The sequence below is a fragment of the Variovorax sp. 160MFSha2.1 genome (assembly GCF_048305075.1).
Lineage (GTDB): Bacteria > Pseudomonadota > Gammaproteobacteria > Burkholderiales > Burkholderiaceae_C > Variovorax > Variovorax guangxiensis.
Map to the genome: position 1 here is coordinate 5747437 of NZ_CP157624.1, position 54832 is coordinate 5802268.

The 54832-nt window shown below is 67.7% G+C and carries 58 protein-coding genes (2 of these 58 running past the window's edge); 27 read left to right on the forward strand and 31 right to left on the reverse strand.

Going from position 1 to position 54832, the window contains the following annotated elements; all coding sequences use genetic code 11:
• On the reverse strand, positions 1–383 hold the beginning of the coding sequence (locus tag ABL838_RS26475) for a glycosyltransferase family 39 protein (protein ID WP_418122675.1). It extends 1216 nt beyond the left edge of the window; 383 of the gene's 1599 nt are visible here — the first part of the coding sequence; it begins with the start codon at positions 381–383; the stop codon falls past the left edge of the window.
• A 151-nt stretch (positions 384–534) separates the two neighbouring features.
• On the opposite strand from ABL838_RS26475, the gene ABL838_RS26480 reads away from it, so the two are divergent.
• Together ABL838_RS26480 and ABL838_RS26485 are read left to right on the forward strand one after the other, a co-directional pair.
• A complete protein-coding gene (locus ABL838_RS26480; protein ID WP_184640732.1) occupies positions 535–1455 on the forward strand; it encodes a LysR family transcriptional regulator in 921 nt (306 codons plus the stop codon).
• 234 nt (positions 1456–1689) lie between these two features.
• Entirely contained in the window at positions 1690–2163 is a 474-nt protein-coding gene (locus ABL838_RS26485) for a DoxX family protein (protein ID WP_369660861.1), read from the forward strand.
• Between the two features lie 12 nt (positions 2164–2175).
• On the opposite strand, the gene ABL838_RS26490 is transcribed toward ABL838_RS26485, so the two are convergent.
• A complete protein-coding gene (locus ABL838_RS26490; RefSeq protein WP_126025596.1) occupies positions 2176–2922 on the reverse strand; it encodes a Crp/Fnr family transcriptional regulator in 747 nt (248 codons plus the stop codon).
• A gap of 29 nt (positions 2923–2951) precedes the next feature.
• Here ABL838_RS26490 and ABL838_RS26495 point away from each other — a divergent pair, with 29 nt between their 5' ends.
• The 3 genes from ABL838_RS26495 to ABL838_RS26505 all read left to right on the forward strand — a co-directional run bounded on the left by ABL838_RS26495 (position 2952) and on the right by ABL838_RS26505 (position 5548).
• Positions 2952–4628, forward strand: coding sequence for an adenylate/guanylate cyclase domain-containing protein (locus tag ABL838_RS26495; RefSeq protein WP_418122677.1), 1677 nt, complete (start codon positions 2952–2954; stop codon positions 4626–4628).
• Between the two features lie 118 nt (positions 4629–4746).
• Positions 4747–5136: a helicase SNF2 gene (locus ABL838_RS26500; protein ID WP_126025598.1), complete on the forward strand. Its 390-nt coding sequence runs from the start codon at positions 4747–4749 to the stop codon at positions 5134–5136.
• A 31-nt stretch (positions 5137–5167) separates the two neighbouring features.
• Positions 5168–5548: an alpha/beta hydrolase gene (locus ABL838_RS26505; RefSeq protein WP_369660858.1), complete on the forward strand. Its 381-nt coding sequence runs from the start codon at positions 5168–5170 to the stop codon at positions 5546–5548.
• 15 nt (positions 5549–5563) lie between these two features.
• Here the strand turns inward: ABL838_RS26505 and ABL838_RS26510 are convergent, their stop codons facing one another.
• The 6 genes from ABL838_RS26510 to ABL838_RS26535 all read right to left on the reverse strand — a co-directional run bounded on the left by ABL838_RS26510 (position 5564) and on the right by ABL838_RS26535 (position 11762).
• Positions 5564–6628: a maleylacetate reductase gene (locus ABL838_RS26510; protein WP_418122678.1), complete on the reverse strand. Its 1065-nt coding sequence runs from the start codon at positions 6626–6628 to the stop codon at positions 5564–5566.
• 126 nt (positions 6629–6754) lie between these two features.
• Entirely contained in the window at positions 6755–7177 is a 423-nt protein-coding gene (locus tag ABL838_RS26515) for a DoxX family protein (protein ID WP_418122679.1), read from the reverse strand.
• Positions 7174–8571, reverse strand: a complete 1398-nt coding sequence (locus ABL838_RS26520; RefSeq protein WP_418122680.1) for an MFS transporter — start codon at positions 8569–8571, stop codon at positions 7174–7176. Before ABL838_RS26520 ends, ABL838_RS26515 begins: the two co-directional genes overlap by 4 nt.
• Positions 8568–9788 (reverse strand): 3-hydroxybenzoate 6-monooxygenase, encoded by a 1221-nt coding sequence (locus ABL838_RS26525; protein WP_126025602.1) that lies wholly within the window; start codon positions 9786–9788, stop codon positions 8568–8570. Before ABL838_RS26525 ends, ABL838_RS26520 begins: the two co-directional genes overlap by 4 nt.
• Position 9789: 1 nt before the next feature.
• Positions 9790–10761, reverse strand: coding sequence for an amidohydrolase family protein (locus tag ABL838_RS26530; RefSeq protein WP_418122681.1), 972 nt, complete (start codon positions 10759–10761; stop codon positions 9790–9792).
• Positions 10762–10769: 8 nt separating this feature from the next.
• Positions 10770–11762, reverse strand: coding sequence for a Bug family tripartite tricarboxylate transporter substrate binding protein (locus ABL838_RS26535; protein WP_369660853.1), 993 nt, complete (start codon positions 11760–11762; stop codon positions 10770–10772).
• Positions 11763–11836: 74 nt separating this feature from the next.
• Here ABL838_RS26535 and ABL838_RS26540 point away from each other — a divergent pair, with 74 nt between their 5' ends.
• The gene (locus tag ABL838_RS26540) at positions 11837–12286 is read left to right on the forward strand and encodes a MarR family winged helix-turn-helix transcriptional regulator (protein ID WP_418122684.1); all 450 of its coding nucleotides are present in this window, start codon (positions 11837–11839) and stop codon (positions 12284–12286) included.
• A gap of 24 nt (positions 12287–12310) precedes the next feature.
• On the opposite strand, the gene rtcA is transcribed toward ABL838_RS26540, so the two are convergent.
• The 6 genes from rtcA to ABL838_RS26570 form a co-directional block, all read right to left on the reverse strand.
• On the reverse strand, positions 12311–13348 hold the full coding sequence (gene rtcA, locus ABL838_RS26545) for an RNA 3'-terminal phosphate cyclase (RefSeq protein WP_418122686.1): 1038 nt from the start codon (positions 13346–13348) through the stop codon (positions 12311–12313).
• Entirely contained in the window at positions 13341–14195 is an 855-nt protein-coding gene (locus tag ABL838_RS26550) for a nucleotidyltransferase domain-containing protein (protein ID WP_369660851.1), read from the reverse strand. The genes rtcA and ABL838_RS26550 overlap by 8 nt, the downstream gene beginning before the upstream one ends.
• 31 nt (positions 14196–14226) lie before the next feature.
• The gene (locus ABL838_RS26555; protein ID WP_165909760.1) at positions 14227–15183 is read right to left on the reverse strand and encodes an MBL fold metallo-hydrolase; all 957 of its coding nucleotides are present in this window, start codon (positions 15181–15183) and stop codon (positions 14227–14229) included.
• Positions 15184–15188: 5 nt separating this feature from the next.
• On the reverse strand, positions 15189–15845 hold the full coding sequence (locus ABL838_RS26560) for a zinc-ribbon domain containing protein (RefSeq protein ID WP_418122687.1): 657 nt from the start codon (positions 15843–15845) through the stop codon (positions 15189–15191).
• Between the two features lie 97 nt (positions 15846–15942).
• Positions 15943–17172, reverse strand: a complete 1230-nt coding sequence (locus tag ABL838_RS26565; protein ID WP_176663344.1) for an RtcB family protein — start codon at positions 17170–17172, stop codon at positions 15943–15945.
• 307 nt (positions 17173–17479) lie between these two features.
• Positions 17480–18631: a slipin family protein gene (locus ABL838_RS26570; RefSeq protein ID WP_369660847.1), complete on the reverse strand. Its 1152-nt coding sequence runs from the start codon at positions 18629–18631 to the stop codon at positions 17480–17482.
• A 720-nt stretch (positions 18632–19351) separates the two neighbouring features.
• Between ABL838_RS26570 and rtcR the strand changes: the two genes are divergently transcribed.
• From rtcR to ABL838_RS26600, 6 genes are all read left to right on the forward strand, one after another.
• A complete protein-coding gene (gene rtcR, locus ABL838_RS26575) occupies positions 19352–20956 on the forward strand; it encodes an RNA repair transcriptional activator RtcR (RefSeq protein ID WP_418122689.1) in 1605 nt (534 codons plus the stop codon).
• Between the two features lie 16 nt (positions 20957–20972).
• Positions 20973–21518, forward strand: coding sequence for a 2'-5' RNA ligase family protein (locus tag ABL838_RS26580; RefSeq protein WP_369660845.1), 546 nt, complete (start codon positions 20973–20975; stop codon positions 21516–21518).
• 9 nt (positions 21519–21527) lie between these two features.
• Complete coding sequence (locus ABL838_RS26585; protein ID WP_418122690.1) at positions 21528–22106, forward strand: exonuclease; 579 nt, start codon at positions 21528–21530, stop codon at positions 22104–22106.
• Entirely contained in the window at positions 22103–22963 is an 861-nt protein-coding gene (locus tag ABL838_RS26590) for an alpha/beta hydrolase (protein WP_418122691.1), read from the forward strand. Before ABL838_RS26585 ends, ABL838_RS26590 begins: the two co-directional genes overlap by 4 nt.
• Positions 22964–22971: 8 nt before the next feature.
• Positions 22972–23919 carry an ornithine cyclodeaminase family protein gene (locus ABL838_RS26595; protein ID WP_418122693.1) on the forward strand — a complete coding sequence of 316 codons (948 nt, stop codon included), beginning with the start codon at positions 22972–22974 and terminating at the stop codon, positions 23917–23919.
• A gap of 118 nt (positions 23920–24037) precedes the next feature.
• On the forward strand, positions 24038–24268 hold the full coding sequence (locus tag ABL838_RS26600) for a hypothetical protein (protein WP_126025617.1): 231 nt from the start codon (positions 24038–24040) through the stop codon (positions 24266–24268).
• Positions 24269–24282: 14 nt separating this feature from the next.
• Here the strand turns inward: ABL838_RS26600 and ABL838_RS26605 are convergent, their stop codons facing one another.
• The gene (locus tag ABL838_RS26605; RefSeq protein WP_418122695.1) at positions 24283–24645 is read right to left on the reverse strand and encodes a hypothetical protein; all 363 of its coding nucleotides are present in this window, start codon (positions 24643–24645) and stop codon (positions 24283–24285) included.
• A 100-nt stretch (positions 24646–24745) separates the two neighbouring features.
• A complete protein-coding gene (locus tag ABL838_RS26610; RefSeq protein WP_184640752.1) occupies positions 24746–25348 on the reverse strand; it encodes a TetR/AcrR family transcriptional regulator in 603 nt (200 codons plus the stop codon).
• A gap of 102 nt (positions 25349–25450) precedes the next feature.
• Between ABL838_RS26610 and ABL838_RS26615 the strand changes: the two genes are divergently transcribed.
• On the forward strand, positions 25451–25963 hold the full coding sequence (locus tag ABL838_RS26615; RefSeq protein ID WP_418122696.1) for a DinB family protein: 513 nt from the start codon (positions 25451–25453) through the stop codon (positions 25961–25963).
• A gap of 39 nt (positions 25964–26002) precedes the next feature.
• On the opposite strand, the gene ABL838_RS26620 is transcribed toward ABL838_RS26615, so the two are convergent.
• On the reverse strand, positions 26003–26425 hold the full coding sequence (locus ABL838_RS26620) for a hypothetical protein (RefSeq protein WP_369660839.1): 423 nt from the start codon (positions 26423–26425) through the stop codon (positions 26003–26005).
• Between the two features lie 309 nt (positions 26426–26734).
• Between ABL838_RS26620 and ABL838_RS26625 the strand changes: the two genes are divergently transcribed.
• The 3 genes from ABL838_RS26625 to ABL838_RS26635 all read left to right on the forward strand — a co-directional run bounded on the left by ABL838_RS26625 (position 26735) and on the right by ABL838_RS26635 (position 28384).
• A complete protein-coding gene (locus ABL838_RS26625) occupies positions 26735–27193 on the forward strand; it encodes a hypothetical protein (protein WP_418122698.1) in 459 nt (152 codons plus the stop codon).
• A gap of 130 nt (positions 27194–27323) precedes the next feature.
• Entirely contained in the window at positions 27324–27902 is a 579-nt protein-coding gene (locus tag ABL838_RS26630; RefSeq protein WP_126025623.1) for a DJ-1/PfpI family protein, read from the forward strand.
• A gap of 71 nt (positions 27903–27973) precedes the next feature.
• The gene (locus ABL838_RS26635) at positions 27974–28384 is read left to right on the forward strand and encodes a ribbon-helix-helix domain-containing protein (RefSeq protein ID WP_126025624.1); all 411 of its coding nucleotides are present in this window, start codon (positions 27974–27976) and stop codon (positions 28382–28384) included.
• A gap of 3 nt (positions 28385–28387) precedes the next feature.
• Here ABL838_RS26635 and ABL838_RS26640 read toward each other — a convergent pair whose 3' ends face one another.
• From ABL838_RS26640 to ABL838_RS26655, 4 genes are all read right to left on the reverse strand, one after another.
• Positions 28388–29395 carry a Bug family tripartite tricarboxylate transporter substrate binding protein gene (locus ABL838_RS26640; protein ID WP_418122700.1) on the reverse strand — a complete coding sequence of 336 codons (1008 nt, stop codon included), beginning with the start codon at positions 29393–29395 and terminating at the stop codon, positions 28388–28390.
• A 139-nt stretch (positions 29396–29534) separates the two neighbouring features.
• Positions 29535–30740 carry a 3-oxoadipyl-CoA thiolase gene (gene pcaF, locus ABL838_RS26645; RefSeq protein WP_126025626.1) on the reverse strand — a complete coding sequence of 402 codons (1206 nt, stop codon included), beginning with the start codon at positions 30738–30740 and terminating at the stop codon, positions 29535–29537.
• A 157-nt stretch (positions 30741–30897) separates the two neighbouring features.
• Complete coding sequence (locus ABL838_RS26650; protein WP_126025627.1) at positions 30898–31551, reverse strand: 3-oxoacid CoA-transferase subunit B; 654 nt, start codon at positions 31549–31551, stop codon at positions 30898–30900.
• On the reverse strand, positions 31548–32249 hold the full coding sequence (locus tag ABL838_RS26655) for a 3-oxoacid CoA-transferase subunit A (protein WP_418122701.1): 702 nt from the start codon (positions 32247–32249) through the stop codon (positions 31548–31550). Before ABL838_RS26655 ends, ABL838_RS26650 begins: the two co-directional genes overlap by 4 nt.
• 138 nt (positions 32250–32387) lie before the next feature.
• Here ABL838_RS26655 and ABL838_RS26660 point away from each other — a divergent pair, with 138 nt between their 5' ends.
• Complete coding sequence (locus ABL838_RS26660) at positions 32388–33173, forward strand: IclR family transcriptional regulator domain-containing protein (protein ID WP_126025628.1); 786 nt, start codon at positions 32388–32390, stop codon at positions 33171–33173.
• A 130-nt stretch (positions 33174–33303) separates the two neighbouring features.
• Positions 33304–34782, forward strand: coding sequence for an esterase-like activity of phytase family protein (locus tag ABL838_RS26665; RefSeq protein WP_418122702.1), 1479 nt, complete (start codon positions 33304–33306; stop codon positions 34780–34782).
• A 30-nt stretch (positions 34783–34812) separates the two neighbouring features.
• On the opposite strand, the gene ABL838_RS26670 is transcribed toward ABL838_RS26665, so the two are convergent.
• From ABL838_RS26670 to ABL838_RS26715, 10 genes are all read right to left on the reverse strand, one after another.
• On the reverse strand, positions 34813–35826 hold the full coding sequence (locus ABL838_RS26670; protein ID WP_126025630.1) for a Bug family tripartite tricarboxylate transporter substrate binding protein: 1014 nt from the start codon (positions 35824–35826) through the stop codon (positions 34813–34815).
• A 126-nt stretch (positions 35827–35952) separates the two neighbouring features.
• Positions 35953–36969: a branched-chain amino acid ABC transporter permease gene (locus ABL838_RS26675; RefSeq protein WP_126025631.1), complete on the reverse strand. Its 1017-nt coding sequence runs from the start codon at positions 36967–36969 to the stop codon at positions 35953–35955.
• The gene (locus tag ABL838_RS26680) at positions 36966–37829 is read right to left on the reverse strand and encodes a branched-chain amino acid ABC transporter permease (protein ID WP_418122704.1); all 864 of its coding nucleotides are present in this window, start codon (positions 37827–37829) and stop codon (positions 36966–36968) included. The genes ABL838_RS26675 and ABL838_RS26680 overlap by 4 nt, the downstream gene beginning before the upstream one ends.
• Positions 37822–38541 (reverse strand): ABC transporter ATP-binding protein, encoded by a 720-nt coding sequence (locus tag ABL838_RS26685; protein ID WP_418122705.1) that lies wholly within the window; start codon positions 38539–38541, stop codon positions 37822–37824. Before ABL838_RS26685 ends, ABL838_RS26680 begins: the two co-directional genes overlap by 8 nt.
• A gap of 166 nt (positions 38542–38707) precedes the next feature.
• Entirely contained in the window at positions 38708–39427 is a 720-nt protein-coding gene (locus tag ABL838_RS26690) for an ABC transporter ATP-binding protein (protein WP_126023546.1), read from the reverse strand.
• A 13-nt stretch (positions 39428–39440) separates the two neighbouring features.
• Positions 39441–40694, reverse strand: coding sequence for an ABC transporter substrate-binding protein (locus ABL838_RS26695; RefSeq protein WP_418122707.1), 1254 nt, complete (start codon positions 40692–40694; stop codon positions 39441–39443).
• Positions 40695–40743: 49 nt separating this feature from the next.
• Complete coding sequence (locus ABL838_RS26700; protein ID WP_418125916.1) at positions 40744–42207, reverse strand: aldehyde dehydrogenase family protein; 1464 nt, start codon at positions 42205–42207, stop codon at positions 40744–40746.
• A 157-nt stretch (positions 42208–42364) separates the two neighbouring features.
• On the reverse strand, positions 42365–43372 hold the full coding sequence (locus tag ABL838_RS26705; protein WP_418122709.1) for a hydroxyquinol 1,2-dioxygenase: 1008 nt from the start codon (positions 43370–43372) through the stop codon (positions 42365–42367).
• A gap of 139 nt (positions 43373–43511) precedes the next feature.
• A complete protein-coding gene (locus ABL838_RS26710) occupies positions 43512–44036 on the reverse strand; it encodes a hydroxyquinol 1,2-dioxygenase (protein ID WP_369660832.1) in 525 nt (174 codons plus the stop codon).
• Between the two features lie 254 nt (positions 44037–44290).
• On the reverse strand, positions 44291–45253 hold the full coding sequence (locus ABL838_RS26715; RefSeq protein ID WP_126023550.1) for a LysR family transcriptional regulator: 963 nt from the start codon (positions 45251–45253) through the stop codon (positions 44291–44293).
• Positions 45254–45412: 159 nt separating this feature from the next.
• Here ABL838_RS26715 and ABL838_RS26720 point away from each other — a divergent pair, with 159 nt between their 5' ends.
• The 9 genes from ABL838_RS26720 to ABL838_RS26760 form a co-directional block, all read left to right on the forward strand.
• A complete protein-coding gene (locus ABL838_RS26720) occupies positions 45413–46504 on the forward strand; it encodes a tetratricopeptide repeat protein (RefSeq protein ID WP_418122711.1) in 1092 nt (363 codons plus the stop codon).
• Positions 46471–48000 carry a L,D-transpeptidase family protein gene (locus ABL838_RS26725; protein ID WP_418122713.1) on the forward strand — a complete coding sequence of 510 codons (1530 nt, stop codon included), beginning with the start codon at positions 46471–46473 and terminating at the stop codon, positions 47998–48000. Before ABL838_RS26720 ends, ABL838_RS26725 begins: the two co-directional genes overlap by 34 nt.
• A gap of 424 nt (positions 48001–48424) precedes the next feature.
• Positions 48425–48610 carry a Flp family type IVb pilin gene (locus tag ABL838_RS26730; RefSeq protein ID WP_418122714.1) on the forward strand — a complete coding sequence of 62 codons (186 nt, stop codon included), beginning with the start codon at positions 48425–48427 and terminating at the stop codon, positions 48608–48610.
• A gap of 24 nt (positions 48611–48634) precedes the next feature.
• A complete protein-coding gene (locus tag ABL838_RS26735) occupies positions 48635–49117 on the forward strand; it encodes an A24 family peptidase (protein WP_418122716.1) in 483 nt (160 codons plus the stop codon).
• 81 nt (positions 49118–49198) lie between these two features.
• Positions 49199–50197, forward strand: coding sequence for a Flp pilus assembly protein CpaB (cpaB, locus tag ABL838_RS26740; RefSeq protein WP_418122718.1), 999 nt, complete (start codon positions 49199–49201; stop codon positions 50195–50197).
• 41 nt (positions 50198–50238) lie between these two features.
• On the forward strand, positions 50239–51627 hold the full coding sequence (locus tag ABL838_RS26745; RefSeq protein ID WP_418122719.1) for a type II and III secretion system protein family protein: 1389 nt from the start codon (positions 50239–50241) through the stop codon (positions 51625–51627).
• A 46-nt stretch (positions 51628–51673) separates the two neighbouring features.
• Positions 51674–52957 (forward strand): AAA family ATPase, encoded by a 1284-nt coding sequence (locus ABL838_RS26750; RefSeq protein WP_126023557.1) that lies wholly within the window; start codon positions 51674–51676, stop codon positions 52955–52957.
• 4 nt (positions 52958–52961) lie between these two features.
• The gene (locus ABL838_RS26755; protein WP_126023558.1) at positions 52962–54284 is read left to right on the forward strand and encodes a CpaF family protein; all 1323 of its coding nucleotides are present in this window, start codon (positions 52962–52964) and stop codon (positions 54282–54284) included.
• On the forward strand, positions 54277–54832 hold the 5' portion of the coding sequence (locus ABL838_RS26760) for a type II secretion system F family protein (protein ID WP_240650729.1). It continues 449 nt past the right edge of the window; only the first 556 of its 1005 coding nucleotides appear in the window; the start codon lies at positions 54277–54279; the stop codon falls past the right edge of the window. The genes ABL838_RS26755 and ABL838_RS26760 overlap by 8 nt, the downstream gene beginning before the upstream one ends.

The following is a 54832-nucleotide window of genomic DNA, read 5'->3' on the forward strand; positions in this document are numbered from 1 at the left end:
AGCGAGCCGAGCAGCACCGCGAGCGCCGCCCGCATCGGCGGCATCATGCCCAGCGACCAGCGCCACATGATGTAGAGAGCGCCCACGCCGCAGCCCACGCCAGCGGCATAGGTCAGCCAGGGCTGGCGGCCGGCCAGCAAGACAGGCAGGCCCATCAGCCAGCTCGGCAGCGGCGGGTGTTTGTAGTAGCCCCATTGCATGCTGCCGCCCCAGAAGAGTTCCTCGACGTTGTCCCAGGGCGGCGTCTCGTAGAACGTTGCCATGGGCAGCGTCCACAGCACCACCAGCGCCAGCAACGCGACGACGACCGCGCCATTCAGGGAAAGATGCCGCGCGAATGCGGGCGCCGGACGGGTGCCGGGAGGGATCAGCCAGGAATTCATTGCCTCCCTTTGTAAAACTGCAGTCCTAACGGCACCTGACCAACCGGCCTTCCCTGCACTTCCCGCCACATAGAATCGCCAGCCTGCCTGCAGGCGTCCGGGGCCCGGTTCAGCCCAGGATCGGCCCGCAAGTCTCGGAGACACACAACCCATGGACCGCTGGACCGAAATCGCCCTGCTCGTGCAGATCGCCGATGCCGGCAGCCTGAGCCGCGCCGCCGAGGCGCTGGGCCTCTCGAACGCGGCCGCCAGCCGCCACCTGAGCGCGCTCGAGGCACGGCTGGGCGCGCGGCTGGTCGAGCGCAACACGCGCCGGCTGTACCTCACCGACACCGGCCGCGAGTTCTGCGGCCGCGCCCGCACCATCCTGGCCGACCTGTCGGACGCCGAATCGGCGGTGAACGCCACCGCGCTCAACCCGACGGGCACGCTGCGCGTCACGGCCTCGCTGTCGTTCTCCATCCACCACATCGCGCCCCTGCTGCGCGAGTACACCGACCGCTACCCGGGCGTGACGGTGCACGTGGAGGCGGCCAACCGCTACTTCGACCTGATCGACAACAACATCGACGTGGCGATCCGCACCCGCGAGTTCGAGCCCGACTCCAACGTCACCATCCGCCGGCTCGGCGAGACGCGGCGCATCCTCGCGGCCTCGCCGCGCTACTTCGCGCAGCACGGCTTTCCGAAGACGCTGGACGAACTGAAGCGGCACAAGCTGCTGATCTACACCCATGCCAACAACCCGAACGAGCTGCGCTTTCGCCGCGGGAAGGAGACGCACACGGTGTCGGTCACGGGCCTGCTGGAGTCGAACGACGGCCAGGTGCTGCGCGCGGCCGCGCTGGACGGCATGGGCATCCTGGTGCAGCCCACCTACATCGTCTACGACGACATCGTGGCCGGCCGGCTGGTGCCCACGCTGGACGACTGGGACCTGCCGCACCTGACGATCAACCTGGCCTACCCGAGCCGCAAGCACCTGTCGGCCAAGGTGCGCAGCTTCATCGACTTCATGGCAGCCCACTTCCGCAAGATGGACTACGAGCGCAAGTGGACAGGCAGGTTCTAGGCTCGCCCCCAGGCTTCGCGCACTTCGTGTCGCTGCGCCAACCCCCTACCGGGGGCAACACCTGCGGCCCGGCAAAGCCGGTTCCGCGGTGTTCCACGAAAGGGACTGCACCGCAGCCAATGCTTGAAACATGTGCGTAAACGCACATTCCGCATTTCCGCAGCCCCGCACACTGGAACCGCAACCGTCGCATTCCGCGGCGGACCCACCGTTTCCACCCTGCAAGGATCTGCCATGAACACCCAGGCCACCGCCGCCAATACCCCGCGTGCGCCGATCGCGTCGCCGCTGTCCGCCCTCTCCCCCTCCACGCTGGACGATTCCGGCAAGCTGCTGATCCGCGTGACGGTCGGCTTCCTGGTGCTGCTGCATGGCATCTTCAAGATCTCGGCCGGCGTGGGCTTCATCGCCGGCATGCTGGCCAAGGCCGGCCTGCCGGGCGGCATCGCCTACCTGGTGTACGTCGGCGAGATCGTCGCGCCGCTGCTGATGATCGCGGGCCTCTACACCCGCGCCGCCGCCGGCGTGGTGGTCATCAACATGCTGGTGGCCTTCGGCCTCGTGCACATGGCCGATTTCTTCGCGCTGACCAAGCAGGGCGGCTGGGCGCTGGAACTGCAGGGCCTGTACCTGTTCGGCGCGCTGACCGTGGTGCTGCTGGGCGCTGGCCGCTTCTCTCTCGGCGGCATCAAGGGCCGCTGGAACTGATCGCCTCCCGGCTCAGCCGGCGTCGCCGCGTACCTGCGAGACCATCGCCTCCAGGCGGGCCACGTCGGCGACCAGAAGGGCCTTGTCGTCCTTGCGCAGCACGCCGCTGCGCGCCAGCACGTTGAGTTCACGGGTCACCTGCTCGCGGTTGGTGCTGATCTGGCTGGCCAGCGCCGCGTGCTTGGGCGCCGGGTCGAGCCGGGCCTGGTTGCCCTCCACGCCGGCGGCGCGGGCCAGGCGCAGCAGCTCGGCATGCAGCCGGTTCTGCACGCCCAGGGTGCTCAGGTCGATCACCCGCTCCGAGAGCTGCCGCACCAGCGTCGCCAGCCGCAGCATCACCCGGCCGGCCACCAGGGGCTCGTCGCGCAGCAGGGCCATGAAGGAAGCGCGGTCGAGGCTGGCGACCACGCTGGGCTCCAGCGTGACCACGTCGGCGGAGCGCGGGCCACCGTCGATGGCGGAGATATCGCCGAAGTGCTCGCCCGCTTCGGAGTCGCGAAAGGTCACCTGGCGGCCGTTGGCCGAGTAGGTCGTCACCCGCACACGGCCCGAGACCAGCAGGAACACCTCGCCCTGCTGCTCGGCGCGCAGCAGCAGGGGCTTGCCGGCCTCCACGCTGTGCCACAGGCATTGCTGGGCCAGCAGGTCCAGCCGCTGGTCGGAAAGGCCTTCGAGCAGCGCGATCTGGCGCAGCGCGAGGCTGGAGCGGGGGGTAGGTTCGGGTTTGGCCATGCCGGGGGACGGTAGGGGCGCGCGCATTATGCTCGGGTGCCGCTTCGAACCCGTTCATGGACAGACGTTCCCCCAAAGCCGTTGCTGCCGACACCTTTTCGCTGAGACCGCCCACACGGCGCAATCTCCGCTGGGCGAGCGGGCTGGTGCTGATGGCCTACGTCACGGCGCACCTGCTGAACCATTCGCTGGGCATCTATTCTTTTGCCGCCGCCGAGACCGTGCTGCGCGGCGTGCAGGCCTTCTGGCACACCCTGGCGGGCACTGCGCTGCTGTATGGCGCGGCCGCCACGCACCTGGCGCTGGCGGTGGTCGCCCTGTGGGAGCGGCGCACGCTGCGCATGCCCCCGCTCGAAGGCCTGCGCGTGGCGCTGGGCTTCGCACTGCCGCTGCTGCTGGCCACGCACCTCACGGCCATGCGCGGCGCCTACCTGGCCTACGGCATCGAGGGCTCGTATGCCCGCGTGGTCTGGGGCCTCTGGGACTGGCAGGGCGCGGCAGCACAGCTGCTGATGATGCTGGCCGCCTGGACGCACGGCTGCCTGGGCCTGCACTTCGCGCTGCGGGCCAAGCCGGTGTGGAGGCGCTTCTCGCACCTGCTGCTGGCCGTCGCGGTGGTACTTCCGCTGACCGCCGCGATGGGCTTCGTCTCGATGGGGCGCGAGTTCCAGTGGGCCGGCGTGCCGCCGACCGCCCTCCCCACGGCCGAACAGGGCAAGGCGCTGGGCGCGGCCGAGAACGCGATCAAGTGGGGCTACGGGCTGGCGCTGGTCGCCCTGCTGGCAGCGCGCTGGGGCCGCAACGGCCTCGCGCGCTGGTCGCGCCAGCCGCAGGTGGCGCTGCGCTACCCGGGCCGCACGGTGCATGTTCCGCATGGCTGGAGCGTGCTGGAGGCGAGCCGCTCCCACGGCATCGACCATGTGTCGATCTGCGGCGGACGGGCGCGCTGCTCCACCTGCCGCGTGCGCGTGGCCGGCCCGGCCGACCACATCGGCGAGCCGGGCCGCGACGAGCGGCGCACGCTCGAACGGGTGCGCGCGCCGGCCGACGTGCGGCTGGCCTGCCAGCTGCGCCCGCGCGGCGACATCGAGGTCACTCCGCTGTTCGCGCCGCTGCCCAACGAGGGCCGGCCCGCACCGGTCGGCAGCTTCGGGCGCGAGCGCGACGTGGCCATCCTCTTCGTCGACCTGCGGCGCTGGTCGGGCCTGTCGGAGCGGCAGTGGCCCTTCGACCTCGCCTACGTGCTCGACCGCTACTTCGCCACCGTGGGCGCGGCCGTGCGCGAAAGTGGCGGCGTGCCCAACCAGTTCATCGGCGACAGCGTGATGGCGATCTTCGGCCTCGACTGCGACCTGCCCACCGCGTGCAGGCAGGCATTGCGCGCCACCGAGCTGATCGGGCAGCGCATGGACGCATGGAGCGAAGGCTTCGAGGCGCAGTTCGGCCAGCGGCTGGAGTTCGGCATGGGCCTGCACGCGGGCCGCGCGGCTGTCGGCGAAGTGGGCTACCTGGAGACCACCACCTTCACCGCCATCGGCGAAGTGGTCAACACCGCGAGCCGGTTGCAGGATCATTCGAAGACAGCAGCGTCACGCCTCGTTGTGTCGCTGTTCGCGGCCGAGAAGGCCGGTGTCGCGCACGCCATGGGCGCGGCCGAGACGCTCACGGTGCGCGGCCGCTCCGAGCCGCTGGCGGTGCTCTACGGACAGCACGCGGCAGCCTCCGCCCTCTGACCAATCGCCGAAAGCGGTGCGCAAACGCACAGCGCCGGCCGCGATGCGGTTTCACACTGCATCCCGTGGCAACGACGAATGTCCGCCGCCCACACCAGTCAGCAAAGGGACTCGCATCATGAACACCAAGCAACGCATCGCCGCTCTCTCCGCCATCGCATTCGCCATGCTCGGCGCAGCGGGCGCGGTCCACGCCGAAACCTATGAAGGCGTGCATCCGATCACCTCGTCCGTCAGCCGTGCAGACGTACGTGCCGAAGCCGTGGCTGCCGCGCGCGCCGACAACCCCTACGCCGATGGCGCCAGCGCCGGTCCCGCTCCGGTGATCGCCTCGTCGGCCAGCCGCGCCGCTGTGCGCGCCGAAGCTGTCGCCGCCGCGCACAACGACAACCCGTACGCCGAAGCCGCTTCGTCGGGCGTGGCCCCGATGGTGGCCAGCACGGTCGACCGTGCCACCGTGCGTGCGGCAGCACGCGCTGCAGCCCGCGGCGACGCACTGCCGCTCTGATCGGCCCAAATCGCTCGAAAGGAATCTCGCAATGAACAACAAGCAACGCATCGCCGCATCCGCCCTCGCCGCAGCCTTCGCCATGCTGGGCGCCGCCGGCGCGCACGCCGAAGCCTATGAAGGCGTGCAGCCCCTGACCTCCTCCGCCAGCCGCACCGACGTGAAGGCCGAAGCCGTGGCCGCGGCGCGCGAAGGCAACCCCTATTCGGACACCGTCGCCGAAGGCGCCGTGGCCTTCAAGTCCACGCTCGACCGCAGCACCGTGCGCGAGCAGGCCGTGGCCGCCGCCAACAACCCGCTGCAAAGCCTGGACCGCCGCGCCTTCTACCGCGACGAAGTGCCCGCTGCCTACAAGAAGCCCAGCGTCTCGTTCACGCAGCAGGCTGGCCTGCCGGTCACGGCACGCCCCTGACGCACTGGCATTGCCTCAGGGCCGCACGCCTTCCCAGGCGTTCTGCAGCAGCGCGCGGATCGCCGCGCGCTCCAGCGGACGCGGGTTGGGGTACTGGTTCTTGAGCGCGTGCTCGCAGGCCAGGTCCAGATCGGCTTCCTTCATGCCGATGTCGCGCAATGCGACCGGCGCGCCGTTGTCGCGCGCCAGGTCGTACACGGCCTGCGCGGCGCCACCGCTTCCCCCAAGTGCCCTCGCGATCTTCGCCATGGCTTCGGGCGCAGCCCCGGCGTTGTAGGCCAGCGCATGCGGCAGCACGATGGTGTGGGTCTCGGCGTGCGGCAGGTTGAAGCTGCCGCCCAGCGTGTGGCACAGCTTGTGGTGCAGCGCCATGCCCACATTGCCCAGCACCGTGCCGCACAGCCATGCGCCGTAGAGCGCGTCGCTGCGGGCGGCCGGGTCCTTCGGCGTGGCGCGGATGGCCGGCAGCGCGCGGCCCAGCGCGGCGATGCCTTCCTGCGCCATCAGGTCCATGATCGGGTTCGAATCGACCGCATAGAGCCCCTCGGCCGCATGCGCGATGGCGTTGATGCCGCTGGTCACGCTCATGCCCACGGGAAGGCCGAGCGACAGCTCGGGGTCGTAGATCACGGTGCGGGGCAGCACGCGGAAGTCCTTGCCGGTCTTCTTCATGCCGGCTTCGGTGATGCCGTAGATCGGCGTCATCTCGGAGCCCGCGTAGGTCGTCGGAATCGCCAGGATCGGCAGGCCCGAGTCGAGCGCGATCGCCTTGCCCAGGCCGGTGGTGGAGCCGCCGCCGATGGCCACGGCGCAATCGGCGCCGAGCCTGGTGGCCACTTCCCTCGCCTCGCGCGCGGTCTCGATGGGCACATGCATCACGGCGCGGTCGAACACGCCGGCCGCATGGGCGCCGAGCATGTCGGCCACGCGCTCGGCCTGCGGGCGCTGCTCGGGCGTGGAAAGCACCAAGGCCCGGCGCGCGCCCAGCGCATCGATCTCGCGGGCCAGGTGCTGCAGCGAGCCGGCGCCGAAAACCACCCGCTGGGGGGCGCTGGTGTAGATGAACGAGGGTGTGGTCATGGCTTTGGCCTGTGTCTCGGGTCTTTGCTCGAACGGATCTGTCTGCCGCCCGGCTCGCGCCGGGACATCCACGATACGCCGGCTCGCCCCTCGCTAAATGGCGGAAAACGGAAAGGAGTTTTCCGCTCAGCCCCTGGAGCCGGCCCCGCGCTCGACCGTCGAGACGTAGGCGATGAGCACCAGGAAGCCGCCGACCATTGCCACGTTCTTCAGGAAGTTGTTGAGCTGGCCGGCGAACTGGGCCGCGTCGGCCGCCCAGAAGGCATGCGCGGCGAAGGCCGTGGCCAGCGTGAAGAGCGCCAGCGCCGAAGCCACCCATCGCACCTGCCAGCCCGCGATCAGCAGCAGCCCGCCGCCCACTTCGAGCGCGATGGTCAGCGGCAGCACCACGTCGGCCAGCGGAATGCCGAGCTTGCCGAAGTAGCCCAGCGTGGCGCCGTAGGTCAGCAGCTTGCGCACGCCCGCGACCAGGAAGATCACCGCCATCAGCACGCGCGCGGCCAGGACCAGGCCGCTGCGGGCCTGGGCGTTGTTCATCGTTTTCGTCATTTCGTTGCTCCGGAAGATGCCTGGCGCGCGGTGGCGCCGGTGAATTTCAATCGCCCCATGCACAGCACCATGGCGCAGGACAGCAGCGCCGGCACGGCCGCCGCGAAGAAGAGCGCGCTGTTGCTCCAGTGCAGCCCGATGAGCCAGCCCGCCAGCACCGGCCCCGCGATGGAACCCGCGCGGCCGATGCCCAGGCTCCAGCCCATGCCGGTGGCGCGCACCGTCGTCGGGTAGACGCCCGAGGCCAGCGCGATGAGCGCCGGCTGCGCGCCGACCACGCAGAAGCCGCTGACCGCAACCACCGCGAGCAACAGCAGCAGGGGCAGCGCCGGCTGGCCGATGACCGCGATGGCCACTGCCGCCACCGCGAACACCGGCACCAGCACGCGGTAGAAGCCCACGCGGTCGATCAGCGGCCCCATCGCCACCGTGCCGACCACGCCGCCCACCTGCAGCAGCGTGCCCACCAGCACGGCGGTGCTCGCGCTGTAGCCTGCTCCGGCCGCGATGGTGGGCAGCCAGTTCGCCAGGAAGAACAGGTTGAGCAGGTTCATGAAGTTGATGCCCCACAGCAGCAGCGTGGCCGGCCCGCGTCCGGCGCGGAACAGCTCGACCACCGGCGCGCCGTCCTGCTTCGCCTCGTGCACCACGTAGCGCGTGCCGGGCCCGGCGGGCACGCCGGGCGCGATGCGGCCCAGCCACTGCTGCACGCGGTCGAGCTTGCGCCCGCGCAGCACCAGGAACTGCATCGACTCGGGCATGTAGCGCCACATGAGCGCGGCGATCAGCAACGGCATCACGCCGCCGAAGACGAACACCGACTGCCAGCCGCCCCAGGGGATGAGCACCGCCGAAATCAACCCGCCCAGCACCGCGCCGCCGGTGAAGCCGCAGGACACCCACATCATCAGCGTGACGCGCCTGCGCTGCGGGCTGTACTCGCTGGCCAGCGCGCTCGCGTTGGCCATGATGCCGCCCAGCCCGATGCCGGTGATGAAGCGCATGGCGAGCAGCTGGTCGAGCGTGTGCGCGAAGGCCGTGGCCAGCATGCACAGCGCGAAGAACACCGTGGCGCCCAGCAGCACCGGGCGCCGGCCGATGCGGTCCGCGCAGACGCTCAGCACCAGCGAGCCGACCAGCATGCCGAGCAGGCCGGCGCCGAACACCGGGCCCAGCGCGGCCTTCTCGATGCCCCAGGCCTGCACGATGGCGGGCGCGACGAAGCCCATGGCCTGCACATCGAAGCCGTCCATGACGACCGCGCAGCCGACCAGCAGAAGAATCCATTTCTGGAAGGCGCTGACGGGGTGGCTGTCGATCAGGGCCGGTATGTCGATCGTCGCAGCGGCCGCGCCGCCGCCGCCCGCCTCGATGGATGCCGAGTCGATCTTCACGCGCCAGCCCCGTCGCTGTCGGCGAGGCAGCTCGCGGCGGTCCATCCGTAGAGCCATTCGAGCGCGTCGTAGAAGCGCTCCTGCGGCCTGCCGGTCCACATGCTGTTGCGCACCAGCCGCTCCACGCCCTTGGCATGGTAGATGCGGCCCATCTCCCGCGCCGACAGAACCACCCGCGCGGTGCGGGCGACGCGGGATCGCTCGTACAGCGCGAGCGCTCGTGTCCAGTCACCGCCTTCGCGCCGCAGGGCCAGGCCCAGCGTCACCGCGTCCTCGCAGGCCATGCACGCGCCCTGGGCCAGGTACTGCACCATCGGGTGTGCCGCATCGCCCAGCAGCGTGGCGCGTCCGAAGGTCCATTGTTCGATGGGGTCGCGGTCGGCCGTGGAGTAGCGCTTCCAGGCCTTCGGGATGCGCAGCAGTTGCTGCACCTGCTCGCAGGTCGAGCGGAAGTAGCGCTGCACTTCGGCCGGGTCGCCGTCCATCGAGCCCCATTCTTCCGGCTGGTCGCTGTGGAAGGTGACGGCGATGTTGAACTTGTCGCCGCCTTTCAGCGGGTAATGCACCAGATGGCAGTTGGGGCCGACCCAGATGCAGGGCGCTGTGAAGCGCAGCGCTTCGGGAAAGTCAGCCGTGTCGACCACAGCGCGGAACACCACATGGCCCGAGACGCGGATGCTGTCGCCCACGTACTGCTGGCGCACCGCCGAGCGCACGCCGTCGCAGCCGATCACGGCCTGGCCCTCGTGGCGGCCGCCCTGGGCATCGATGAGCGTCACGCCGCCTTCGTCCTGCTCGATGTGCACCACCTTGGTCGAGGTGAGGAACTCGATGCCCTCGGTGGTCGCCTTCACGCCTTCGAGCAATGCGCCGTGGATGTCGGCACGGTGGATCACCGCATAGGGGTTGCCGAAGCGCTCGCGGAAGCGCTCCGACAGCGAGATGCCCGCCACGCGCTTCGCGTCGATGGCGTCGAACATCACCATCTCTTCGGTGTAGACCGCCTTGGCGCGCAGGTTCGCGCCAACGCCCAGCGCATCGCAGGCCGCGAAGGCATTGGGGCTGAGCTGGATGCCCGCGCCGATCTCGCCGATCTGGCCGGCCTGCTCGATCACCTTCACGCGGTAGCCCTCGCGCACCAGCGCCAGCGCCGCGGCGAGCCCGCCGATGCCGCCGCCGGACACGAGCACGGGGCGGTTGTCTTTGTGCCGGCTCATGTCACTTCAGCCCGAAGAGCTTGACCGCGTTGTCGCGGCCGATCTTGCGGCGGTCGTTCTCGCTGATCTCGCACCTGTCGAACCAGCGCGCCGCGTCCTCGTGCTTCTCGAACGGGTAGTCGACCGAATACATGATGCGGTCCGCGCCCACCTCGAGCATGGTCGACAGCAGCGTGGGCGTGCGGAAGTTGCCGCTGGTCGTGATGTGGACGTTGCTTCGCAGGTAGTCGCCGATCTCCCTGTCGCAGGGCATGCCGCGGCGGCCCTTGCGCAGGATGTGGTCCACGCGCCAGATGTTGAACGGGATGCCTTCGCCAAAGTGGCCGAGGATCATCTGCAGCTCCGGATGGCGGTCGAAGAGGCCGCTCGAGAGCAGTCGCAGCGCGTGGATGCCCGTTTCCACCGCGAAGGCCCAGGTCGGTCCGGTGAGCCAGTGCGCGCCTTCGTAGATGGGCTCGCGGCCGAGCAGCGGATCGCGCGGGTGCATGTAGAAGGGCTTCTTCAGCGCCGCGGCCACGGCCCAGAAATCGGCGAAGCGCGGATCGTCGTAGTAGACGACGGTGTTCTCGTCTCCCACCTGCGAGAAGCCGTTGACCAGGAAGCCGTGAAAGCCCAACTGCGTGACGCAGCGTTCCAGCTCGCGCGCGGCAGCCTGCGGGTTCTGCATGGGCAGCGCGGCGAAACCGCCGAAGCGCGTCGGGTGGCGGGCGATCTGCTCGGCAAGCACGTCGTTGGCGCGGCGGGCCACGTCGATGGCGCGCTGTGCGTCGGGAATGCCCTGCACCGCCGGCGAGTTGAGCGAGAGGATGGACAGCTCGGTGCCCCACTCGTCCATCTGCTCGATGCGCTGCTGCTCGAAGTCGAACAGGTTGCTCTTCAGCGTCTGCCACACCTCTGGGCGGGCGTAGACCTGCGAGTCGCCGATGGTCAGGTCGATCGCGAAATGCTCTTCGAGCGCAATCTTGTTCTTCATTGGGGAAATCACTCCGGTTTGATGTTGAGCTTGTCCAGCACGTCCTGCCAGGTCTTGCGGTCCTCGGCGATGTAGCGCGCCAGCTGTTCGGGGGTGCCGGGCCTCGGGTAGGTGCCGAGCTCGCGCGACTTGGCCACCACGTCGGGCAAGAGCAGGGCTTCGTTCATGTCCTTGTTGAGCCTGGCGAGCACCTGCGGATCGACGCCTTTCTTCGCGATGACGGCGAACCAGCCGTGCGCGACGGCGCCGGGTACTGTCTTGCTCGCTAGCGGGAACTGCTCCAGCCCGGCTTCCACGCGGTCGCCCATGCTGGCCAGCACGCGCATGCGGCCGCCCTGCACGTTGCCGGCGACCACGTTGTAGGTCTCGACCATCATCTGGGTCTGGCCGCCCAGCGTGGCCTGCATGGCCTGCGCACCGCCCGGGTAGTGCACTTCGAGGAACTGCGCGCCCGACTGCAGGCCCAGCAGCGCCGACGCGAGGTGCGGCGCCGTGCCGCGTCCGTTGTCGGCCACCTCGATGCCCTGCGGCCTGGCACGCGCGGCGGCGATGAAGTCGGCCAGTGTCTTGTACGGCGAATTGGCGGGCACCGCGAGCATGAAAGGCGCGACGGCCGCGAGCGTGACGGGCACGAAGTCGCGGTTGAAGTCGTAGCTCACGCCCCTGATGGTGCTGGGCGCCACCGAGATCGCCGAGCCCTGCACGAAGCCGAAGGTGTAGCCGTCGGTCGGTGCCGCGAGGATCGCGTTCATGCCGATCACGCCGCTGCCGCCGGGCTTGTTGTCGACGATCACCCCCTGCCCCCACTTCTCGCCGAGCCTGGCGCCGACGTGGCGGATCAGCACGTCGGGCGCGGAGCCCGCCGGAAACGGCACCACGAAGCGCACGGCCTGCGACGGCCATTTCGCCGCGCCCTGCGCATGAGCCGGCGGCAGCGCCGACAGCAGGGAAAGTGAAACGGCCCATGCGATGGCACCGCGGCGGGAAGGCGTCCGGCTCATTTTCATCTCCATATTTGCTTGATTATTCAAGTAATTGCGGCGGACTATATACTTGATTGTTCAAGCATGTCTAGATGAAAACCCTCCCCCAAGACCACGACCTCGAGAAGGCCATCCCCTTCCTCCTCGCACGCGCCGGCGCTCGCATGGGCAATGCCTTCGCGAAGGCGCTCAAACCCTACGGACTGAGCCTGAGCGAATGGCGTGTTTGCGCCTCGCTGCAGCACACGCCGCGGCAGACGCTGTCGGAACTGGCCACGCACGCATCGACCGACCTGTCGGCGCTGTCGCGCATCGTCGACCGGCTGGTTTCGCATGAACTGGTGGCGCGCGAGAAGTGCGACACCGACAAGCGAGCGGTACGCATCGCGCTCACCGAGCGCGGCCTTGCGTTGACGCTGGAGCTGATTCCGCTCGCGCAGCACTACGAGGCCGTCGCGACCTCGGACTTCACTGCAGCCGAAGTGAAGACACTGCGCGCGATGCTGCTGCGCCTGTACGCGAACGCCACGCCGCTCGCCTGAGCGGATGGCACCCGTTTGCCTGCTTCAGGCAGGCGAGACCTGCACCGTGCAGGCCTGGCGGCTCTCGGCGATCGCGAAGCGCACCGGCAGGAAGCGCTCGATCACCGCGCAGTTGGTACGCGTGTGCTCCGTCACCTCGCTGCAGGTGAAGGCGCCGGCCTTCCTGCTTTGCCACGCGGCGAGCGCCAGCAGCAGCGCCAGCTGGTCCGCCAGGTGCGGACCGACAGCCGCCTCGCTCTTCTGGAAAGAGCGCAGTTCCTTCACCAGCCCATGCGCGACCTGCTCTGCGCTCAGCGACTTCTCGCCGAAGGCGGTGAACACCTCCGTCACGTGCTCGTAAGCCAGCGTGGCCAGCAGCGCGTTGCCCGGGCCTTCGTTCTGGCGCACCGAGCCGAAGCGCAGTTGCTCGCCCGACCAGCCCATCGCGCCACCCAGCGTGTCGAGCTCGCGCGTCGGCACATGGCGCGGGATGCCCGGCGCCAGGCACTCCGCATAGCTCGACAGATGCGAGCCGCGCGCCATCAGGTCGAAGGGCTGCAGCGCACCAGCCGCAGGCACGATGGCCGCCTCGACCTCGCCGCCGCCGGCCGGATAGAAACCGCAGCGGCGCAGCGTCAGCTGCAGGTCGGCGCCGAGCCGGCGCACCAGCGGCGCGAACGCGCGCTCCAGGAAGTGGAACGGCGGCGCCATCGGGTTGTGCGTGCCGCCGCTCAGATGCACGCGGCTCTGCGCGCCGGCCAGCAGCAGCGGCGGCAGCACGGTCTGCAGCACCAGCATGCAGCTGCCGGCGCCCGAGATCGCGAAGCGATACTCGCCCGCGCGCACTGCGCCGGGCACGAAACGCAGCGACTGCGAACCGAGCTCGGCGCCATCGACTTCCGCGCCGCTGATCGCGGCCGCCGCGTTCACGCACGCGAGGTGCTGGCGCATCAGGCCCGGCTTGGCGCGGCCTGCGCGGATCTTCTCGATGGACATGGGCTGGCCCGTGACCATCGACAGCGCGAGGCTGGTGCGCAGGATCTGGCCGCCGCCCTCGCCTTGGGACCCGTCGAGTTCAACCATGCGCGGCCTCCTTCTCGCTCTTCTTCGCTTCGAAACGCAGGACCGTTTCGTACAGGAAGGCATCGAGGCCGGCCTGCTCGGACTGCGGCAGCGGCGTCACCGGTTGCGCGGCATTGGCTGCCAGCTCCGACTCGATGAATGCATGGATGCCGGGCCAGCGCGGGCTGGTCGCGGCCTCGCCGGCGCGCATCTTCACTTCGAGCAGCGCGTTGATCTCGCCGATCAGCGCGGCGTCGCGCACCGGGTCGAGCGTGCGCTGCGCAAGGTCGGCGAAGCGCATAGGCGGCACACCTGGCTGCGAGCGGATCCAGCGCGCGGCCAGCAGCGGGCGAAGCACGTAGAGGTATTTCTTGTAGCGCACCTCGTCGGCCTGCAGGTGCTCGCGGAAGTTCTTCTTTGCCATCGAGCTGTAGTGGTGCCAGCCGCGCGCGTTGGAGAACACCGCCTCCGACAGTTCGCGAAAGCGCGGCATCGCCGTCGCGTCGTCGCGGTACACGACAGGCGAGCGCAGCCATTCGAGCAGCGTCGGGTTCGACTCGCGCATCAGGCCCAGGGCTTTGCGCAGGTCCCATCCGTTGATGTCGAGGTCGCCGCTGATCGGCACCTCGATCACGTCGCGGCGCGGCGCCACCGTGAGATACCACGGCAGGCGGTTGACGTAGATGAAGCGCACGTCATAGTCGCTGTCGGGCGAGGCGAAGCCCCAGCCTCGGCTGCCGGATTCGCAGGCGAACAGCACGCTCACGTCGTGCTTCGCCTCGATGTCGCGCAGGGCCTCCATGATCTGCGCGCGCATGGCAGGCTCGATCGGATGGGCGGAGCGCAGGAATTCTTCTTCGGTACTCATCTTCGATTCTTCTTTCTTCTTCTTTCTCTCGTCAGGCCCGCGTGACGGTCACCTTGCCGGCACTGTCGAGCTCGTAAACATCAAGGTCGTTGGCCAGGAACGCATGGCCGCGGTAGTGCGCCTGCGTCTCGGCCATCAGCGCCGCCATGCCTTCCCCGTTCTGGTGGCGCGCGCTGAAGTGCGTGAGGATCAGATTCGGCACTTCGACGGACTGCGCGAACTCGGCCAGCAGGCGCGCCGAGCTGTGCATCGGCCCGGGGCCGACCTTGTCGAGCGCGTCCTGCGTGAACGTGGCTTCATGCACCAGCAGCTGCGCGCCCTGGCAGGCTTCATGGAGCATCGCCGGCTCGGCGTTGTCTCCGCCGAGCACGGCGACGGCCGTGTCGACCTGCGTATCCACGAAATCAGCGCTGTGCAGCGTCTCGCCGTTGAATGACACATCCTCGCCGTTCTGAAGCGCACGCCATGCCGGACCGGGCGGCAGTCCGACAGCCCGCAGCGCCTCGGCCTTGAGCCGCACGCGCCGCGTCTCGACCTGCACGCGATAGGCGTGGCTCGGCACGCGATGCCGCAGCACGTGGCGCTCGATGCGCAAACCGGGCATGTCGTACACCAGCGCTTCGTTCTCCAGATCGACATGCTCCACCTCGTAGGGCAGATGCAGGTCGGTCAGCCGTCGCGTGGCCTCGAACCATTCCCACACCGGCAGCGGCGCGATCAGCTTCAGCGGCTTCGTGCGCTTGCCCATGCCGGCACTCGCGAGCAATCCCGGCAGGCCATAGCAATGGTCGCCATGCACATGCGTGATGCAGACGGCGGCCAGGTCGTTCAGCGACAGCGGGGTCTGCAGCACGCGGTGCTGCGTACCCTCGCCGCAATCGACCAGGAACCAGTCGGCGCCAAGCACCGTCTGCACCGCAAGCCCGGAGACGTTGCGGTGGCGCGTGGGGGTGCCGGAAGAGGTCCCCAGGAAAGTCAGTTTCATCATCGTCGTCAAGGCCATCGCTCCCTGTTCAGCAGCGCGCTCCTTGCCGCATCGGCGGCAACGCGCTCCCAGGCAAAGTATCGGCGACCTCCCTCGGGACGAGCCGCCATCAACTCATGCAGCTTCGCGAGGTTCGCTTCGCCTCCCCAGCGAGCCATGGTCTGGATCGCCACGACGCGCAGGCTCCACCATTTGCTTTCAAGCGCAGCCTCGATTTCGGTGACGGCGCTCGCGGTCGGTTTTGCATCGCCCAGCGCACGAAGGCGATCCGTCTGCTCGCGCAGGAGGCTCGCACCCGGCGGCGCGTTGCGCAGACGCTCGCGCCGTGCGCGCCGACATGCGAGGCATCGCACGGCGCGGCTATCGATATGCCCGTGCACGACCTCGTACCACCACTTCTGCTGCTTGGCCGTCCACACTTCTTCAGCGCCGCAATCGCGGCAGGTGAAGGGGCGGGCTGCATAGAACGCAGGCAGCACACCATAGGTGTTGTTGTATTGCTCCAGGACGAACCGATCAGCCGGCTCGCAGCCGAGCGCGGACCCGAAATCGGGCTGCGGCAGGCGAACATCTTTCTCGCGCAGATGCGCGGCCGACGCTGCTGCGGCTCGCTCGAGGCGCCGCGCCTTGATCTCGGCACGGCGCTGCTTGTTGCTCTTCTTCATCTCTCGGACCTTTCCCAAACGCGAGGTGCCGCGAAGGAGGGCCCGAGCCCTCCTCCCTACGTCACCCCAGCCATGAGGCCGTGCACCGGCCTCGAATTCATCCCTTCACGCATACGACCTGCTTGAGCGTGTAGACCACCTCCACCAGGTCCTTCTGCGCATCCATCACCGCGTCGATGTCCTTGTAGGCCATCGGAATCTCGTCGATCACGTCGGCGTCCTTTCGGCATTCCACGCCTTCGGTCGCGGCGATCTGGTCGGCCACCGTGTAGAGCTTCTTGGCCTTGGTACGGCTCATCTTTCGACCGGCGCCGTGGCTGCAGCTCATGAAGCTCTCGGGGTTGCCCTTTCCGCGCACGATGTAGCTCTTGGCGCCCATGCTGCCGGGGATGATCCCCAGCTCGCCGGCCTTGGCACTCACCGCGCCCTTGCGGGTCACGAGCACGTCTTCGCCGAAGTGCGTTTCGCGGCTCACGTAGTTGTGGTGGCAGTTCACCGCTTCCACGTGCGCTTCGAACGGCTTGGTGATGACCTTGCGCGCGGCCGCGACCACGCGCTGCATCATCACTTCGCGGTTCGCTCGCGCGAACTTCTGGGCCCAGCCCACCGCGCGCACGTAGTCGCCGAAGTACTTAGCGCCTTCCTCGAAGTACGCCAGGTCCTGGTCGGGCAGATTGCGCTGATGCTGCTCGGCGTCCTTCTTCGCGAGTTCGATGAAGTGCGTGCCGATGGCGTTGCCCACACCGCGCGATCCCGAGTGCAGCATGAACCACACGGAACCCGCCTCGTCCAGGCATACCTCGATGAAGTGGTTGCCCGTACCCAGCGTTCCCAGGTGCTTGTGGTTGTTGGTGTTCTTCAGGCGCGGGTAGTCCTCGCAGATCGCGTCGAACTCGTCCACCAGTCCGGCCCAGGCCACGTCGGTCTCGTTGGGAGGCGTCTCCCACGAACCCTTGTCGCGGCCCATGCGCTTGGGGTTCGAGCCGTGCGGCACGGCCTTCTCGATCGCCGAGCGCAGCGGCGCCAGGTTGTCGGGCAGGTCGTTGGCATGCAGCGTGGTCTTGCACGCCATCATTCCGCAGCCGATGTCCACGCCCACCGCGGCCGGGATGATGGCCTTGAAGGTCGGGATCACCGAACCCACCGTTGCGCCGATGCCGTAGTGCACGTCGGGCATGGCCGCGATGTGCTTGAACACGATGGGCAGGCGGGCGGCGTTCTCGAGCTGCTTCTGCGCCTCGTCTTCCACTGGCACGCCGCGGGTCCACATCTTCACGGGAACGCCGTTGGCGACTTCGTGCAGGTTGTAGTTCTTGCTCTGTTCCATTTTTCTTTCTCTCTCTCTTTGCTATCTATCTATTCATTCTTCACGAACGACTGGTGGACACGGCGGGATTCGAACTCGCATCAATACGGCGACCGTGGTGTTTCAATCCAGCGGCCCAGTCGACGATTGGAAACGCGCGCCAGTGACAGACCCGTCATCGGAGCCAGCACCTGCATCCTCAACCTTGCTCGTCGACCGACTTGCCCGCCGCATCCGGTGCTACCCGGACTGCCGGCAATATCAACATTTTTGGCAGTGGCGCTCCCTTCTGTGCCTGCGTGCCCGTATCCCTTTTTTCCTTCAGAACTCAGGAACCGTTCGGCCGAAGCGTCACCAGTCCGTTGAGCACCTGGTCCAGACCGCCGACCACCGAGATCTTGTCGATCCGCTCGGCCACGCGTTCCAGCGTTTCAAGTTCCTTCATCCGCAACGCGACGGGGTTGCCCTCCATCACCTTGGCGGTGTTCAGCAGCGAGCGCGTGGCCGCGGTTTCCTCGCGGCGACGGATCACGTTGGCCTGGGCCGACTTCTCGGCCTCCACCACCTGCGCAAGGATGGTCTTCATCTCACCCGGCAGGATGATGTCCTTCACGCCCACGCTTTCCAGCACGACTCCCGAGCCTTCCAGCCGCTCGCGCACCTGCGCCAGCACGGTCTGGTCGATGGCTGCCTTGTTCTCCAGCAGCGCGTCGAGCGTCTGCTCGCCGACCGCGGCACGCAGACCGAACTGCAGCTCGCGGTACACGTGCTCCGCCGGCTTGGGCATCTGCGCCATGGCCTGCCGCACGTCGAGGAAACGCCATACCGCCGACAGGTTCAGCCGCAGTCCCACCTTGTCGCGGGTCAGGATCTCCTGGCCGCTCACTTCGGCGATCTGCGAACGCAGGTCCACGGAGGTCACCGACACCTGACGGTTGAAGCGCCAGAAACCGTGGTTTCCAGGCGGCAGCAAGGCCTGCATCTGCCCTTCGAGCGTCAGCACACCGGCATGGAACTCTGGCACCTGCACCAGCAGTACGCCCTCGAGCCCCTGCACCGCGCGCGGACGCAAGGCCACGCTCTGCAGCTTTGCCAGCAACTCGGCCGGCAGACGCGCATCGGCGGAAACATCGATCACGTCGATGCGCTGCTCGCGCAGCCCACGCCAGTAGAGCTTGCGGGTAGAGGGCGGCAGGATCTGCACAAGCACGCCCTCCTCATGACGCAGGCCGACCTGGGTTTCGCCCAGCGACACCTGCACGAACTCGCGTTCGACCAGCTCCGGCTCGCGTGCCAGGAAGTAGTCGGCCAGCTCGTGCTCGAACACCGGCTCGGCGAGCGAGAAGCGTTGCAGCTGGACGGTGTCGAAGCCCGCGAACACGCGGTGCTTTCCCGGTCCGAGCAGTCGCTCGAAGTCGCCGTTGCGCAGCAGCAGTGCGCGTTCGTTCTTCTTGATGGTGTATTGGTTGAAGCCCAGCATTCTTTTTCTCCTCTTTGTTCGGTTCGACTGTTCGTTTCGTTCTCGTCGGCCAGTCGTCATTCATCCATTCATTCAATCCAGGCCCTCGAAAGGGCAGGCGGCGGACACTGCGGCGGTCAAGGCCTGTCATGCGGCGGTCGCGCGGTTCGGTAGGTGCCTCCCGTCGTTGCATCGCAACGTCCTCACCTCCCTTGCCGTCGATGGCCACACGCAGTTCCTTGCCACGCACGCGGTGCGCAAGCCGCCTGCGCTTGGCACTGTGTCGCGCGCCGCAAGGCTTTGAGGGCCTTGCGCCGTCGCTCCGGTGTGCCGGGGCGGGGGGCTTTCGCCCCATCAGATGGCGGTGCGAGCACCGCCAGGGTTTTTCGCGGGAATCGAACCCACAACGCCGTGCGGTTGGCACGGTGCTCAACCATGAGCAGAACTGAAACAAGTTCAGTTGCCAGCCAGTTCAACAGCGGCATACCGCGAGCCCAAGACAGGATCTGGCCTGCGGCACCGGGCCGCTTTCACGCGGCACCTGCGAGCGGATGAACTGCATCCGACGGGTTGTCTATTGCACCCAGCGTGCCAGGCGACGGCGAGAGAGGCAAAAAAGCGTTCGAAACTCACGCAAGCCGTTGATATGAATAGACAAATTCTTCTTTATCGACCGGTGCACGTCATATTCGATCTGCTAGAATTCAACCGATTTCTATAAATTTAGCTAGATCTTTATTCATGAAGCCAATCGTCGTCATCGGCTTCCTCGGCACCCAGCTCGATGCCGGCCAGGGCGCGGGCCGCTGGAACAAGTGGCGCCCCACCGTCTCGCTCGCTCAGCACGAGGACATGGTCGTCTCGCGCATGGAGTTGCTCTACACGCTGCGGCACAAAGCGCTGGCCGAGGTGGTGAAGGCTGACATCGCCACCGTGTCGCCGGAGACCACGGTCAACCTCGTGCCGCTCGACCTGGCGGACCCCTGGGACTTCGGCGAGGTCTACACGCGCCTGTACGACTGGGCGCGCGGCTACAGCTTCGACACCGAACGCGAGCAGTACTGGACGCACATCACCACCGGCACGCACGTCGCGCAGATCTGCATGTTCCTGCTGTCCGAATCGCGCGTGGTTCCAGGCGTGCTGGCGCAGACATCGCCGCCGAAGAAGCAGCGAGAGGGCGAAGCCGGCAAGTGCACGCTGATCGACCTCGACCTGTCTCGCTATGACGTGATCGCGCGGCGCTTCGACGCGGAGCAGCGCGACGCGGTCGCCTTCCTGAAGAGCGGCATCGCCACGCGCAACGCGCGCTTCAACGCGCTGATCGACGAAATCGAGCGCGTGGCAGTGCGCTCGCGCGCGCCCATCCTACTGGTGGGGCCGACGGGCGCCGGCAAGTCCTTCCTGGCGCGGCGCATGTTCGAGCTGAAGCAGTCGCGCCACCAGATGACGGGACCTTTCGTCGAAGTGAACTGCGCGACGCTGCGTGGCGACGGCGCGGCCTCCACGCTCTTCGGCCACAAGAAGGGCTCCTTCACGGGCGCCGCCGCCGACCGCGCGGGCCTGCTGCGCACCGCGCACCAGGGAGCCCTTTTCCTCGACGAGATCGGCGAGCTCGGCCTCGACGAGCAGGCGATGCTGCTGAAGGCCATCGAGGAGAAGCGCTTCTTCCCCGTGGGTGCCGACAAGGAGGTGGAAAGCGACTTCCAGCTGATCGCCGGCACCAACCGCGACCTGCGCAGCGACGTGGCCGAGGGACGCTTTCGCGAAGACCTGTTCGCGCGCATCAACCTCTGGACCTACGACCTGCCCGGCCTCGCGCAGCGGCCGGAGGACATCGAGCCCAACGTCGACCATCTGCTGGCCCTCCACGCCGCCGAGAACAACCGCGTGGTGCGCTTCAACGCCGAGGCGCGCGCCGCCTACCTGCGCTTCGCGCAAAGCGGCGAGGCGATCTGGAGCGGCAACTTCCGCGACCTGTCTGCCAGCGTGACACGGCTGGCCACGCTGGCCGACGGCGGACGCATTCCGGTCGCGCTGGTGGAAGCCGAGATCGCGCGGCTGCGCTGGCTGTGGAAGCACGCGGGCGCCGTACCGCCCACTACCGAAGGCGTGGATCTCGATGCCCTGCTCGGCGAGGAACGCAGCGCAGCGCTCGACCTGTTCGATCGCCTGCAGCTCGAAGCAGTGGTGCGCGTCTGCCGTCAGTCGCGCAGCCTGTCGGATGCAGGCCGACAGCTCTTCCAGGCTTCGCGCGCGCAGCGCAGCGTGGTGAACGACGCCGACCGGCTGCGCAAGTACCTCGCCAAGCACGGCCTGGAATGGGGCCGGATCGCGAACGCCTGAGCTATCCTCCGCCGCCATGGCCATCTCCGCATTCGCCGTGAAGGTTCCCGCCGCCGAGCCCATGGTGGGCGATCTGCGCCGCCTCTACGACGCCACCGTGGCCCTCGGAGTGCCTGCACACATCACGGTGCTCGTTCCTTTCATGGACCCGGCGCGAATCACGCCCGAAGTCCTGGAGCGTGCGAGGCTGGCCTTGAATCGGACGACTTCGTTCTCCTTCACGCTGAACAGGGTCGGGCGTTTTCCGGAAACCGCGTACCTCGCGCCGGAGCCTGCGGCACCTTTCATCGAAATGACGCGAGCGCTCGTGGAAGCGTTTCCCGACTTTCCTCCGTATGGCGGCGAGCACGACAGCATCGTTGCGCATCTGTCGGTTGCGCATGGCAGTGCATCCGATGCGGATGCTGCGGCGGTCGAACTGCAGGCCCGGCTTGCCGCGTCGGGAGCCGTGCATGCGAGTTGCACGGAAGTCGCGCTGATCGAGAACTCGACGGGCAACTGGCGGGACATGCACGTCTTTCATCTGCAGCGTGCAATCCAGCCAATACCCTCCATCCGATAAGAACAACACATGTCAGAAATCTACATAAGCACAGACGTCGAATCCGATGGCCCCATCCCCGGCCCGAACTCGATGCTCAGCTTCGGCTCGGCCGCCTACACGGCCGACAAGCAACTCGTTTCCACATTCAGCGCCAACCTTCACACGCTGCCCGGCGCGCAAGCCGATCCGAAGACCGCCGCATGGTGGAAGACCCAGCCCGAGGCATGGGCCGCCTGCCGCACCGATCTGCAGGACCCGGCCCACGCGATGAAGAACTACGTGAACTGGCTCAAGGGCCTGCATGCGCGGCCGGTATTCGTCGCGTATCCGGCGGGCTTCGACTTTCTCTTCGTCTATTGGTACCTGATGCGGTTCGCGGGCGAGAGCCCGTTCAGCCATTCGGCGCTCGACGTGAAGTCGTTCGCGATGGCGATGCTGAAGCTCGACTACCGCGACAGCACCAAGCGCGCGATGCCGCGCCGCTGGTTCGACGCCGGCCTGCCGCACACGCACGTGGCGCTCGACGACGCCATCGAGCAGGGCGCGCTCTTCTGCAACATGCTCGCGGAAAACCGCGCGGCATCCGCCGGCGGACGGCTTTCATGAAGGGCGGCGCGCTGCGTCGGTGGTTCGCAAGGCTGGCGCTGTGCACGCTGCCGCTCATGCTGGGCGGCTGCGTGCAGTCGATGTTCTATTACCCGGACAGCGTGCGCTACGAGACCCCCGAGGCTCTCGGCATGCGCTACGAGAACGTGCAGTTCGCCAGCGCCGACGGCACACGCCTGAGCGGCTGGTTCCTGCCCGCCGAGAACCGGCAGAACCCGAAGGAGGCCAAGGGCACGGTGGTGCACTTCCACGGCAACGCGCAGAACATGAGCACGCACTGGCGCTTCGTGGCCTGGCTGCCGAAGCGGGACTACAACGTGCTCGTGTTCGACTACCGCGGCTACGGACAGTCGGAAGGCAAGCCAGAGCCCAAGGGCGTCTTCGAGGATTCGAACGCCGCGCTGAACTACGTGCGCTCGCGCAAGGACGTGGACCCCGAACGGCTCTTCGTCTTCGGCCAGAGCCTGGGCGGCACCAACGCGATCGCGGTGGTGGGCTCGGGCAACCGCGCGGGCGTGAAGGCCGCGGCCATCGAGTCGACCTTCTATTCCTACTCGTCGATCGCCAACGAGAAGCTCAGCGGCGCCGGCCTGCTGGTGAGCGACGAGTACGCGGCCTCGAAATACGTGGCGGCCATATCGCCCATTCCGCTGCTGCTGATCCACGGCACGGCCGACCAGGTGATTCCGCCCTCGCACTCCAAGCGGCTGCTGGCCGACGCGCGCGAGCCCAAGCGGCTGATCGAGGCGCCGGGCGCCGCGCATCTCGAACCGATGACGGCCCTGCGCTATGGCGCGGCCTACCGCAAGGCGCTGACCGAGTTCTTCGAGTCGGCACTGCACCCGCTACAGCAATGACGACTGCCATGAAGCATTTCGACGAAGCCGCCACCCGTGCGCCGCTGGCCTTCGACCGGCTGGTACCCGCGCTGCGCGCGGCCTTCGCGGCGGGCGCCCAGGTGCCGCCGCGCCACGTGCACGCCATCGACACCACAGCCGGCGCCAGCGGCAGGGGCACCGTGCTCATCATGCCGGCATGGAGCGACGCGGGCTTCCTCGGCATCAAGACGATCAACATCTTCCCTGGCAACAGCGAGCGCGGACTGCCCGGCCTGCATGCGACCTACGTGCTGTACGACGCGTGCACCGGCGTGCCGCTGGCGATGATGGACGGCAACGAGATCACCGCGCGCCGCACGGCCGCGGCCTCGGCGCTGGGCGCGTCGTTCCTGGCGCGCGCCGATGCGCGCCGGCTGCTGGTGCTGGGCACCGGCCGCATCGCACGCATGCTGCCCGCCGCGCATGCGAGCGTGCGGCCCATCGACGAACTGTGGGTGTGGAACCACCGGCCGGAAGGCGCGCAAGCGCTGGCCGCCCAATGGCGCGCCGAGGGCTGGAACGCGCGGGCGGCAACGGATCTGGAAGCCGCCGTGCGTCAGGCCGACATCGTGAGCTGCGCCACGCTGGCCACCTCGCCGCTGGTGCGCGGCGAGTGGCTGGCACCGGGCTCGCACCTGGACCTGATCGGCAGCTTCACGCCCGCGATGCGCGAAGCCGACGCCCGGTGCTTCGACGGCGCCCTGACCTGGGTCGACACCGAGGAGGCGCTGCAGAAATCCGGTGACCTGCTCGACGCGATGGCCGCCGGCACGCTGCGCGCGGAGGAGGTGCAGGGCACGCTGGCGATGCTGTGCCGCGGGGAGCACCCTGGCCGCACGAACGATGCCGGGCGCACCGTGTTCAAGGCCGTCGGCAGCGCGCTGGAAGACCTGGCCGCTGCCACGCTCGTGTGGCAATCAGGCGACGCCATCTAATACTTATGGCTTGTTTTCCGCTGTGTTTTCCTACATCCGGATACGTCTTGTAGCCAATAGCGCACGCAGCGCATCGCGAGTACCGTGCTCCTCACGCCATCGAATCGGGGGGCACGACATGCTGAGCACCGAACACAAAGCCAACATCCTGCGCAAGGCCGGATACACCGTGCCCGCAGGTCCGGGAAACCCCAACAGCCCCTACCAGACGGCCCAATGCTGGGCGAAAGCGATCGACACGCTCTACGTGACGTACGCCGCCAGCCGCGCAGCCAAGAGCCTGCGCGACGCGGAAGAGGCCCGGATGCTGGCGCTGCTGCAACTGCGCTCGGCCAAGGCCTGGGCCTGACGGCCCGTGCAGCCTCAGGGCTTCTTCTGCTTTTCGGGCGCGTCGCCGCTGCCGCCGCGCGAGAGCTGGCCCGCCTTCATGGCCTCGCGGTTCGCCGCACGGCGCTTGGCCGCGGCGGCCAGGCGCTCTTCCCTCGACATCTTCGGTGCGGTCGTCGCGCGCACCTCGCCCTCCTGCATCTGCGGCCCACGGGCGGCGGCTGCGCCATCCGCGCGGCGCTCCTTGCGAGCCTCGGCGCGCTCCGCCCTGGTGGTGGGCGCCGTGGGCCGCGCCTTGCCCTGCGCCGGATCGGCTTCGCCGGAAGACTGGGCGGACGCCACTTGCACGACCATCATCTGAGCCAGGGCCAGGCAAGCCGGCACGAGCATTTTTTTCATTGCGATGACCTTTCAGCACCCGCGACGGCACGGGGCCGGGGCATTGTGGTCAGGGTCCGGGGGCGGTGTCCACACCGGCAACCCGCATGCCGATGGAGCTTCAGTCCGTACGCTGGCGGTCGCCCAGATAGGCCAACACCAGCCTGAGGAGTTCGGTCCTCATCGCCGGAGCATCCAGGTCGCCGCGGCGCGCCGCCGCGTGGACCGCGCCTTCGACCGCGGACGAGAGCATGCGGGCTGCGATGTCGGCATCTGCGCCGTCTCCCGGCCCACCGCTTTCAACGACGAGTGCCCGGTAGCGGCGCTGGTATTCGGCCTCGAACTCGGGGTAGGTCGAGCGCGCGGCGAGCGGCACCTCGTCGACGAGCACGCGGTGCAGCGCCTGGTCGACCGAATGGGCGGCGATGACCCCGTCGACGAAGCGCTCCACGCGGCGCGAAAGCGGAGCCGAAGCGTCGACATCCGCATCGGAACCGTTCAACGCCGCCAGCACCTCGTCGAGGTGACGCTGCCGTATCGCCTCGGCGATGGCCAGCTTGTCCGGGAAGTACTGGTAGAGCGAGCCGACGCTGACGCCAGCCACCGCCGCGATCTCATTGGTGGTGAACCGCGCCCATCCGCGGCGCGCCAGAACGCGAGTTGCGGCCTCGACGATGGCGTCCACCGTGACGCGCGAACGCTGCTGCCGGGGCGCTTTGCGCATGGTCCTGCGCTGTGGGGGAATGCGAGTACCCAAGTTCGAGGCTCCACTCAAGAATGGGAGCGCACGCCAGGCGTGCGTTCAACTGTCCGAAGGGAGATTGTGATGAGTACGCAGACGCTTCTGGCCTCGCTGTTCCGCTACAAGGCCTGGGCCGACGAGGGCCTGCTGGCGGCCCTGGCCGATCTGGCGGCCAACGGCCCGGCCGACGAGTACCGCGCGGCCGCGCGCGTGTTCAACCACGGCCTCATCGTCGACCGCATCTTCGTCGCTAACGTGCAGCGCAAGGCACACGGCCACACCGCGACCGGCGCGCCCGAGCCGCCGCCGCTGGAAACGCTGGGCGAGGCGGTGCGGGAAACCGATCGCTGGTACATCGACTACGTCGCGCGCCTGAGCCCGCGCGAGCTGGAGGAAGGCATCGAGTTCACCTTCACCGACGGCGCGCCGGGCCGGATGTCGCGCGAGGAAATGCTGGCCCACGTGGCGACTCACGCGGGCTATCACCGTGGAGAAGTCGGCCGGATACTGACCCGGCTCACGGGCTCGTCGCCGCCGGACACCTTCACCGGCTTTCTGCATCAGGCCGAACCCGCGCGCCGCGCACGCAACGCATAGCGGCGGCGTCTCCCGTCTTCGGGGCCACGGCCCGCCGGCTTACTTGCCTTGTGCCGATTGCAGCACCGGGTTCTGCATGGTCGAGATGACCTTGCTGTTGACGCGCGAGCCGCTGGTCACGTTCTGGTCGGGCGCCGCGGCGGTGGCCATGGCTTCCTGGTAGACCTGCGCCGGGTCGCGGCTGGAGGTGAACGGGTCCGCGCCGCGCGAGCCGCGCGTCACGTTCTGGTTGGGCGCGTGGGCGGTCTCCACGGCCTGCCTGTACATGGCTTCGGCATCGGCCGTGGACGTGAACGGATCGGCGCCGCGCGAACCGCGCGTGACGTTCTGGTCCTTGGCGTGGGCGGCGGCGACGGCTTCGGCTTCGACGGCTTCGCGCGTGCGCTGCTGGGCCTGGGCGGGCACGGAAGCGATGGCGAGCAGGGCGAGCGCGGCAGCGAGGGCGATCTGGGAGGTCTTCATGGTTCGGTCTTTTCTGTGAGTTGTCTGTCGGTCCGTAAGAGGCTTGCCCGGGGATACGGGAAAACCCTGAGCGAGGCTATTCAGCGCAAAAGGCAGATCCGTGACGCCCCCGCCCCGGGCACCAGCTCTCGCGCGCGCCCTGCAGCCTCTGCGAACTTCTGTTAACTGACGCGGCCCGGTCCGCCCGTTTCCTGCGCCGCGAACGCACTTCGGGCTTGCGCGCGGACCATCGCTTCTGAGACAGTCGCCCGGGCCACACCCGGACCGCCCCCTGTCTCCATCGGAAAGAACGAAGGGAAAACCGCAACCATGGGAATGTTCGATTTCCTGAAGAAGAAACCCGCCATGCCCGCGACGCTGGAGGAAGGCATGGCCTCGCAGGCCAAGGACTTCGTCGGCGCCTTCTCGCAGCCCGGCGCGCCCATCGACGGCTCCCGGCTCGACTACACGGCCCCCTCGCTGGCGCTTGTCGACCGCGTGCTCGACGACTTCTTCAAGGAGCAGGCGCCGCTGCCGGACGATCTGCACTTCCTCGCATCGGCCTACGTCTTCGAGGTCGCGCGCCGCGAGTTCGGCGGGCGCTACCTGCGCGGCGACGAGGACAACCCCTTCGTGCTCGTCATCGGCGAGGGCGAATCGCAGGTCGGCGTGTGCGTGATGGGCAAGGTGCGCGGACGGGCCACCAACGGCCCCGAGGACGACCTGGGCTTCTTCTACGCCGGCATCGCGCCCACGGTGGCACGCGGCGTGCGCGCGACCATCATCTGAAGCCACGGCGCCGGGCCGCGGTCACAGCCGGCTGCTACCCGCCGCGCCCTGCTCCTTCGAATAATCCGGAAACGGCCCGCGCCCGGTGCGCCGGGCCGCATTCCAACCTCATCCGAAGGAGACAAGAGACATGGCGCGCAAGATCCTGATGCTCTGCGGCGACTACGCCGAAGACTACGAAACCATGGTGCCTTTCCAGGCCCTGCTGGCCGTGGGCCACACGGTGCATGCGGTGGCGCCGGACAAGAAGGCCGGCGACTGGGTCCACACCGCCATCCACGACTTCGAGGGCGCCCAGACCTACAGCGAAAAGCCCGGCCACCGCTTCACGCTGAACGCCAACTTCGCCGACGTCCGCCCCGAGGCCTACGACGCGCTGGTCATTCCGGGCGGCCGCGCGCCGGAGTACCTGCGCATGAACACCCGCGTGGTCGAGATCGCTCGGCACTTCCTGGCCGCCGACAAGCCGCTGGCGGCGGTGTGCCACGGCGCCCAGCTGCTCGCGGCCACGGGCCTGCTCAAGGGCCGCAAGGTGTCGGCCTATCCGGCCTGCCAGGTGGAGGTGGAACTTGCGGGCGCCGAGTACATGGGCATCCCGGTCGACCAGGCCGTGACCGACCGCAACCTGGTCACCGCGCCCGCATGGCCGGCGCACCCGGCATGGCTCTCGCAGTTCCTCGTGGTGCTGGGCACGCGCATCGAGCATTGAACTCCCGGCGGGCGGCGCGGCGCTACAGTGCGGCGTCGCCCACCTTCCTTCAAGCAAAGGAGACAGCCACCATGTGCGAAGTCTTCATCAGTGCCGATCCGCAGAGCTATGACGCGCGCACGCGCTCGGTGCGGCTGCACGGCGTCGTCACCAGCATCCGGCTGGAGAACCTGTTCTGGCAGGTGCTGGAAGAAATCGCGCGGCGCGACGGCATGGTCGTGGTGCAGCTCATCGAGCGGCTCTACGACGAGCTGGTGGCCGCGCGCGGCGAAGTCGGCAACTTCGCCTCGTTCCTTCGGGTGAGCGCCCTGCGCTACGAGGCGCTGCTGGCGCAGGGGCGCATTCCCGCCGACAACTCGGTGGCGATCCGTTCGCTCGATGCGAAGGCGGTGCTGCACGAGCTGCCCGAGGGCTGGGGCAGCCCTCTGCCTGAACAGGCGCGCGTGCACACGCTGCACGTGGCAGCGCGGCGCCAGGCCTAGCGATCAGTCCAGCGAGACGTTCGCCTTGCGGATCACGTCGGTGAAGCGCTTCGTCTCGCTCGCCACGAACTCGTCGAACTGCGGGCGCGTGGTCGGGAAGGGCTCGTAGCCGAAGCTCTTGAACTTCTCCAGCACGTCGGGCTCTGCCAGCCCCTTCTCGATGTCGCGCTTGATCTTCTCGGTGACCGATGCGGGCAGGCCCTTCGGCACGGCGATGGCGTTCCAGCCGATGACCTCGAAGCCCTTCGGGCCACCCGATTCGCCGACCGTCGGCACGTCGGGGAAGGCCGCCACGCGCTGGGGCGCGGCAGCGGCCAGGAAGCGCAGCTTGTTCGCGCGCTGCAGCGGGCCGGCGGTCGCGCTGCTGCCTAGCGCGAAGGCCAGCTCGCCGGTGGCGACCGAGGTGTAGAGCTGCGTGGTCTCCTTGTAGACGATGTGCTCCATCTGCGTGCCGGTGGCCGACTCGAAGAGCTCCGAGCCCAGGTGCACCGGGTTGCCGACCGACCAGGAGCCGTAGTCGAGCTTGCCGGGGTTGGCCTTGGCGTCGGCGATCAGGTCGCCGATGGTCTTGTACTTGCTGTTGGTGGCGACGGTGAAGAAGAAGTAGGTCTTGAACAGCGGCAGCAGCGCGTCGAAGTCCTTGGCGGTGTCGTAGGGCAGCTTCTTGAAGAGCGCCGGGTACGCGGCAAGGTGCACGTTGTCGAGCACGATGATGTCGTGGCCGTCCTTCGCGCCGCGCTTGAAGGCGTCGATGGCGATGAAGCCGTTTCCACCGGGGCGGTTCTCGACCACCACCGGCTGGCCCCAGGCGCGCGAGAGCTTGTCGGCCACCAGCCGCGCCACGCCGTCGGGTCCGCCGCCCACCGGGAACGGCGTGATGATGCGCACCGGCTTGGTGGGAAAGGCCTGCTGTGCGAGGGCCGGTGTGGGCAGCAGCGCCGCTGCGGCCAGTGCGAGCGTTGCAAGGCCAGCGCCGCGGCGCGTTGCCTTCCTGGTCGACGTGTCGTTCATCCTCTGATCCTTCTCTTTCATCCTCTTCGGTTAAAAAAATGCCATCGGGCCGCTGTTGCCGCGGCTGCCGATGGCCTTGTCTTCTTGCTTCTCTGGTTGTTTTCGTTGCGTGGCCGCCCGATCGGCGGCGCTGTTGTCGTCAGACGCGCTCGAGGATCACCGCGATGCCCTGACCCACGCCGATGCACATGGTGCAAAGCGCGTAGCGGCCGCCGCCCTTGTGCAGCTGGTTCACCGCAGTGGTGGCAAGGCGCGCGCCGCTGGCGCCCAGCGGGTGGCCCAGCGCGATGGCGCCGCCGTTGATGTTGACGCGCGCGTCGTCGTCCTTCAGGCCCAGCAGGCGCAGCACGGCCAGGCCCTGCGCGGCGAAGGCTTCGTTGAGTTCGATCACGTCGATCTGCTCGAGCTTCAGGCCGGTGAGCGCCAGCACCTTCTGCGTGGCGGGCGCGGGGCCGATGCCCATCACGCGCGGCGCGACGCCGGCGGTGGCCATGCCGACCACGCGGGCGCGCGGCGTGAGGCCGTGCTTCGCTGCGCTGGCTTCGTCGGCCAGCAGCAGCGCGCAGGCGCCGTCGTTCACGCCGCTGGCATTGCCGGCGGTGACGGTGCCGTCGGGACGCACCACGCCCTTGAGCTTGGCCAGCGACTCGAGGCTGGTTTCGCGCGGATGCTCGTCCTTGTTGACGATGATCGCGTCGCCCTTCTTCTGCGGCACGGTCACGGGCACGATCTCGGCGTCGAAGAAGCCCGACTTCTGCGAGGCCACGGCGCGCAGTTGCGAGTTCAGCGCCATCAGGTCCTGCGCCTCGCGCTCGATCTTGTAGTCGGTGGCCACGTTCTCCGCCGTCTCGGGCATGGAGTCGACGCCGTACTGCGCCTTCATGAGCTTGTTGACGAAGCGCCAGCCGATGGTGGTGTCGTACACCGCGTTGTTGCGGCTGAAGGCGCTCTCGGCCTTGGGCATGACGAAGGGCGCGCGGCTCATGCTCTCGACGCCGCCGGCGATCATGAGGCCCGCTTCACCGGCGCGGATGGCGCGTGCCGCGGTGCCCACGGCGTCGAGGCCCGAGCCGCACAGGCGGTTGATGGTGGCGCCGCCGAGTTCGATCGGCAGGCCCGCCAGCAGCGCCGACATGCGCGCGACGTTGCGGTTGTCCTCGCCGGCCTGGTTGGCGCAGCCGTAGAGCACGTCGCTCACGGCCTGCCAGTCGACGTTCTTGTTGCGCTCCATCAGCGCCTTCAGCGGCACGGCGCCGAGGTCGTCGGTGCGCACGCTGCTGAGCGAGCCGCCGTAGCGGCCGAAGGGGGTGCGAACGGCGTCACAGATGAAGGCTTGGTTGGTCATGGATGTCTCTGTTTGAGGAAAGTTGAATTCGGGTACCGAACGCAGAGGGCGCGAAGGTTACGCGAAGGTCGCAGAAGGAAAACCATAAAAGGCTTTCATGGTCTTCTCTGCGACTTCTGCGTAGTTTTTGTCTTCCTTCTGCGTTCGGCTGTCCGCCTTAAGCGGCGATGGGCAGACCCACGAGCTTCTCGAGCTCCTCGCGGCTCAGGCCGTCGACCAGGTCGACGAGCTTCAGGCCCTGCGGGGTGCATTCGAGCGTGGCGAGGTCGGAGTAGACGCGCTTGACGCAGCCGATGCCGGTCAGCGGATAGGTGCATTCCTTCACCAGCTTGCTCACGCCCTGCTTGGTGAGCAGGTCCATCATGACCCAGGTCTGCTTGGCGCCGATGGCGAGGTCCATCGCGCCGCCGACGGCGGGAATGGCGTCCTTCTCGCCGGTGTGCCAGTTGGCGAGGTCGCCGGTGGCCGACACCTGGAACGCGCCGAGCACGCAGATGTCGAGGTGGCCGCCGCGCATCATCGCGAAGCTGTCGGAGTGGTGGAAGAAGGAGCCGCCCGGCAGCAGCGTGACGGGCTGCTTGCCGGCGTTGATGAGGTCGTAGTCTTCCTCGCCGGCCTCGGGCGCGGGGCCCATGCCGAGGATGCCGTTCTCGCTCTGCAGGATGACTTCGCGGCCCTTGGGCAGGTGGTTGGCCACCAGCGTGGGCTGGCCGATGCCCAGGTTGACGACGGCGCCGTCGAAGATGTCCTGCGCCACGCGGGCGGCGAGCTGGTCCTTGGTGCGGCGGGTGTAGTTCGTGCTCATGGTCATGCTGCCTTCTTGAAGCCGCCGGCCTGGGTGGCGACGCGTTCGATGCGCACCACCTGGTGCACGAAGATTCCCGGGGTGACGATGGTTTCGGGGTCGAGGGTGCCGAGCTCGGCGACGTCGTGCACGGTGGCGATGGTCTTCTTCGCGGCCATGGCCATCACCGGGCCGAAGTTGCGCGCCGCCTTGCGGTAGATCAGGTTGCCCCAGCGGTCGCCGCGCTCGGCCTTGATGAGCGCCACGTCGCCGTGGATGGGGTACTCGAGCACGTACTGCTTGCCGTCGATCTCGCGGGTCTCGCGGTTGCCCGCCAGCTGCGTGCCGTAGCCAGTGGGGCAGAAGAAGGCGCCGATGCCGGCGCCGGCGGCGCGGATGCGCTCGGCAAGGTTGCCCTGGGGCACGAGTTCGAGCTCGATCTTGCCGCTGCGGTAGAGCCCGTCGAACACCTGGCTGTCGGCCTGGCGCGGGAAGCTGCAGATGATCTTGCGCACGCGGCCGGCCTTGAGCAGCGCCGCGAGGCCGGTCTCGCCGTTGCCCGCGTTGTTGTTGACGACGGTGAGGTCCTTGGCGCCCTGCTCGACGAGGCCCTCGATGAGTTCGTTGGGAATGCCGGCGGTGCCGAAACCGCCGATGAGAACCGTGGCGCCGTCGGGGATGCCAGCCAAGGCATCGGCGACCGAGCGCGCGATCTTGTTGATCATGAAGCCTGTCTCCGGGAGTGAAGAAAGAGAACGAAGAAAAGAACCTGCCTGAACGCTCCAGCCGATTCTGCGAATTGCCGATTTGTTCGTCTAAAGAACATTTGTTCGTATAATGAATTCTAGAGAGGAAGACGAACCATGGCAACCCACCCGTCACAACCCGAAACACCGGCCCCCGGCGACAGCTACGTGCAGTCCTTCGCGCGGGGCCTGCAGGTGATCCGCTCGTTCAGCGCCAATGCACCGCACCAGACGCTCAGCGAGGTGGCCGCCGGCAGCGGGCTGACGCGCGCGGGCGCGCGGCGCATCCTGCTCACGCTGCAGACGCTGGGCTACGTGGTGACCGACGGCAAGCTCTTCACGCTCACGCCGCGCATCCTCGACCTGGGCTTCGCGTATCTGTCCTCGATGCCGATCTGGAACCGTGCCGAGCCGGTGATGGAAGCGCTGGTGCAGCAGGTGCAGGAGTCGTGCTCGGCCGCCGTGCTCGACGCGACGGACATCGTCTACGTGCTGCGCGTGCCGACCAAGAAGATCATGCACATCAACCTGGGCGTGGGCTCGCGCCTGCCGGCCTACTGCACCTCGCTGGGCCGGCTGCTGCTGGCCGACCTCGACGACGACGAGGTGCGCGCGCGGCTCGAGGCCTCGAACATCGAGGCGCTGACCAAGCACACGCTGACCGACATCGACGCGCTCATGGCCAAGGTCGCGCAGGCGCGCAAGCAGCAGTGGTGCCTGGTGAACCAGGAACTCGAGGAAGGCCTCATCTCGGTGGCCGCACCCGTGGTCGACAGGCAGGGCCGCATGGTGGCCGCACTCAACATCAGCGGCCAGGCGAACCGCACCAGCGCGAAGGCGATGCAGGAGACCATGCTTCCCGCGCTGCGCGAAGCGGCGGACCGGGTCTCGCGGATGCTCTGATCGCGGCCGATCCGCACTGAATGAAAGCGAAAGGTAAACAGCGAAGGACGAAAGGCGAAAGGACATTCACGGACAGGTCACATCGGCTTCCTAGATTGCACCCCTCACAACAACACCGGAGGATCCAATCGTGTCCAGTCGCTTCATCTCGCTCAGCCTGCCGCGCCATATTGCAATCGCGGCCGTTGCATCCGCAGTCCTCGCCGCATGCGGGGGCGGCGGCAACGGAAACGGCATCGTCCTTCCGCCAGTGGCGGGTACGCCGGCTCCTTCGCCTGCTCCGGCACCCGCCCCGGCTCCTGCGCCCGCTCCCCAGCCGTCACCGGATCCTTCCGCGGGACTGCCGCACAAGCTCACCGGCTGGGCCTCGCTGCCCGCGTCGTTCCGCCAGCCCGGCCCGACCACCGGCCAGTTCATCACCGCCGCGCTCGGCGTAACGCCGCCCTTCGTCGACGGCCAGCCGCTTCCGGGCTTCTCGGCACTGCTGAAGAACGACGACGGCACCTGGACCGCCATGCCCGACAACGGCTACGGCAGCAAGAGCAACTCCGGCGACTTCGTGGTCGGCTTCTACAACGTCAGCATCGACTTCCGCACCGCATCCAACGGCACGACGGTGCCCGGCACCGTGAAAGTCAACAGCCACGTCGCCTTCAACGATTCCAAGGGCTTCCTGAAGGACGGCAAGGGCGTCGACCTGAAGATCACCGCCGACTTCGCCAACTACCAGACGGTCTCGGGCAACAACCTTGTCGACAGCGGCAAGCCGGTGGATCCGCGCATCGTCAGCGGCCGCCTGCTGACGGGCTTCGATCTCGACGTGGAGTCGATCGCCCGCGCGAAGGACGGCACATACTTCGTGGGCGAGGAATTCGGCCCCTACATCCTGCACTTCGACAAGGACGGCACGCTGATGGGCGACCCGGTGCCGCATCCCTTCCTGCGCAGCCCGTCCAACCCGCTGGTGATGAACGAAGGCGCCACGGTGACTTCGCTTTCGAGCCGGGGCTTCGAGAGCCTGGCCTTCAACGCCGACAAGACCCGCCTCTACGCGGTGCCCGAGGCAGCGCCTTCGCTGGCCGCGCTGCGCCCGGTGGCCGATGACGAGCGTTACCTGAACTTCTTCGAGTTCGATCCCGCCTCGATGCTCTACACCGGCAAGAACCCGGTCTACAGGAAGGACGGCCCCGCCAAGGACAACCAGATCGTCATCGGCGACATGACCAACATCGGCGGCAACAGGTTCGTACTGATCGAACGCGACAGCCTCTACGGCTCGAAGGCCGTGGTCAAGCGCCTCTACATGGTCGACCTCGACGTGAAGGACGCCGACGGCGTGCTGAAGAAGACGCTGCTGGTCGACCTGCTGAACATCTCCGACCCGGACGACATCGGCGGCCCGCTGGCCAACGTCGCGAACGGCAAGTTCAGCATGCCCTTCGACTCGGTCGAGAGCGTCGAGGTGGTGGACGACTACACGCTCGCCGTCGCCATCGACACCAACTTCCCGACCGAGGACGGCCGCGTGCCCGGCAAGCCGGACGACACCGAGATCATCACGATCCGCTTCGAGCAGCCGCTGTTCAAGCGCGCCGCGTCGAAGACCTGAAGACGAGCCCGGTGTGGAATCCGGAGGGCATCAGCCCTCCGAGTGGATGCCCTTCATGATGATCACGCCGCCCAGGCGCGTGGTGTCGGCGCGCATGCGCTTGGCCAGCGTGTCGGGCGAACCGGGCTGGGCCTGCCAGCCGGTCTTCAGCAGCGCCTGGCTCACGTCGGGCGAGCTGATGACTTCGACCAGCGCTGCGTTGAGCTTGGCGACTGCCGCGGGCTTCATGCTCGCGGGCGCGGCCAGCGCGGTCCAGATTTCCAGGTCGGCGCCGCGCACGTCGGCGTCGCGGATGGTGGGCAGTTCGCCCGCCAGCGGGCTGCGCTCGGGCGAGGTCACGCCGATGGCCTTGATCTTTCCCGATTTGATGTGCGGCAGCGCGAGGCCCGGCGGCAGCAGCGCCAGCTGGATCTCGTTGGCCAGCAGCCCCGCGATGACCTGCGGATTGCCGGTGTAGGGCTTGTGCTGCGCGGTGATGGCCGCGCGGCTCTTGATGAGCTCCATGCCCAGGTGGCCCACCGTGCCCACGCCCGGCGTGCCGTACTTGCCGCCGCTGCCGAGGTTGCGCACCCACAGCAGTTGCTCGGCCGATGTCTTGCCCGTGGCGCTGCCCGACACCGCCAGCACCAGCGGCGCGGTGCCGATCAGGCCGACCGGCGCGAAGTCTTTCTCGGGGTCGAAGGTCAGCGCGGGGTTGAGCAGCTTCGCGATGGTCAGGTTGCCGTTGATGAGCGCTCCGACGGTGTGATCGTCGGTGGCCTTCGCCACCTGGTCGGCCACGGTGTTGCCGCTGGCGCCGGGCTTGTTCTCGACGATCACCGGCTGGCGCAGGATCTTCGACAGCGGCTCCGCGATGGCGCGCGCCGCGAGGTCGGGCGATGCGCCAGCGGGAAAGCCCACGAGGATGTGAAGGGGCTTGGTCGGCCAGGAAGCCTCGCCGGCGCTGTTGTTGCGTTGCTGCTGAGCCCACGAAGTCTTCGCAAGCAGCGAAGCGGCAATGGCTGCCGCGCCGCCTTCGAGCAGGCGGCGTTTGGTGATCGTCAAGATGACTCCAGGAGAGTGAGAAGAACGGGAACGCGCTTACATTGTGTTTACACAACGTTACAGGACGACGATGTTTTTCGCAAGTCCGAAGTGCCTTCCCGTCAGGGTCTCTCGTGTAGGAAAGTACTAGCGCACCGCCGATGTGCCAAGCAGTTTTCGCTGCGTGGGGAACAGCGACCAGCCCCAGCGCTGCTGCGCATATCCCCACAGCCCCTGCTTGAAGAACAGCGTGACGAGGATCGCGAGCAGCCCGAGCCCCAGCAGGTACCAGGTGCCGTAGTCGCTCAGGAACTTGTTCAGCGCCCAGAAGATGAGCGCCCCCACCAGCGGCCCCTCGATGCGCCCGATGCCGCCGATCACCACCATGAAGATGGCGAAGGCCGTCCAGTTGACGCTGAATGCCGCATCAGGGCTGATGCGCAGGTTGCCCACGAAGTACAGCGCGCCCGCGAGCCCCGCGCCGAAGGCCGCGACCACGTACACCGCGAGCTTCATGCGCGCCACAGGTATGCCCTGCGACTCCGCGGCCACTTCGTTGTCGCGTATCGCCAGCAGCGCCAGCCCGCGCTTGCTGCGCAGGAACAGGTACACCAGCGCAACCGCCGCGACCACGCAGGCCAGCGCCATCCAGTAGGTCGTGCTCTCGCGCATCGCCTTGTCGATGCCGCGCAGCGCGGTCAGCGTGGTGCCCGAGCCGCCGCCCACCGCCGACGCGTTGGCGAAGCTCAGCCTGAACACCTCCGCGATGACCCAGGTGCCGATGGCGAAGTAGCCGCCCGAGAGCCGGAACGCGACGAAGGACACCGGCACCGCCACCAACCCCGCCGCCAGCGCCCCCAGCGGGATCGCCACGAAGGGATTCACGCCCGCGAAATTGCCCAGCATCAGCATCACGTAGCCGCCGAAGCCGAAGAAGGCCTGCTGCCCGATGCTCACCATGCCGCCGTAGCCGGCGAGCAGGTTCCACATCATCGCGAAGATGAAGTAGCAGGCGATCTCGACGAACTCGCGCATCCAGCTCGACTCGCCCCACAAGGGCAGGCTGGCCGCGACGAGAACGATGGCGATGCCGGCGATCAGCGCCGCGCGGCTCGCGGCCGTCGCACGTTCGACCGCGACGATGGGAGGAGGCATGTTCGTCATCCGCGCGTCCTTGGAAAGAGTCCCTGCGGCCGCAGCACCAGCACGGCGAGGAACACGATGTGCCCGAACCAGATGCCCCAGCCCGGGTCGAGCCTGAAGCCGATCTGCTGCGTGATGCCCAGGATCATCGCGCCCGCCAGCGTGCCCCAGAAGGAGCCCATGCCGCCGATGATCACCGCCTCGAAGGCGAAGAGCAGCAGCAGCGGCCCGTCCGAAGGCGACACCGTCGTGCGCATGCCCTGCAGTACTCCGGCGATGGCGATGAGCACGAAGGCGATGGCGGTCGCGAGTGCGTAGACCTTCTTCGCGTTCAGCCCCATGAGCTCCGCGATCTCGCGGTCGTCCGACACCGCGCGGAACGAACGCCCCAGCGCCGTGCGCGCGAAGAGCCATTGCAGCGCGCCCGTCGCGGTCAGCGCCACGGCCAGCACGACGAGCGGCAGCACGCCCACCGACATCGCCTCGCCCAGCGCGATGCCCTGCGTGCTGAGCCCGCCGGTCTCGATGGCGCGCGGATCGGCCGAGAACAGCTCGAGCAGCAGGTTCTGGATCACGATCGACAGGCCGAAGGTCACGACCAGCGAGGGCAGCGGATCCTTGCCGAGGGTGCCGTTGAGCACGAAGCGCTGCAGCACGTAGCCGAAGCCGAAGGCCACCGGCAGCACCGCAAGCGCGACCAGCCACGGCGCCTCGCCGCCCGTCAGCGACATGCCCGCGATCACCGCGAACGCGCCGAGGATGATGAAGTCGCCCTGCGCCGTGTTGGTGAGCCGCATCACGCCGAACATCAGCGACTGCCCCAGCGCGAAGAGCGTGTAGAGGCCGCCGAGCAGCGCGCCCTGGACGAGGGTCTCAAGCATGGGCCGCCTCCGCGATGCCGAAGTAGGCCTGCGAGATCTGCTCGCGCGTGAGGTCGGCGGAACGGCCTTCGAGCGACACGCGCCCTTCCTGGAAGCAGTAGACGCGCTGCGAGACCTGCCGCGCCATGGTCACGTCCTGCTCGACGATGACGACGGTCATGCCTTCCGCGGTGATGGCCGGCATCGCTGCATAGATCTCGCGGATGACGATGGGCGCGAGGCCCAGCGAGAGTTCGTCGCACAGCAGCACCTCGGGGTTGCTCATCAGCGCGCGGCCGAGCGCGACCATCTGCTGCTGCCCGCCCGAAAGCGAAGTGCCCGGCTGGTTGCGCTTCTCGGCGAGGATGGGAAAGAGCGCGTACAGCCGCTGCAGGTTCCACGGCCCCTTGCGCGATGGCGTGGCACCCATCAGCAGGTTCTCCTCGACGCTGAGGCTCGGAAAGAGCCTTCGGCCCTCGGGAACCATGGCGAGCCCGCGGCGCACGATGTCGCCCGGCGGCAGGCCGCCGATGGGCTCGCCCTTGAAGCGGATCGCATCACGCGGCGCGCGCACCAGGCCCGTGAGGCTTTTGAGGAAGGTCGACTTGCCCGCGCCGTTGGCGCCGATGATGGCGACGAGCTCGCCGCGCTCCAGGGCAAAGTCGATGCCGAAGAGGGCCTGGGCGTCGCCGTAGAAGGCCTTGAGGGCGTGGGTCGTGAGCAGCGTGTTCATGGTCTTTGCTCCCGCGGTGTTTGCTCCCTCTCCCGCTGGCGGGAGAGGGTTGGGGTGAGGGCCGGCGGCAATGGCAAGGCACGCGATGCATCGAACGCCGCCACCCTCACCCTAACCCTCTCCCGCATGCGGGAGAGGGAACAAGTCCGAAGACAGGCGATTGCGCTCATGCTTCCATCCCCATGTAGACCCGCCTCACCTCCGGATCGCCCATCACCGCTCGCGGCGCCCCCTCCGCCAGCTTCTGCCCGAAGTTGATGACGAACAACCGGTCCGCCAGCGACAGCAGCGCATGCACGACATGCTCGATCCAGATCATCGTCACGCCGCGCGCCTTGATGCGCTTGAGCTCGCCGACCAGCACCGCGGCCTCGGGCTCCGTGAGGCCGCCCGCGATCTCATCGAGCAGCAGCAGCTTGGGCCGCGTCGCCAGCGCGCGCGCCAGCTCCAGCCGCTTGCGGTCGAGCAGGGTCAGGCCGCCCGCCGGCTTGTTCGCATGCGCCATCAGGCCCGTCTGTTCCAGCACCTCGTGCGCAGTGCCCCAGGCCTCGCGCTCGGTCTGCTGCCCGCCGAAGCAGGCGGCGGTCACGAGGTTCTCGAACACGCTCATGTTGCCGAAGGGCTGCGGCACCTGGTAGCTGCGGCCGATGCCGGCATGGCAGCGCTGGTGCGGCTTCAGCCGCGTCACGTCGCGGCCGGCGTATTCCACGCGCCCGGCGTCCACGCGCACGTCGCCCGAGATCAGGTTGAACAGCGTGGTCTTGCCCGCGCCGTTCGGCCCGAGGATGCCCAGCGTCTCGCCCTCGGCCACCGCGAGCGTGATGTCGTCGGTGACCTTGAGCGCGCCGTAGGACTTGCTCACGGCATGCAGTGCCAGCAGCGTCATGGCGTTCCCGGGTTCACAGCGGCCGCAGCTTGCCGCCGGTGGGAATGCTGGTCGCCGCCTCGTTGTTCACGATGGTCAGCTCCACCTTGTACTTGCTGCCCTTGCCCCACTGGCCGAGCACCAGCGGCGTCTTGCTGACATTCTTGAACGGCCCCTGCCCGCCCCACTTCACCGGCCCGACCACCGAGTTGATCGCAGTCGATGCCACCGCGTCGCGCACGTCCGAAGCCTTCAGCGACTTCGCACGGCCCAGCGCATTCGCCGCGACTTCGAAGAGCGCGTGCGCGAAGCCGATGGGCTGGGTCCACTGCTTCTTCGTGCCGGCCTCGTAGGCCTCGGCCAGCGCCTTCGCGCTCTGCTGCGTGAGGCTCGAGGTGAACGGGTGCGAAGGGCTCCACCACACCTCGGTCGAGAGGCCGTCGCCCAGATCGCCCAGCGCCTCGATCGCGCCGGGGAACAGCAGCGCCTTGCCCAGCGTGATGACCTTGGGCTTGAAGCCCTGCTGCCGCGCCTGCGTGAGGAAGGTCTTGGCGTCGGGCGGGATCACCACGCCCGTGACGATCTCCACGCCCTCCTTCTTGAAGGCCGCGATCTGCGCGCTGAAGTCCTGCGTGCCGTTCTGGAAGCGGCCCGGGTCGGTGAGCGTGAAACCCATCTGCGAGAGCGGCTTGGGAAAGCCCAGCTCCTTGTCGCCCCAGGCGTTGCCGTCGCCGTCGTTCGGGAACAGGCCGCCCACCTTCTTGTTGGTGGCGAGCGTCATCCAGCCGTTGGTGAAATTGGCGATGACGTCCTCCAGGCCCCAGAACATGTGGTACGTCCAGTTGAAGCCTTTCGCCGGGTCGCCCTTGCGGCCGAAGAACCACGGCTGCCACGGCACCACGCTGGAGATGCAGGGCACCTCGTTGAGTTCGCAGGCGTCGCTCACCGGATTGGCGGTCTCGGGCGTGCCGGCCGTGAGCACCAGCGCGACCTTGTCCTTCAGGATCAGGTCGTTCGCCACCTCGCCCGCGCGGTTGGGGTTCGACTGGCTGTCCTTCAGCACGATCTGCACCGCGTACTTCTTTCCGCCGACGCTGATGCCGTCCTTGAACGCCGTCTTCATCTGGTCGATGACCCACTTGTCGGCCTCGCCGAAAGGCGCGAGCGGTCCGGTCTGCGGCGACACGTAGCCGATCTTCAGCGTGTCGGCCGCGAACACCAGCGGTGCCGCGCCCGACGCCACCAGCGCGGCCGTGGCCTGCGTGAACTGTCTGCGATTGAATGTCATGGCTGTCTCCGTTTCTTCTGTCGTGTTCTTCTTGCCGCCGGTTCAGGGGTCAGCGCGCGAAGTGCGGCGGTATCCGCGCGTCGACGTTCACCCACACGCTCTTGACCTGCGTGTATTCGCGCATCGCGTCGAACCCCATCTCGCGGCCGTAGCCGCTCTGGCCGACGCCGCCGAAGGGCGAGCCGGGGTTCACGCGCTTGTAGCTGTTGATCCAGACCATGCCGGCATGCAGGTCGCGCGCGACCTTGTGGGCGCGCTGCAGGTCGCGAGTCCACAGGCCGCTGCCCAGGCCGTAGTCGGTGCCGTTGGCGATCTGCATCGCCTCCTCGTCCGACTTGAAAGTGAGCACGGTGACGAACGGGCCGAAGACTTCTTCCTGCGCAACGCGGTCCTTGTACGACTTCGCTCGCATCACGGTGGGTTCCACGTAGCAGCCTTTGGCCAGGTCGCCTCCGGGCGACCTGCCGCCCGCCAGCAACTCACCGCCTTCGCCCAGCGCCACGTCGACATAGCTCAGCACGCGCTCGCGGTGCTGCGCGCTGGTGAGCGGGCCCATCTCCGTCGCGTCGTCCAGCGGGTTGCCCAGGCGGATCGACTTGGCGAGCGGAATGAACTGCGCGAGGAATTCGTCGGCGATCTTCTCGTGCAGCATCAGCCGCGAGCCCGCGATGCAGGCCTGCCCCTGGTTGTGGAAGATGGCCCATGCGCTGCCGTTGACCGCCGCCTGCAGGTTCGCGTCCTCGAAGACGATGTTCGGCCCCTTGCCGCCGAGTTCCAGCTGCACCTTCTTCAGATTGCCGGCGCTGGCCTGCACGATGCGCCGGCCGGTGGCTGTGCTGCCCGTGAAGGCGATCTTCGCGATCTCCGGATGCTCGGCGATGTACTGGCCCGCCACGCTGCCCAGCCCCGGCAGCATGTTGACCACGCCGGGCGGCAGGCCGGCCTCGGCCATCAGCTCGGCGATGCGCAGCGAGCTCAGCGGCGTGATCTCCGCCGGCTTCATCACGATGCAGTTGCCGGCCGCGAGCGCGGGCGCCATCTTCCAGCTGGTGAACATCAGCGGGAAGTTCCACGGCACCACCTGGCCGACGATGCCGACGGGCTCGCGCAGCGTGTAGTTGAGGAAACCCTCTTCCACCGGGATGGTCTCGCCCTGGAACTTGTCGGCCATGCCGCCGAAGTAGCGGAAGCACGCGGCGGTGCGCGGCACGTCGAGGCGGCGCGAATCGCGGATCGGGTGGCCGGTGTCCAGCGATTCGAGGCGCGCGAGTTCTTCGGCATTGGCCTCGATGAGGTCGGCCAGCTTCAGCAGGATGCGGCCGCGGTCGGCGGCGGCCATGCGGCTCCACTTGGGAAAGGCGCGCTTTGCGGCGGCCACGGCCTTGTCGACGTCGGCCTTGCCGGCGAGTGCCACCTCGACGATGGGCGTGTTGTCGTGCGGGTTCAGCGTGGCAAGGGTCTCGCCGGACTCGGCGTCGACGAAGCGGCCGTCGATGAAGAGCTGGCGGCGGATGGGCGTGCGCAGGCCTGCCGAAGCGGCGATGTCATTGGGCTTCATGTCTTTGCATTCCTCCCTCTCCCCTTGGGGAGAGGGTCTGGGTGAGGGGGCGTTCAGGGCGCAGCGGCGACCCTCACCCCAGCCCTCTCCCGCTCGCGGGAGAGGGGGCCATTCAGAACTGGACCGGAATCTCCGGCGACTCGCCCTTCTGGATCTCGTAGACCAGGCTGGGCGAGCCGTTCTCCCACACCAGCAGCATCGAGCGCTTGGGGCTGAAGCCCTGGTGGCGGCAGTAGGCGGGCATGGCGGCCATGTCGCCGGCCTTCATGATCACGCGGGCCATGGGCCTGCCGGTGTTCTTGTCGCCGCAGTCCCAGTGGATCTCGTCGGTCATCTGGAAGAACCACTCGACGCGGTCGTTGCCGTGGATGATCGGCAGGATGTGCTCCTCGGTGGTCGGGCACATGTAGCTGTGCTTCACCACCGAGGTGAAGCTCGGGTTCCAGGTGACCTGCGAGCGGCTCAGGAAGCCGAAGAGATTGAAGGCGTGCACCTCGTTCTCGAAGCCGGGCTCGGGGTGCAGCTCGGGCTGGCCCTGCGGCACGTCGGCAAAGGCGCGGTTGACCGGCGCGCCGCGCTCGTCGCTGCGCAGGTCGAGGTCGCCCTTCAGGCCCACGCAGCGCTTGGCGAGCTCGCGCGCCCTGGTGATCTTGGCGGTGTTGTTGCCGCTCTTGCGGCCGTAGGGCGAGCCGGTTTCCTGCGGCGCGGCGAAGGGATCGAAGCTCTCGTTGGTCCAGTCGTCGAGCATCGCCTCGAAGGTGGCGCGGATCTGCGCGGTCGGGAAGTTCTCCAGCAGGTCGATGCCCGCTTCCTTCATGGTGCCGTTGAAGCTGCCGGCGTACAGGTCGACCGACTCGTAGTGATTGACGGTGCCGAACACGTCGTCGAAGTTGACCCAGCCGTAGAAAAAGCCCCAGGCCACGTCGCGCATCAGCGCGCGCAGGTAGCTGCCGGCGTCCATGGTGTGGCTCATGGGTCGGCCGTCGCGGGTCTTCCAGCCGATGTGCACGAAATACTCGTCGCGGCGGAAGCTGAAGCTGCCGAGCGAGAAGTCCTTGTAGCCGAGCGTGGCGTCGGGCTGCGACGCGATCACCTTGGCGAGTTCTGCGGGTGCGTTCATGGTGTTTTCCTTGTCTGGTCTGAACAGGTGGCCTGCATCCTTCGTGGAACACCGCGGAACCGGCTTTGCCGGGCCGCAGGTGTTGCCCCCGGTAGGGGGTTGGCGTAGCGACACGAAGTGCGCGAAGCCTGGGGGCGAGTCAATGTGCTTGGCAGATGTCGGCCCACTTCTCGATCGAGAGATCGCCCTTGCAGCTCTGCAGCACGATCACGCCCGGCTCGCCGGCATTGCGGAACTGGTAGGCGGTGTTCTTCGGCAGCAGCCCCTGGTGGCCGCGCGAGAGCTTCATCCAGCCCATCTTCTTTCCCCTGGGCTCGCCCTTCACGAGCACGGCGCCGTTCTTGTCCTTGTCGGCCACCGCCTGGCTCTCGTCGAGCTGCACCAGGTGCACCTCGACGTCGCCGTCCATCACCAGCGCGAACTCGTCGTGCGCGCAGGTGTACCAGGGCGAGGCGCCTTCGGCGCGCAGCGTCTCCAGCACGTAGATCTGGTTCTGGCCGAACACGACCTTCTCGTACGGCTTGCTGAGGCTCGCGATCTCGAAGCAGTTGGAAAAGGCGTAGTGGCGCACGTCGTCGTCGATGGGTTCGACGTGGCCCTTCTCGAAGTGCTTGAGGGATCCGAAGCGGGTCTTGTAGGTGGCGGTGGATTTGGCGGCTGTCATGGCTTGTCTCCTTGGGTGAGCGAACTCTAGGAGCCATGCGGCGGCACCGGTAGGGACCAGTTTGGAAGAGGATTATTCGGAGCTTCCGAATAATCGCTGGGGTTTACCCCCTGTCGGACCTGCGCTCGGGAGCAACCCACGAGGCTCGTTCGCAGGACGCCGCGGAACCGGCTCCGCCGGGCCGCCGGCGTCGCCCCCGGCGAGGGGGTTGGCGAAGCGACACGAAGTGCGCGGAGCCTGGGGGAGTGCTCACCTCATCCGCTGGTGCGGCTGAACTCGATGAGCTCCGACGGGATGAGGCCACGCTCGATCAACGTCGCATCCCACGGAGGAACGCGCGTGAACCGGGTGGCGATGTGCTCGATGAAAAGGCGCAGCTTCAGCGCATTGCGCGAGGTGCCGGCATACACCGCGCTCAGCGAGAACGACGACAGCTGGTGCTCGGCCAGCACCACGCTGAGTTCGCCGCGCGCGATGGCGTCACCCGCCACCAGCGTGGGCAGGCAGACGATGCCCGCATGCTCCAGCGCATATTCGCGCAGCAGGTGCACGCTGTTGGTCAGAAGCGCCGCGGCGAGGTAGATGGTGGTCTGCTCGCCGCCGTGGTGGAAGGTCCAGCGGTCGCGCGTGGGGTAGCCCGAATAGAGGCCGAGCTTGTGGCGGTGCAGTTCGCGCGGCGTGGCAGGCGTGCCGTGCGCCTTCAGGTACGCCGGCGTGGCGCACAGCACCCGCCGCACAGGGAAGAGCGGCCTGGCCACCAACTCCTGCGAGGCCGCGGGAAAGATCTGCAGCGCGCAGTCGACACCCGCCTTTACCGGGTCGGCCACCGCGTCGCTCACGATCAGCTCGAGGTGGATGTCGGGGTAAGTCGACTGGAACTCGCGCAGCAGCGAGGCGAAGCGTCCCAGCACCATGCCGGTCAGCGCATGCACGCGCAGCGTGCCAGAAGGCGTACCGCGCGCATCGCGCATCTGGTCGACGATGCTGTCGGCGCGGGCCACCAGCTCGGTGCAGTCGCGCAGGAAGGCCTGGCCCATGTCGCTGAGCCGCACCACGCGCGTGCTGCGATGGAAGAGCGGCGCGCCGAGGAACTCCTCGAGCTGCTTGACCCGCGTGGTGACGACCGAATTGGCCACCCGCAGCTGCCTTGCGGCTTCGGCGAAGCTCTGGGTCTGCGCGACACGAACGAAAGTTTCAATGCTTTGGAGGCGGTCCACGGCGGCACTGTACTGCGGGGCTGCCCGGCGCGGGGGCTTCGGGCGGCGTTGCGGGCAAGCCTAAAGGCCGCGAAAGCCCCGTCATCCCTGTATCGGGGGGTTACCCGCCCCACTTACAATCCCTGCCGCATCACCCACCCCTACGAGGTCTTGTCCGCAATGCCCAAGAGCCCCAGGCCACGCGCCCGTTTCAGCTTCTCCCCCACCGTGCGCGCCCTGCTCCTGGCCGCGGCCACCTGTGGCGCCGCCCTTCCGGCGCTGGCCGCCATCGAGCATGAGGAAGTCGACAAGCTCATGCAGGCCGGCAAGCTCGACGAGGCCATGGCGAAGGCCGAGGCCTACCTGAAGGACAAGCCGCGCGATCCGCAGATGCGCTTCCTCAAGGGCGTGATCCAGCTCGACACCGGCAAGCGCAACGAAGCCATCGCCGCCTTCACGCAACTCACGCTCGACGCGCCCGAACTGCCCGAGCCCTACAACAACCTCGCGGTGATCTACGCGAGCCAGAACCAGTTCGACAAGGCCCGCGCCGCGCTGGAAAGCGCGATCCGCACCAACCCCAGCTACGCCACCGCCCAGGAGAACCTCGGCGACGTGTACGCCCGGCTCGCGAGCCAGGCCTACAGCAAGGCGCTGCAGCTCGACCAGAACAACACGGCCGTGCAGCCCAAGCTGGCGGTGATCCGTACACTCTTCACGCCGACGCCGCCCGGCGCCAAGCCGACCGCGCTGATCGCCGCCGCGCCCGCGCCGGCCCCGGTTGCAAAGGCAGCGCCTGCGCCGGCTCCGGCACCTGTCGCTCCGCCGCCCGCCAAGGTCGCGGCCGCTCCCGCACCGGTGGCCGCCGCACCCAAGCCGCCGGAAACAGCGCCGGCTCCCGCGCCCGCCCCGGCACCGGCTGCCAGCGCGACCGCCAATGCCGAAGTCGAATCGGCCGTGCGCGCCTGGGCCTCGGCCTGGGCCAGCCAGGACATGGACCGCTACCTTGCGGCCTACGGCCCCGACTTCACGCCCGCCGGCGGCCAGAGCCGCAAGAACTGGGAAGAAGACCGCCGCGCGCGCATCGTCGGCAAGTCGAGCATCAGCGTGAACATCGAGAACCTCGCGATCAAGGTCGACGGCCAGAACGCGACGGCCAGGTTCCGCCAGATCTACCGCGCGGACAACCTCAATGTTTCGAGCCGCAAGACGCTGGAGATGCAGCGCTCGGGCAATCAATGGCACATTCGCAAGGAAAGCGTCGGCGGCTAGTGGCAGACATCGTCCGGCAGGGCCGGCTTCAGCATCCCCTTTTTCGTCTGCGCAGCGGGCAGCAACTGCTCGCGGCGCTTGCCGCCGTTTCCGCACTGATGTTCGCGGCGCCCGGTGCCGCGCTGGCTTCGAACGCCGCCGGCAAGACGGCCAAGACAAGCGGCAGCGTCCACAAGGAAAAAACCAGGGCGAAGGGCCCGGCTGCCAATGCACGGTCCACGGCGCGTGCCGGTGCGGCCGGACGCCCCTCTTCCGCCAAGGAAGCGAAGGAAGCCCGCAGCGCCAAAAGCAGGAAGGCCGGTACCGCCGTTGTTGCAGCGGCCGCGACTTCGGCGACCGCCGCCAGGACCACGCGCAAGCCTGCGCCCGCAGGCGCCATCCAGGAAGCCAGCAACGCCGAAGCCCGCCTGATCGCGGTCTACGAAATGTTCGGCCGCGGCCAGACCCGCCCCGCGCTGGCCAAGGCGCGCGACCTGGTGCGCGACTATCCGAACTTCCAGCTCGCGCAGCTCGTCTACGGCGACCTGCTCGCGGCGCAGCTGCCGCCGTCGAACTCGCTGCCCGACACCGCCAGCATCGCGAAGATGCGCGGCAACCCGGCCATGGCCGAACTGCACGAGGAATCGAAGCGCCGCCTGCAGGCCCTGCGCGACCGCCCGCCGGCCAACACCGTGCCCTCGCAGTTCCTGGCGCTGTCCACCCGCAGCCGCTACGCCATCGCCGTGGACGCATCGCGCTCGCGGCTGTACCTGTTCGAGAACTCGGACAAGGGCCTGAAGCTCACGGCCGACTACTACATCTCGGTCGGCAAGGCCGGCACCGACAAGGTCACCGAAGGCGATGCGCGCACGCCGCTGGGCGTGTACTACATCACCAGCAGCCTCGATCCGAAGTCGCTGAAGGACTTTTACGGCGCGGGTGCCCTGCCCATCAACTACCCCAACCCGTACGACGTGCGGCGCGGCAAGACCGGCGGCGGCATCTGGCTGCACGGCACGCCGCCGCAGCAGTTCGCCCGGGCGCCGCTGGCGAGCGACGGCTGCGTGGTCATGGCAAACCCCGACCTCAGGCAGCTATTGCGAAAAGTGCAAATCGGCGCCACCCCGGTGGTGACCGCGCGCAGCCTGCAATGGATTTCGCAACCGCAGGCAGAAAAAGAATCCCAGTCAATTACAAGTGCTATCAACGGCTGGAAAGACGCCCGCGCCAGCGGAAATGAAGCGCAATTGAAGAAATTCTATTTGCCCGATTTCCAGCGCAGCAGCAAGAAATCCAATGAGGGAATTTCAGTCGTCGACGACGAAGTGAAATATGCGCAGGGCAAGCGCGTCCAACTCAAGGACATGTCGTACCTTCACTGGAAGGACGGCGACGACACCATGGTCGTTACCTTCGGCGAAGTGTTCGAAGGCGAGAAGAGCGGACGTTCCCGTCGCCAGTACTGGTTACGCCAGGGTACCGACTGGAAGCTCTTCCACGAAGAAATCCTGGGCTGAAGCCCGGCCCGAAACCCTCCCGCCGAAGGGGCGACCCCCTCAAACTCGTGACTTTTTGCTCACGAGTTGGGCCTTTTTTGACCGTTACATCTGGGGCTCCGAGCCCCATGCTACGTAACGCGTAACGGGTTTGTTCCCGTAACACCCCCGCTCCGAGCGTTCCCCGAGGCGTTACGCCACATCCCCCCTTCATGGGAGGCGCCATGTGGCCTACAGAGGGAAAAATTCGTTTCCTAATCGTTAACCAGCTGACCAGGCCACTCCTGGCTCGGGCTGGCGAGAGGCTGGCCGCTATCCTGCTTTACCCCTTTCGGCTAGCACACTCTGACGAAAGTCTTGCGGGTTTGCCTTGTTGATACACGGAGTTACGCTGTATAACATCCACCTCGCAAGCCTTTGTTAACACTTCCTGAAAGGGGAAATCATGCTTAGCTCTATTGCTCGTTTTTTGCGCGATGAAGAAGGCGCGACCGCAATTGAATATGGAATTATTGCGGGGCTTATTTCCGTTGCCATCGTTGGAGTTTTGGCAGGAGAAGATGGTCTAGGTGCCCGACTGGCCAAGGTCTTCACGGACATTACCAGTGAGTTGAAGACTACCGTCAAGTAAAAACAAGTGCCGGCATTGACCTGCTTGTTCTGGCTGCTCTGTGTTGCCGTATATGACTTCCGAAAGCGCCGTGTTCCCAACTGGCTGGTCCTGTCCGGAGTTGTCCTGGCTCTGGCAATCCTCGGCCTCGGGGCGCAGCCTTTCGGCATCGGCTGGAAAGCAGCACTCGCAGGCGCCGCATCAGGCTTCGGTTTCCTCTTGCTCTTCTACGCAATGGGGCTCATGGGAGCAGGCGACGTGAAATTCGCTGGTGCTCTCGGACTTTGGGTCGGCATGTCCGCCTTGGTGCCGATCTGGATCATCGCCAGTCTGTTCGCAGGATTGCACGGAGCCCTCTGGCTCGCCCTGCAGCGCTGGCCCCTCTTCCCACGGCTTGCCCTGATCCTTTCGGGCCCGCCCTCCCCCTCCGCTGGCGGCAGATCGCCAAGCCGGGCTCGCTTCATCCCTTACGGGGCCTACCTCGCACTGGCCACGGTGGCCTGGATGTTCTGGGGACGACAGAGTTAGCAGCCATACGCCTCTGTCGCCGCAGGCCATTCATTTCCCATTTTTCATGATCGCTTGCCCTCACCCTCCAGCCCGCCGCACATGATCAATCTCTCCAAAATCATCGCAGCCATCCTGGTACTCCTGGCCATCGCGCTGGGCGTCTATGCATGGATGCTGAGCCGGCAGGCGCCCGTGCCAGTGACGACAGCCGCCAACCCGGCGAACGTTCCCGCCAAGACCCAGCAGGCGCTTACATACCCCGTCGTGGTGGCGTCCAAGCTCCTGCCTGCCGGCCTGGCGATTCCCGCGGATGCGCTACGCGTGGAACGGCTGACGATCAATCCCGTTGGCGCCTTCCAAGACGTGAACGTTGCGACGGGCCGAGTTCCGGTGCTCGACCTCGCCGAAGGTACGCCGGTGATGGAGAACCAGTTGGTCTCCGGCCTCGCGCTGCGCATCAACGAAGGCGAGCGTGCCGTGGCGGTCAAGGCCGACGAGGTCATGGGCGTAGGCAACAAGATCCAGCCCGGTGACTTCGTGGATGTTTTCATCACGCTCAAGTCGGACGGCAAGGACGTGGATCGCAGCCAGGCACGACTGCTGCTCGCACGCAAGCGCGTGCTGGCTTTCGGCAGCGCCTCCGTCGACGGTCTGCAATCCAAGTCGCCGGACAAGGCAGCCGCACAGCAGGCCCAGCGCAACGAACAGGCCCGCACTGCCGTTCTCGCCGTGCCTGTCGACGAAGTGAACCGCCTGACCATCGGCGACGCCAGCGGCCGCCTGATGCTCGCCCTGCGCAACCCGACCGACATGTCGGAGCCCGATCCGAAGCTCTTCGCCGAGTTGCCCACCGCCCTGCAGCCGTCCGTTTCCAAGGCAGGCGAGCCGCGCCGCACACCTCTCGAAGGACTCGACCGCGCCCAGGCCGGCCTGACCGCCGCAGACCTCGTCACCGGCGGCAAGGGCCCGGGTGTCCGCCCGCAAGCCATCGAAGTGCGCGCCGCCCCCAACGGTGCCCCGCGCGCGGGCGGTCCCGCGCGAAGCGGGCTTCAGGTCGAAGTCTTTCGCGGCGAACGCAGCGAGACCGTGAGCTACTGAGCAGGCAGCCAGCCGGAATCCGCCATCCAGGAAAACAACACATGCACACCACGCCTCGCGAGCAGTCGACACGTGCCACTCGCAGCCTCATGAACACTTCCTCGCGGCTGCTGCGCCCGTCCCTGATTGCCCTGTGCGCGATGACACAAGCCGTCTGGTCCCCGGTAACGGTTGCCGCCGACGCGCAGCCGGCGCGCACACAACCGCAACGTCCCATCGTGCTGAGCGCGGGAACCCAGCAGGAGTTGGTGATCGACAAGGGCATCGACCGCATGGCCATCGGCGACGAGGCGGTGGCCGGCGTCACCATCACGCGCAAGACGCAGAGTTCGCCCGCGGCACGGCTGATCGTGACCGGCAAGGCCGCGGGCCGTACCTCGCTGATGGTCTGGGAAAAGGGCAGCGCGGCAGCGACCAGCTACGTCATCGAAGTACGGCGCCGCACTGCCACTCTTGCCGGCTCTATGGACAGCATGGCAGCCCACCAGCAGGCACGCGACACAGCCTTGGCGAGCGCCGCCGACAAGGCCGAGCTTGTCGACCGCTCGATCGTGAACGTGCGCAGCAGCACCGTCCAGGTCGAAGTAAAGGTGGTGGAGTTCAATCGCAGCGTGCTCAAGCAGGCCGGCCTGAACATCTTCAGCACGCGGCCCAACTCCAGCGGTTTCAGCTTCGGCGTGTTCTCGCCATCCTCACTGAAATCCGCGACCTTCGCGTCCGACGGACAGATCAGCGGCGAATACAACAACCCGATGGCACAGGCCTTCAGCTTGCTCTTCAATTTCAGCAAGGCCGGCATCGGCCTGAACGTCGGCTTCCTCGAAGGCAACGGCATGGCGCGCGTTCTGGCCGAGCCCACGCTGGTGGCGCTGTCGGGACAGAGCGCGAGCTTCCTGGCCGGCGGCGAGTTGCCAATTCCGGTGCCGCAGGGCCTGGGCACCACCAGCATCGAATACAAGCCCTTCGGCATTGGCCTCACGCTCACGCCCACGGTGCTCTCGAACGAGCGCATCGTGCTGAAGGTGGCACCTGAAGCCAGCGACCTCGACTACACCAATTCCCTGAGCCTCAACGGCGTCGCCGTGCCCGCCATCACCACCCGCCGCGCCGACACCACGGTGGAGCTGGGCGACGGCGAGAGCTTCATCATCGGCGGCCTCGTCAGCCGCACCACCACCTCCAACGCCGACAAGGTGCCCCTGCTGGGCGATCTGCCGATCCTCGGCACCTTCTTCAGCAAGAACAACTACCAGATGAAGGAGAAGGAACTGGTGATCCTGGTCACCCCGCACCTGGTCAAGCCCATCGCGCGCGGCACCGACCTCACTCCCTACCTGCCCGGCACCGCCGAGCAGCGCGACGGCGCGGTGTGGCGCTCGTACTTCCTGGGCGGCGCGATCGACACGCCCGTGCCCGGCTTCTCCCGCTGACCGACCCGACATCGATGACCCGGAACATGCATCGCAGGCTGGCACCATGAACGCACCACGCGACAGCATCCCAGAAACAGGCAGCGAGACCTATCTCTTCGCGTCGAGCAATGGCGGCCACATCACCTGGCTGACCGACGCGCTCGGCACCCTCGGCTCCGTGGTGGTCCTGCCGCCGGACACGAAGTCGATCGACGAGCGCATCGCCCTGCTGGGGCCGGTGGCGGTCTTCATCGACTTCTCGCCCGACCAGGGCGCCACCGCCAGCCAGCTCCACCAGCGCCTGAAGCGCGACTGGCCCACGCTGCCGGTGCTGGCCACCGGTGTCTCCGCCGAGCCCGCCGCCATGCTCTCGGCGCTGCGCGCGGGCGTGGACGACTTCATCGACATGGCCGCGCCGCCTACCGACGCCGTGGTCACGCTGCGCACATTGCTCGAGCGGCGCAGCACGCTCCAGGGCGGCACGCGCGGCAGCACGCTCGCGCTGCTGGGCGCGCGCGCCGGCCTCGGCGTGACCACGCTGGCCACCAGCCTGTCTCTCGCGCTGAACGACCAGCTCACGCAGGCGCCGCAGCGCCCGCCGGGCCGCAGTTCGCGTCACGGCGTGGCCCTGCTCGACCTGGGCCTGCCCGCGCGCGACGGCCTGCTCTACCTCGACACGCAAAGCGGCTTCAGCTTCGTCGACGGCGTGCGCAACCTGCGCCGGCTCGACCAGACGCTGCTGCACACCGCGCTCGCGCACCACACCAGCGGGGTGGCCATCCTGCCGCTGCCCGCGAGCCTGGCGCAGGTGCGCGAGATCTCGCACGCCGACTCGGTCTCGCTGATCAAGCGCCTGGCCGACTTCTTCGACTTCCAGATCGCCGACCTCGGCGGCTTCTCGACCATCGACTTCATGGCCCAGACCGTGCGCGAGGCGCAGCAGGCGTGGGTGGTGTGCGACCAGAGCATCGGCGGCATCGTTTCCACGGCCAACATGCTCAAGGAGCTGCGCGCGCGCGGCGTCGAAACCGAGCGCCTGTCGCTGGTGGTGAACAAGTTCGACAGCCACGTCGGCCTGTCGGCCAAGGACATCGCCGAGCGGCTCGAGCTGCCGCTGCGGCATGTGCTGCCCGCGCGCAGCGCCCAGCTGCTCGCTGCCGCCAGCCGCGGCGAGATGCTGGTGCGCACCGCGCGCAACGACCCCTATTCGCAGGCCGTGACGGGACTCGCCCGCAGCCTGCACCAGGAATACATGTCTGCCTCGGGCCAACCCCCGGCCAAGGATCCACGCTGGGTTGCGCTCATGTCGCAGGTCACCGGCCTCTGGAAGAGTTCACACGAAGGTTGAGCCCATGTCCACCGATATCGAATTCGCCGACGACGACCAGGCGTTCATCAACTCCCAGCAGTTCCAGGACATCAAGAGCTGGACGCACGACCACCTGCTCAGCCGCATCGAGGAACTGGGCGCGGAGTTCGGCCGCTGGTCGCGCGCATCGATCCAGCAGTTCGTCGAACTGGAGGTCGACAGCTTCGTGCGCCTGCGCCGCGTGCCGATCAACGACCGCGAGATGCAGCTCATCTCCGATGCACTCACCAAGGAGCTCGCCGGCTTCGGGCCGCTGGAAGACCTGCTCAACGACCCGGCCGTGGAAGACATCCTGATCAACGGCTACCAGAACGTGTACGTGTCGCGCCACGGCGTGCTGGAACGCGAGACGGTGCGCTTCGCCGATTCGGAGCACGTGATGCGCATCGTGCGGCGCATCCTCGCGCCGCTGGGGCGCCGGCTCGACGAGTCGAACCCGATGGTCGACGCGCGCCTGCCCGACGGCGGGCGCATCAACGTCATCATCGAGCCGCTGGCCATCGACGGCCTGTCGGTGTCGATCCGCAAGTTCCGCAAGGAGCCGCTCACGCCGGCCGACCTGGTGAAGCTGGGCACCTTCGACGCGGGCATGGCGCAGCTGCTGGAGATCGCGGTGCGCGCGCGCTGCAACGTCCTCGTGAGCGGCGGCACCAGCTCGGGCAAGACATCGCTGCTCAATGCGCTCGCCAGCTTCATTCCTGCGCGCGAGCGCGTGATCACCATCGAGGACACGGCCGAACTTTCGCTGGGCACCAGCCACGTGGTGCGGCTGGAGAGCCGCCCCGGCGGCTTCGACGGCCAGGGCGTGGTGTCGATCCGCGACCTGCTGCGCAACAGCCTGCGCATGCGGCCCGACCGCATCATCGTGGGCGAGGTGCGCGGCGCCGAAGTCATCGAGATGATGCAGGCCATGAACACCGGCCACGAAGGCTCGATGGGCACCATCCACGCGAGTTCGCCGCGCGAATGCCTCTACCGCCTGGAGATGCTCGCGGGCTTCGCCGGCTACCAGGGCAGCGAGGTGAGCCTGCGCCGCCAGATCGCCAACGCCATCGACTTCATCGTGCAGATCGGGCGCCTCTCGAACGGGCAGCGCCGCATCATCTCGCTGAGCGAGGTCACGGGCGTGAACGACAACGTGGTGGCGATGCAGGAGCTTTACCGCTACGAACCGATCGTCTCGCCCGACGGCGAGGAGCGCGACCGCTGGGTGTCGCTGGGCATCGCGCCGCACTCGCCGAAGATCACGCGCTTCCGCCAGTCGCTGCAGCGCGCGGCGCAGCATGGAGGAGACAACCGTGCGTGAAGGCCTGCTCGTCGCGTTCTGCATCGCGCTGCTGCTCGCGGCCGCGGGGCTGCTGCTGTGGCAGTGGGCGAAGAACCGGCAGGAGCGGCAGGCGACGGGGCGGCATCTGAGTCAGCAGATTCAGGCGTCAGCGGCGGCTTCGGCAGCCGATGCTTCGCCGATTCCAATGCCGCTGCGCGACATGCCGGGCGACGGCCTTGCCTCCAGCCTCACCACCGACCCATGGCTGGACACCGGCGCAGCCCCCGTCGCGCCGGAGCGCATCAGCCTTGTCGAACGAGTGATTCCCGGGTGGATGGTGGGCGTGGTCGAGCCACGCACCATCGCCTTCGCACTCGCGGCCATCGTCGGCATCGTCGTGCTCGTAGGCTTGCTGATCGGATGGCTCGCGGCACTGGGCGTGCTGTTCCTTCTGGTGCTGCTGACGAGCTTCGCACTGTGGCTGCAGCTGCAGAAGTTCCGCCGCAAGCTCATTCACCAGCTTCCCGGCTACATCGACGCCATGGTGCGGCTGATCACCATCGGCAACTCCACACAGGCGGCTTTCC

Bases quoted from the DNA above. Each gene is read 5' to 3' on its own strand.
- ABL838_RS26480 (WP_184640732.1), top strand. From the start codon at position 535: ATGGACCGCTGGACCGAAATCGCCCTGCTCGTGCAGATCGCCGATGCC.
- ABL838_RS26485 (WP_369660861.1), top strand. From the start codon at position 1,690: ATGAACACCCAGGCCACCGCCGCCAATACCCCGCGTGCGCCGATCGCG.
- ABL838_RS26490 (WP_126025596.1), bottom strand. From the start codon at position 2,922: ATGCGCGCGCCCCTACCGTCCCCCGGCATGGCCAAACCCGAACCTACC.
- ABL838_RS26495 (WP_418122677.1), top strand. From the start codon at position 2,952: ATGGACAGACGTTCCCCCAAAGCCGTTGCTGCCGACACCTTTTCGCTG.
- ABL838_RS26500 (WP_126025598.1), top strand. From the start codon at position 4,747: ATGAACACCAAGCAACGCATCGCCGCTCTCTCCGCCATCGCATTCGCC.
- ABL838_RS26505 (WP_369660858.1), top strand. From the start codon at position 5,168: ATGAACAACAAGCAACGCATCGCCGCATCCGCCCTCGCCGCAGCCTTC.
- ABL838_RS26510 (WP_418122678.1), bottom strand. From the start codon at position 6,628: ATGACCACACCCTCGTTCATCTACACCAGCGCCCCCCAGCGGGTGGTT.
- ABL838_RS26515 (WP_418122679.1), bottom strand. From the start codon at position 7,177: ATGACGAAAACGATGAACAACGCCCAGGCCCGCAGCGGCCTGGTCCTG.
- ABL838_RS26525 (WP_126025602.1), bottom strand. From the start codon at position 9,788: ATGAGCCGGCACAAAGACAACCGCCCCGTGCTCGTGTCCGGCGGCGGC.
- ABL838_RS26530 (WP_418122681.1), bottom strand. From the start codon at position 10,761: ATGAAGAACAAGATTGCGCTCGAAGAGCATTTCGCGATCGACCTGACC.
- ABL838_RS26535 (WP_369660853.1), bottom strand. From the start codon at position 11,762: ATGAGCCGGACGCCTTCCCGCCGCGGTGCCATCGCATGGGCCGTTTCA.
- ABL838_RS26540 (WP_418122684.1), top strand. From the start codon at position 11,837: ATGAAAACCCTCCCCCAAGACCACGACCTCGAGAAGGCCATCCCCTTC.
- rtcA (WP_418122686.1), bottom strand. From the start codon at position 13,348: ATGGTTGAACTCGACGGGTCCCAAGGCGAGGGCGGCGGCCAGATCCTG.
- ABL838_RS26550 (WP_369660851.1), bottom strand. From the start codon at position 14,195: ATGAGTACCGAAGAAGAATTCCTGCGCTCCGCCCATCCGATCGAGCCT.
- ABL838_RS26555 (WP_165909760.1), bottom strand. From the start codon at position 15,183: ATGATGAAACTGACTTTCCTGGGGACCTCTTCCGGCACCCCCACGCGC.
- ABL838_RS26560 (WP_418122687.1), bottom strand. From the start codon at position 15,845: ATGAAGAAGAGCAACAAGCAGCGCCGTGCCGAGATCAAGGCGCGGCGC.
- ABL838_RS26565 (WP_176663344.1), bottom strand. From the start codon at position 17,172: ATGGAACAGAGCAAGAACTACAACCTGCACGAAGTCGCCAACGGCGTT.
- ABL838_RS26570 (WP_369660847.1), bottom strand. From the start codon at position 18,631: ATGCTGGGCTTCAACCAATACACCATCAAGAAGAACGAACGCGCACTG.
- rtcR (WP_418122689.1), top strand. From the start codon at position 19,352: ATGAAGCCAATCGTCGTCATCGGCTTCCTCGGCACCCAGCTCGATGCC.
- ABL838_RS26580 (WP_369660845.1), top strand. From the start codon at position 20,973: ATGGCCATCTCCGCATTCGCCGTGAAGGTTCCCGCCGCCGAGCCCATG.
- ABL838_RS26585 (WP_418122690.1), top strand. From the start codon at position 21,528: ATGTCAGAAATCTACATAAGCACAGACGTCGAATCCGATGGCCCCATC.
- ABL838_RS26590 (WP_418122691.1), top strand. From the start codon at position 22,103: ATGAAGGGCGGCGCGCTGCGTCGGTGGTTCGCAAGGCTGGCGCTGTGC.
- ABL838_RS26595 (WP_418122693.1), top strand. From the start codon at position 22,972: ATGAAGCATTTCGACGAAGCCGCCACCCGTGCGCCGCTGGCCTTCGAC.
- ABL838_RS26600 (WP_126025617.1), top strand. From the start codon at position 24,038: ATGCTGAGCACCGAACACAAAGCCAACATCCTGCGCAAGGCCGGATAC.
- ABL838_RS26605 (WP_418122695.1), bottom strand. From the start codon at position 24,645: ATGAAAAAAATGCTCGTGCCGGCTTGCCTGGCCCTGGCTCAGATGATG.
- ABL838_RS26610 (WP_184640752.1), bottom strand. From the start codon at position 25,348: ATGCGCAAAGCGCCCCGGCAGCAGCGTTCGCGCGTCACGGTGGACGCC.
- ABL838_RS26615 (WP_418122696.1), top strand. From the start codon at position 25,451: ATGAGTACGCAGACGCTTCTGGCCTCGCTGTTCCGCTACAAGGCCTGG.
- ABL838_RS26620 (WP_369660839.1), bottom strand. From the start codon at position 26,425: ATGAAGACCTCCCAGATCGCCCTCGCTGCCGCGCTCGCCCTGCTCGCC.
- ABL838_RS26625 (WP_418122698.1), top strand. From the start codon at position 26,735: ATGGGAATGTTCGATTTCCTGAAGAAGAAACCCGCCATGCCCGCGACG.
- ABL838_RS26630 (WP_126025623.1), top strand. From the start codon at position 27,324: ATGGCGCGCAAGATCCTGATGCTCTGCGGCGACTACGCCGAAGACTAC.
- ABL838_RS26635 (WP_126025624.1), top strand. From the start codon at position 27,974: ATGTGCGAAGTCTTCATCAGTGCCGATCCGCAGAGCTATGACGCGCGC.
- ABL838_RS26640 (WP_418122700.1), bottom strand. From the start codon at position 29,395: ATGAACGACACGTCGACCAGGAAGGCAACGCGCCGCGGCGCTGGCCTT.
- pcaF (WP_126025626.1), bottom strand. From the start codon at position 30,740: ATGACCAACCAAGCCTTCATCTGTGACGCCGTTCGCACCCCCTTCGGC.
- ABL838_RS26650 (WP_126025627.1), bottom strand. From the start codon at position 31,551: ATGACCATGAGCACGAACTACACCCGCCGCACCAAGGACCAGCTCGCC.
- ABL838_RS26655 (WP_418122701.1), bottom strand. From the start codon at position 32,249: ATGATCAACAAGATCGCGCGCTCGGTCGCCGATGCCTTGGCTGGCATC.
- ABL838_RS26660 (WP_126025628.1), top strand. From the start codon at position 32,388: ATGGCAACCCACCCGTCACAACCCGAAACACCGGCCCCCGGCGACAGC.
- ABL838_RS26675 (WP_126025631.1), bottom strand. From the start codon at position 36,969: ATGACGAACATGCCTCCTCCCATCGTCGCGGTCGAACGTGCGACGGCC.
- ABL838_RS26680 (WP_418122704.1), bottom strand. From the start codon at position 37,829: ATGCTTGAGACCCTCGTCCAGGGCGCGCTGCTCGGCGGCCTCTACACG.
- ABL838_RS26685 (WP_418122705.1), bottom strand. From the start codon at position 38,541: ATGAACACGCTGCTCACGACCCACGCCCTCAAGGCCTTCTACGGCGAC.
- ABL838_RS26690 (WP_126023546.1), bottom strand. From the start codon at position 39,427: ATGACGCTGCTGGCACTGCATGCCGTGAGCAAGTCCTACGGCGCGCTC.
- ABL838_RS26695 (WP_418122707.1), bottom strand. From the start codon at position 40,694: ATGACATTCAATCGCAGACAGTTCACGCAGGCCACGGCCGCGCTGGTG.
- ABL838_RS26705 (WP_418122709.1), bottom strand. From the start codon at position 43,372: ATGAACGCACCCGCAGAACTCGCCAAGGTGATCGCGTCGCAGCCCGAC.
- ABL838_RS26710 (WP_369660832.1), bottom strand. From the start codon at position 44,036: ATGACAGCCGCCAAATCCACCGCCACCTACAAGACCCGCTTCGGATCC.
- ABL838_RS26720 (WP_418122711.1), top strand. From the start codon at position 45,413: ATGCCCAAGAGCCCCAGGCCACGCGCCCGTTTCAGCTTCTCCCCCACC.
- ABL838_RS26725 (WP_418122713.1), top strand. From the start codon at position 46,471: ATGGCACATTCGCAAGGAAAGCGTCGGCGGCTAGTGGCAGACATCGTC.
- ABL838_RS26730 (WP_418122714.1), top strand. From the start codon at position 48,425: ATGCTTAGCTCTATTGCTCGTTTTTTGCGCGATGAAGAAGGCGCGACC.
- cpaB (WP_418122718.1), top strand. From the start codon at position 49,199: ATGATCAATCTCTCCAAAATCATCGCAGCCATCCTGGTACTCCTGGCC.
- ABL838_RS26745 (WP_418122719.1), top strand. From the start codon at position 50,239: ATGCACACCACGCCTCGCGAGCAGTCGACACGTGCCACTCGCAGCCTC.
- ABL838_RS26750 (WP_126023557.1), top strand. From the start codon at position 51,674: ATGAACGCACCACGCGACAGCATCCCAGAAACAGGCAGCGAGACCTAT.
- ABL838_RS26755 (WP_126023558.1), top strand. From the start codon at position 52,962: ATGTCCACCGATATCGAATTCGCCGACGACGACCAGGCGTTCATCAAC.